At 38.5% G+C, this 57,671-nt stretch carries 50 protein-coding genes and 1 tRNA gene (2 of these 51 running past the window's edge); 46 read left to right on the plus strand and 5 right to left on the minus strand.

What is annotated here, in order from left to right; translation table 11 throughout:
- From phoU to ACT3S9_RS01525, 4 genes are all read left to right on the plus strand, one after another.
- On the plus strand, window positions 1-611 hold the 3' portion of the coding sequence (phoU, locus tag ACT3S9_RS01510) for a phosphate signaling complex protein PhoU (protein ID WP_441996509.1). It extends 91 nt beyond the left edge of the window; 611 of the gene's 702 nt are visible here — the last part of the coding sequence; its start codon lies off the left edge, out of view; the stop codon is at window positions 609-611.
- A 150-nt stretch (window positions 612-761) separates the two neighbouring features.
- The gene (locus ACT3S9_RS01515) at window positions 762-1,439 is read left to right on the plus strand and encodes a TIGR00153 family protein (protein WP_441833936.1); all 678 of its coding nucleotides are present in this window, start codon (window positions 762-764) and stop codon (window positions 1,437-1,439) included.
- Window positions 1,440-1,478: 39 nt separating this feature from the next.
- Window positions 1,479-2,747 (plus strand): inorganic phosphate transporter, encoded by a 1,269-nt coding sequence (locus tag ACT3S9_RS01520; RefSeq protein WP_441833937.1) that lies wholly within the window; start codon window positions 1,479-1,481, stop codon window positions 2,745-2,747.
- 92 nt (window positions 2,748-2,839) lie between these two features.
- Window positions 2,840-3,748: a hydrogen peroxide-inducible genes activator gene (locus ACT3S9_RS01525; RefSeq protein WP_441833938.1), complete on the plus strand. Its 909-nt coding sequence runs from the start codon at window positions 2,840-2,842 to the stop codon at window positions 3,746-3,748.
- A gap of 30 nt (window positions 3,749-3,778) precedes the next feature.
- Here ACT3S9_RS01525 and ACT3S9_RS01530 read toward each other — a convergent pair whose 3' ends face one another.
- Window positions 3,779-4,003 (minus strand): hypothetical protein, encoded by a 225-nt coding sequence (locus ACT3S9_RS01530; RefSeq protein WP_441833939.1) that lies wholly within the window; start codon window positions 4,001-4,003, stop codon window positions 3,779-3,781.
- A 743-nt stretch (window positions 4,004-4,746) separates the two neighbouring features.
- Between ACT3S9_RS01530 and queA the strand changes: the two genes are divergently transcribed.
- The 6 genes from queA (at window position 4,747) to ACT3S9_RS01560 (ending at window position 11,213) form a co-directional block, all read left to right on the plus strand.
- Complete coding sequence (gene queA / locus ACT3S9_RS01535) at window positions 4,747-5,778, plus strand: tRNA preQ1(34) S-adenosylmethionine ribosyltransferase-isomerase QueA (protein ID WP_441833940.1); 1,032 nt, start codon at window positions 4,747-4,749, stop codon at window positions 5,776-5,778.
- 443 nt (window positions 5,779-6,221) lie between these two features.
- Window positions 6,222-7,349 (plus strand): tRNA guanosine(34) transglycosylase Tgt, encoded by a 1,128-nt coding sequence (tgt, locus tag ACT3S9_RS01540; protein ID WP_441833941.1) that lies wholly within the window; start codon window positions 6,222-6,224, stop codon window positions 7,347-7,349.
- Between the two features lie 26 nt (window positions 7,350-7,375).
- Window positions 7,376-7,714: a preprotein translocase subunit YajC gene (gene yajC / locus ACT3S9_RS01545; RefSeq protein WP_441833942.1), complete on the plus strand. Its 339-nt coding sequence runs from the start codon at window positions 7,376-7,378 to the stop codon at window positions 7,712-7,714.
- A 16-nt stretch (window positions 7,715-7,730) separates the two neighbouring features.
- Complete coding sequence (gene secD / locus ACT3S9_RS01550; RefSeq protein WP_441833943.1) at window positions 7,731-9,590, plus strand: protein translocase subunit SecD; 1,860 nt, start codon at window positions 7,731-7,733, stop codon at window positions 9,588-9,590.
- A 9-nt stretch (window positions 9,591-9,599) separates the two neighbouring features.
- Window positions 9,600-10,547, plus strand: a complete 948-nt coding sequence (secF, locus tag ACT3S9_RS01555; RefSeq protein WP_441833944.1) for a protein translocase subunit SecF — start codon at window positions 9,600-9,602, stop codon at window positions 10,545-10,547.
- 108 nt (window positions 10,548-10,655) lie between these two features.
- A complete protein-coding gene (locus ACT3S9_RS01560) occupies window positions 10,656-11,213 on the plus strand; it encodes a hypothetical protein (protein WP_441833945.1) in 558 nt (185 codons plus the stop codon).
- A gap of 201 nt (window positions 11,214-11,414) precedes the next feature.
- Here ACT3S9_RS01560 and suhB read toward each other — a convergent pair whose 3' ends face one another.
- On the minus strand, window positions 11,415-12,218 hold the full coding sequence (gene suhB, locus ACT3S9_RS01565; RefSeq protein ID WP_441833946.1) for an inositol-1-monophosphatase: 804 nt from the start codon (window positions 12,216-12,218) through the stop codon (window positions 11,415-11,417).
- Between the two features lie 284 nt (window positions 12,219-12,502).
- Between suhB and trmJ the strand changes: the two genes are divergently transcribed.
- The 11 genes from trmJ (at window position 12,503) to nagP (ending at window position 24,936) form a co-directional block, all read left to right on the plus strand.
- Window positions 12,503-13,237 (plus strand): tRNA (cytosine(32)/uridine(32)-2'-O)-methyltransferase TrmJ, encoded by a 735-nt coding sequence (trmJ, locus tag ACT3S9_RS01570; RefSeq protein ID WP_444751097.1) that lies wholly within the window; start codon window positions 12,503-12,505, stop codon window positions 13,235-13,237.
- A 184-nt stretch (window positions 13,238-13,421) separates the two neighbouring features.
- Complete coding sequence (gene iscR, locus ACT3S9_RS01575; RefSeq protein ID WP_441833948.1) at window positions 13,422-13,913, plus strand: Fe-S cluster assembly transcriptional regulator IscR; 492 nt, start codon at window positions 13,422-13,424, stop codon at window positions 13,911-13,913.
- A gap of 23 nt (window positions 13,914-13,936) precedes the next feature.
- Window positions 13,937-15,154 carry an IscS subfamily cysteine desulfurase gene (locus tag ACT3S9_RS01580; RefSeq protein ID WP_441833949.1) on the plus strand — a complete coding sequence of 406 codons (1,218 nt, stop codon included), beginning with the start codon at window positions 13,937-13,939 and terminating at the stop codon, window positions 15,152-15,154.
- 40 nt (window positions 15,155-15,194) lie between these two features.
- Complete coding sequence (gene iscU, locus ACT3S9_RS01585; protein ID WP_441833950.1) at window positions 15,195-15,578, plus strand: Fe-S cluster assembly scaffold IscU; 384 nt, start codon at window positions 15,195-15,197, stop codon at window positions 15,576-15,578.
- Window positions 15,579-15,589: 11 nt separating this feature from the next.
- Window positions 15,590-15,913 (plus strand): iron-sulfur cluster assembly protein IscA, encoded by a 324-nt coding sequence (gene iscA / locus ACT3S9_RS01590; RefSeq protein ID WP_441833951.1) that lies wholly within the window; start codon window positions 15,590-15,592, stop codon window positions 15,911-15,913.
- A 77-nt stretch (window positions 15,914-15,990) separates the two neighbouring features.
- Window positions 15,991-16,518 carry a co-chaperone HscB gene (hscB, locus tag ACT3S9_RS01595; protein ID WP_441833952.1) on the plus strand — a complete coding sequence of 176 codons (528 nt, stop codon included), beginning with the start codon at window positions 15,991-15,993 and terminating at the stop codon, window positions 16,516-16,518.
- Window positions 16,519-16,565: 47 nt separating this feature from the next.
- The gene (hscA, locus tag ACT3S9_RS01600) at window positions 16,566-18,428 is read left to right on the plus strand and encodes a Fe-S protein assembly chaperone HscA (protein WP_441833953.1); all 1,863 of its coding nucleotides are present in this window, start codon (window positions 16,566-16,568) and stop codon (window positions 18,426-18,428) included.
- Window positions 18,429-18,440: 12 nt separating this feature from the next.
- Window positions 18,441-18,779 (plus strand): ISC system 2Fe-2S type ferredoxin, encoded by a 339-nt coding sequence (gene fdx, locus ACT3S9_RS01605; protein WP_441833954.1) that lies wholly within the window; start codon window positions 18,441-18,443, stop codon window positions 18,777-18,779.
- A 279-nt stretch (window positions 18,780-19,058) separates the two neighbouring features.
- Entirely contained in the window at window positions 19,059-20,486 is a 1,428-nt protein-coding gene (locus ACT3S9_RS01610) for an NAD-dependent succinate-semialdehyde dehydrogenase (protein ID WP_441833955.1), read from the plus strand.
- 212 nt (window positions 20,487-20,698) lie between these two features.
- A complete protein-coding gene (locus ACT3S9_RS01615; protein ID WP_444750667.1) occupies window positions 20,699-23,344 on the plus strand; it encodes a family 20 glycosylhydrolase in 2,646 nt (881 codons plus the stop codon).
- Between the two features lie 296 nt (window positions 23,345-23,640).
- Window positions 23,641-24,936, plus strand: a complete 1,296-nt coding sequence (gene nagP, locus ACT3S9_RS01620; protein WP_441833957.1) for an N-acetylglucosamine MFS transporter NagP — start codon at window positions 23,641-23,643, stop codon at window positions 24,934-24,936.
- Window positions 24,937-25,309: 373 nt separating this feature from the next.
- On the opposite strand, the gene ACT3S9_RS01625 is transcribed toward nagP, so the two are convergent.
- Window positions 25,310-25,385 (minus strand) — tRNA-His (locus tag ACT3S9_RS01625).
- Window positions 25,386-25,869: 484 nt separating this feature from the next.
- Here ACT3S9_RS01625 and ACT3S9_RS01630 point away from each other — a divergent pair.
- From ACT3S9_RS01630 to ACT3S9_RS01695, 14 genes are all read left to right on the plus strand, one after another.
- Window positions 25,870-26,688, plus strand: coding sequence for a mechanosensitive ion channel family protein (locus ACT3S9_RS01630; protein WP_444750668.1), 819 nt, complete (start codon window positions 25,870-25,872; stop codon window positions 26,686-26,688).
- Between the two features lie 27 nt (window positions 26,689-26,715).
- Entirely contained in the window at window positions 26,716-27,492 is a 777-nt protein-coding gene (locus ACT3S9_RS01635; protein ID WP_441992923.1) for a DUF481 domain-containing protein, read from the plus strand.
- A 124-nt stretch (window positions 27,493-27,616) separates the two neighbouring features.
- Window positions 27,617-30,292, plus strand: coding sequence for an SLBB domain-containing protein (locus ACT3S9_RS01640; RefSeq protein WP_444750669.1), 2,676 nt, complete (start codon window positions 27,617-27,619; stop codon window positions 30,290-30,292).
- A gap of 81 nt (window positions 30,293-30,373) precedes the next feature.
- Window positions 30,374-31,321, plus strand: a complete 948-nt coding sequence (locus ACT3S9_RS01645; RefSeq protein ID WP_441994886.1) for a Wzz/FepE/Etk N-terminal domain-containing protein — start codon at window positions 30,374-30,376, stop codon at window positions 31,319-31,321.
- 46 nt (window positions 31,322-31,367) lie between these two features.
- Complete coding sequence (rfbB, locus tag ACT3S9_RS01650) at window positions 31,368-32,447, plus strand: dTDP-glucose 4,6-dehydratase (protein ID WP_441993388.1); 1,080 nt, start codon at window positions 31,368-31,370, stop codon at window positions 32,445-32,447.
- Between the two features lie 10 nt (window positions 32,448-32,457).
- The gene (rfbA, locus tag ACT3S9_RS01655; protein WP_441993387.1) at window positions 32,458-33,333 is read left to right on the plus strand and encodes a glucose-1-phosphate thymidylyltransferase RfbA; all 876 of its coding nucleotides are present in this window, start codon (window positions 32,458-32,460) and stop codon (window positions 33,331-33,333) included.
- On the plus strand, window positions 33,334-34,776 hold the full coding sequence (locus tag ACT3S9_RS01660; protein WP_441993386.1) for a lipopolysaccharide biosynthesis protein: 1,443 nt from the start codon (window positions 33,334-33,336) through the stop codon (window positions 34,774-34,776).
- A gap of 2 nt (window positions 34,777-34,778) precedes the next feature.
- On the plus strand, window positions 34,779-35,870 hold the full coding sequence (locus ACT3S9_RS01665; RefSeq protein WP_441993384.1) for a DegT/DnrJ/EryC1/StrS family aminotransferase: 1,092 nt from the start codon (window positions 34,779-34,781) through the stop codon (window positions 35,868-35,870).
- A complete protein-coding gene (locus ACT3S9_RS01670; RefSeq protein ID WP_441993382.1) occupies window positions 35,863-36,312 on the plus strand; it encodes a GNAT family N-acetyltransferase in 450 nt (149 codons plus the stop codon). The genes ACT3S9_RS01665 and ACT3S9_RS01670 overlap by 8 nt, the downstream gene beginning before the upstream one ends.
- Complete coding sequence (locus tag ACT3S9_RS01675; RefSeq protein WP_444750670.1) at window positions 36,312-37,226, plus strand: 1-aminocyclopropane-1-carboxylate deaminase/D-cysteine desulfhydrase; 915 nt, start codon at window positions 36,312-36,314, stop codon at window positions 37,224-37,226. Before ACT3S9_RS01670 ends, ACT3S9_RS01675 begins: the two co-directional genes overlap by 1 nt.
- Window positions 37,223-38,230, plus strand: a complete 1,008-nt coding sequence (locus ACT3S9_RS01680; RefSeq protein ID WP_441994883.1) for an ATP-grasp domain-containing protein — start codon at window positions 37,223-37,225, stop codon at window positions 38,228-38,230. The genes ACT3S9_RS01675 and ACT3S9_RS01680 overlap by 4 nt, the downstream gene beginning before the upstream one ends.
- A 61-nt stretch (window positions 38,231-38,291) precedes the next feature.
- A complete protein-coding gene (locus ACT3S9_RS01685; protein WP_444750671.1) occupies window positions 38,292-39,341 on the plus strand; it encodes a glycosyltransferase family 2 protein in 1,050 nt (349 codons plus the stop codon).
- Window positions 39,342-39,525: 184 nt separating this feature from the next.
- Entirely contained in the window at window positions 39,526-40,575 is a 1,050-nt protein-coding gene (locus ACT3S9_RS01690) for an O-antigen ligase family protein (protein WP_444750672.1), read from the plus strand.
- A gap of 33 nt (window positions 40,576-40,608) precedes the next feature.
- Window positions 40,609-41,403 (plus strand): glycosyltransferase, encoded by a 795-nt coding sequence (locus ACT3S9_RS01695; protein WP_441994880.1) that lies wholly within the window; start codon window positions 40,609-40,611, stop codon window positions 41,401-41,403.
- A 59-nt stretch (window positions 41,404-41,462) separates the two neighbouring features.
- Here the strand turns inward: ACT3S9_RS01695 and ACT3S9_RS01700 are convergent, their stop codons facing one another.
- Window positions 41,463-42,431 carry an IS30 family transposase gene (locus tag ACT3S9_RS01700; RefSeq protein WP_086959932.1) on the minus strand — a complete coding sequence of 323 codons (969 nt, stop codon included), beginning with the start codon at window positions 42,429-42,431 and terminating at the stop codon, window positions 41,463-41,465.
- A 549-nt stretch (window positions 42,432-42,980) separates the two neighbouring features.
- Here ACT3S9_RS01700 and wecA point away from each other — a divergent pair.
- The 4 genes from wecA (at window position 42,981) to istB (ending at window position 47,293) form a co-directional block, all read left to right on the plus strand.
- Window positions 42,981-44,033, plus strand: a complete 1,053-nt coding sequence (gene wecA, locus ACT3S9_RS01705; RefSeq protein WP_444750673.1) for a UDP-N-acetylglucosamine--undecaprenyl-phosphate N-acetylglucosaminephosphotransferase — start codon at window positions 42,981-42,983, stop codon at window positions 44,031-44,033.
- A 126-nt stretch (window positions 44,034-44,159) separates the two neighbouring features.
- Window positions 44,160-44,924, plus strand: a complete 765-nt coding sequence (locus ACT3S9_RS01710; RefSeq protein ID WP_441994877.1) for a glycosyltransferase family 2 protein — start codon at window positions 44,160-44,162, stop codon at window positions 44,922-44,924.
- Window positions 44,925-45,054: 130 nt separating this feature from the next.
- Entirely contained in the window at window positions 45,055-46,548 is a 1,494-nt protein-coding gene (gene istA / locus ACT3S9_RS01715) for an IS21 family transposase (protein ID WP_443490040.1), read from the plus strand.
- Complete coding sequence (istB, locus tag ACT3S9_RS01720) at window positions 46,541-47,293, plus strand: IS21-like element helper ATPase IstB (protein WP_208835222.1); 753 nt, start codon at window positions 46,541-46,543, stop codon at window positions 47,291-47,293. Before istA ends, istB begins: the two co-directional genes overlap by 8 nt.
- A gap of 642 nt (window positions 47,294-47,935) precedes the next feature.
- Here istB and ACT3S9_RS01725 read toward each other — a convergent pair.
- Window positions 47,936-49,306 (minus strand): MBL fold metallo-hydrolase RNA specificity domain-containing protein, encoded by a 1,371-nt coding sequence (locus tag ACT3S9_RS01725; RefSeq protein WP_444750674.1) that lies wholly within the window; start codon window positions 49,304-49,306, stop codon window positions 47,936-47,938.
- Between the two features lie 292 nt (window positions 49,307-49,598).
- Here ACT3S9_RS01725 and rfaH point away from each other — a divergent pair, with 292 nt between their 5' ends.
- From rfaH to ACT3S9_RS01760, 7 genes are all read left to right on the plus strand, one after another.
- A complete protein-coding gene (rfaH, locus tag ACT3S9_RS01730; RefSeq protein WP_444750675.1) occupies window positions 49,599-50,081 on the plus strand; it encodes a transcription/translation regulatory transformer protein RfaH in 483 nt (160 codons plus the stop codon).
- Between the two features lie 541 nt (window positions 50,082-50,622).
- A complete protein-coding gene (locus ACT3S9_RS01735; protein ID WP_444750676.1) occupies window positions 50,623-51,741 on the plus strand; it encodes a polysaccharide export protein in 1,119 nt (372 codons plus the stop codon).
- Window positions 51,742-51,754: 13 nt separating this feature from the next.
- Window positions 51,755-52,189: a low molecular weight protein-tyrosine-phosphatase gene (locus tag ACT3S9_RS01740; protein WP_192542882.1), complete on the plus strand. Its 435-nt coding sequence runs from the start codon at window positions 51,755-51,757 to the stop codon at window positions 52,187-52,189.
- Window positions 52,190-52,204: 15 nt separating this feature from the next.
- The gene (locus ACT3S9_RS01745; protein ID WP_444750677.1) at window positions 52,205-54,439 is read left to right on the plus strand and encodes a polysaccharide biosynthesis tyrosine autokinase; all 2,235 of its coding nucleotides are present in this window, start codon (window positions 52,205-52,207) and stop codon (window positions 54,437-54,439) included.
- Window positions 54,440-54,766: 327 nt separating this feature from the next.
- On the plus strand, window positions 54,767-56,302 hold the full coding sequence (locus tag ACT3S9_RS01750; protein ID WP_444750678.1) for a hypothetical protein: 1,536 nt from the start codon (window positions 54,767-54,769) through the stop codon (window positions 56,300-56,302).
- A gap of 7 nt (window positions 56,303-56,309) precedes the next feature.
- Window positions 56,310-57,296 carry a nitroreductase family protein gene (locus ACT3S9_RS01755; RefSeq protein ID WP_444750679.1) on the plus strand — a complete coding sequence of 329 codons (987 nt, stop codon included), beginning with the start codon at window positions 56,310-56,312 and terminating at the stop codon, window positions 57,294-57,296.
- A gap of 18 nt (window positions 57,297-57,314) precedes the next feature.
- A protein-coding gene (locus ACT3S9_RS01760; RefSeq protein ID WP_444750680.1) for a hypothetical protein crosses the window boundary here: on the plus strand, window positions 57,315-57,671 show its 5' portion. It continues 21 nt past the right edge of the window; only the first 357 of its 378 coding nucleotides appear in the window; the start codon lies at window positions 57,315-57,317; its stop codon lies beyond the right edge, outside the window.

Below are 57,671 nucleotides of genomic sequence, written 5' to 3' on the forward strand. Positions count from 1 at the left end.
TTGAGCTACAGCTAAATAGCGCCCTTGATGCAGTTAATAAAGGCGATGCGGCACTTGCGCGTAAAGTACGTGAAAATGACTATAAAGTAAACGCAATGGAGGTGGACATTGACGAAGAGTGCACTCGTATTATTGCTCGGCGCCAACCTGCGGCAAGTGATTTACGATTGGTTGTTGCGATTGCTAAAACCATTGCTGATTTAGAGCGTATCGGCGACGAAGCCGAACGTATTGCAAAAGTGGCGTTAGACTCTTTTACTAAAGACCAGCAAGATCTATTGGTTAATATTGAAAATATGGGACGCCAAGTATCCAAAATGCTGCATGATGTACTAGATGCGTTTGCGCGTATGGATGTAAAAAAAGCATTTGAAGTACATAAAGAAGATGCCAAGGTTGACCGTGAATACGAAGCAATTACTAGGCAAATTATGACCTACATGATGGAAGACCCACGCTCAATTCCTAAAATTATGGATTTAGTGTGGTCTGTACGTTCATTAGAGCGTATTGGCGACCGTTGTCAAAACATTGCTGAATACATTATTTATTTTGTTAATGGTAAAGATATTCGTCATACATCTCAAGAGGATATAGAAAAGTCATTATAATTTATGAGGCTTTTTTAATTATTATAAACGCAGTTAATAACTGCTTTTAATATTTAGCTGTCAGGTTGAGTAAGAAAAGCGTTCACAATCGTGATTAATACTGTAAAATTCACCCTGCACAGCATACTAAATTTGATTTAAGGGTCAGCTATGCCTACAAATGCATTTTTAGGAGTATTCGCAAAATCTCCTATCAAGCCAATGGAAGATCACATCAAGAAGGTTCATCAAGCCAGTAAGGCTTTGATCCCTTTTTTCGATCACGTATTTAAAGAAGAATGGGTCGAAGCCGAAGAAATTCGCTTAAACATTCGCTCTCTAGAACGTGAAGCCGACGACATGAAAAGAGATATTCGCTTACAATTACCGCGTGGTTTATTCATGCCGGTAGAGCGTACCGATCTACTTGAGCTTGTCACTCAGCAAGATAAAATTGCTAACAAAGCAAAAGATATTTCTGGACGTATTATTGGTCGTGAAATGACCTTTCCGAAGGAAATTCAAGCTGATTTCTTAACCTATCTTATTCGTTGTGTTGATGCTACTAAGCAAGCCTCAAATGCAATTAACGAACTAGATGAGTTGCTAGAAACAGGTTTTAAAGGTCGAGAAGTGGCCTTAGTCGAAAAAATGTTAGTTGAATTGGATGCAATAGAACAAGACACGGATGACATGCAAATCAAAATACGTCGCCAATTACGGGCCGTAGAAGGTGAAATTAATCCAGTCGATGTGATGTTTTTATACAAGATTATCGAATGGGTAGGCGAGCTTGCTGATATTGCAGAGCGCGTAGGTTCACGTCTTGAGCTGATGTTAGCTCGTTAATTTACTCTCAGTTCAATAACGAAAGATTAAGGTTACACAATGGATATCATTGCATCTTATGGCACGGTATTAATTTTAATTGCCGCAGCAGTCGGCTTTTTTATGGCTTATGGTATTGGCGCAAATGATGTTGCCAATGCAATGGGCACATCAGTTGGTTCTAAAGCACTAACAATTAAACAAGCAATTTTTATTGCTATGATTTTTGAGTTTGCAGGGGCATACCTTGCTGGCGGCGAAGTAACATCGACAATTCGTAAAGGTATTATTGATTCAACTCCTTTTTTAGAGCTCCCAGAACTTATGGTGCTGGGAATGATCTCAGCATTATTTGCTGCAGGTAGCTGGCTACTTATAGCTTCTTTCCTAGGTTGGCCGGTATCAACAACACACTCGATTATTGGTGCAATTATTGGTTTTGCACTCGTTGCCGTTGGTAGTGAAGCAATCCAGTGGGATAAAGTAGCGGGTATTCTAGGTAGTTGGATAGTTACTCCGGCTATATCTGGCTTTATTGCTTACCTTATATTTATGAGTGCGCAAAAACTTATTTTTGATACTGACGCTCCTCTTAATAATGCTAAGCGCTTTGTGCCTGTTTATATGGGGCTAGCGGGCTTTATTATGTCGTTAGTGACGATTAAAAAGGGCTTAAAGCATATTGGTATTGAGTTAGGTGCTGTTGAAGGCTATGCCATTGCTATTGGTATTGCTGTTATAGTGGGTATTATCGGTAAAGTTGCTATATCTCGCTTACAAATTGACCCCGGCGCAGATAAAAAAATGCAGTTCAACAATGTTGAGAAAGTATTTGCAGTATTAATGGTACTGACCGCTTGTTGTATGGCATTTGCTCATGGTTCAAACGATGTTGCTAATGCCATTGGTCCACTTGCTGCAGTAGTAAATATTGTTGAAAACAATGGCGAAATAGCCAGTAAAGCGGCTATCGCATGGTGGATATTACCACTGGGTGGTTTTGGTATTGTTGCAGGTCTTGCCATTTTAGGTAAAAAAGTAATTAAAACCATTGGTGAAGGCATTACGCATTTAACACCAAGCCGTGGTTTTGCTGCTGAATTAGCCGCAGCCTCCACGGTTGTTATAGCTTCAGGTACAGGGTTGCCAATTTCGACTACGCAAACCTTAGTAGGTGCAGTATTAGGTGTGGGTATGGCACGTGGTATTGCAGCTCTGAATATGACTGTTATCAGAAATATTGTAGTTTCTTGGGTAATTACATTGCCAGTTGGCGCTGCCCTTGCTATTGTTATTTTCTACATACTACGAACTGCCTTTGGGGTGTAACTCTTAGGTTTGAGTATTAAAGACTTTTAGCTTGAAAAGATCTCAGTGCCTTTGGTGTTGGGATCTTTTTATTTGTGGGTAATAAAAACTATATGAATAACTTACCAAGCATTAAACAATTGCAATATTTGTTGGCAGTTCATCAGCATCAGCATTTTGGCCGCGCAGCGACAGCTTGCTTTATTGGTCAATCAACTTTAAGTAGCGCTATTCAAAACCTAGAAGAAACACTAGGGTGCCAGCTTATTGAGCGAGAAAACCGTAGTCTGATGTTTACTACGATTGGTGAAGAGGTGGTCGCAAAGTCGCGTAAAATTATTGACGACACCATGAGCCTTAAAGAGCTTACTAAAAGCTTTTTAACCCCTTTAAGTGGCAAATTAACCTTAGGGGTTATACCAACTATTGCAAGCTTTATCGCGGCGCCTTTGTATCTCTTTTGCCTGCAAACATTTACGGATCTTGAATTAATTTTAGTTGAAGACACCAGCGACAACTTATTAGACAAGCTTGAGCATGGTCATATTGATATGGCGTTATTGGCACTGCCGTATGAAACAGATAAGTTTCACACTCAAATATTAGCGCAAGATCACTTTAGTTTAGTGCATCATAAAGATTATACACCGGCTAAAGATGTGGTCGATTTTAATCTTTTACCAGACGCTAGCGTGTTTTTACTCGAGCGCGAGCATTGTATGACGGGGCATGCCCTGAGTGCATGTCATCTAAACCGCTCAAGCTGCATAAATCCATTTGAAGCTACAAGCTTACATACCTTATTAAGCATGATTGAGCACAAGCTGGGGGTTACGTTTTTACCGCAAATGGCAATTAACGCAGGGATATTGGCAAACAAAAATATGCTTGCCACGCCATCACAAGGTGACTCATACCGAGACATTGGTATTTTGTGGCGTAAAACCACCGGGCGCATCCGCGATTTTAAGTTGTTTAGTAAAGCACTAGAAGAATTCTTAACGCAGCAATGTAGCTTATAGCAACATTTTAATGGCAACCAGATGATATTACTAAAGTGATTGCTGCTCGTTATGATCATCATATTCAAACTGTTTGTTAAATGGGGTGATATCAGGTAAAAATAATAAGTACATCCACACTACAAGGTTAAAATAGGGGAGCAACCCTAAGCAAGTAAAGATGCTTACCGGATATCCTTTAATATGTGCGTAACGATAGCATTGAAAAGTAATCCCTAAATTTACAGCCAGTAATAATATAATTAGTGGTAGCATAACTATCTCCTTAAATACCGATAATAACAATAACTTAGTATGTTTGTTATGATTGGTGATGTCATGAATATATTTAGTTATCTCTTAAAGTACATGACATCATGTTATATATGAGTATAGTTGAGTTCCATTCAGATGGAAGTAAAATTATCGAGTAAACCTGCTAAAAAGTAATCTAAATTGGCTTAAATTAGCTAGGTGATTGTTCGTAAAAACTTTTATTTTGCAAAATACTTTCAAGTGTGGCTGCTTTTTTTTAACGTGTATTGTGCGAGAAATAAAGGAACCTTGACCATAATTGACGCTAATTTCTTAGAGTGAATAAAATACTTATTTGTTTTCAATATGTTCAGCTACAGAACGTTTATCAACAGAGCAGCTAATGTCATTTATTGCTTTGGCGAGCACTAAATCAATCGGAGCATTGACGAGGCCCCGTACAAGCGAGCCGCCTATTTTCTTATCATAAGGCCGATAATAATATTAACAGGGTGATTTTACATTTTTTGCTCAGTAGCACCGGCGTTTATGATCAGCAATTTTAGCTATGCTGTCATGGCATCACTAACTCTTAATTTCATCCATGTTAAATTGAGTCTTGTAGAGTAAAGACATGTATATAATTCACAAGCTGACATTAATAAGTAAATATTAGTAATAGACTTGTAATCACCTGTAGATCTTGAGCTTGTGGCTGCTAACGTATAAACTTGGCGCGACTTTTTTTATGTGGATAATTCCCTATGCGTGTGGCTGATTTTAGCTTTGATTTACCCGATGAACTGATTGCTCGTTTTCCTAAGCAAGAGCGCAGTAGTAGCCGGTTACTCACTTTAGATGGCCCAAGTGGTTCAGTCGCTCACAAAATATTTAGTGATGTACTTGAACTGGTTAATGAAAACGATCTGTTAGTGTTTAATAACACTAAAGTAATTCCAGCACGTATGTTTGGCCAAAAAGAGTCTGGCGGAAAAGTTGAAGTGTTGGTTGAGCGTGTACTTGACGAGCACCGGGTACTGGCTCATGTACGCGCTAGCAAATCACCAAAACCGGGCACCCACTTAATTTTAGAAGGCAAAACGACCGTTTTAATGGTTGCTCGCCATGATGAGTTATTTGAACTTGAGTTTGATAAAAAACAAAACGTACTAGATATTTTAAACGATATTGGTCACATGCCATTGCCGCCTTATATAGACCGTCCTGATAATGATACTGACCGTGAGCGCTATCAAACCGTTTATGGCGAAAAGCCAGGGGCTGTTGCCGCACCGACTGCAGGCTTACATTTTGACGATAAGCTAATGACTGCACTCAAAAACAAAGGTGTGAACATGGCTTTTGTAACCTTGCATGTTGGAGCCGGTACTTTTCAACCAGTGCGAGTAGATTCCGTGGATGAGCACATTATGCATTCAGAGTATATCGAAGTACCCGATAATGTGGTTGCAGCCGTAGCAGAAACTAAAGCTAAGGGTGGGCGCGTAATTGCAATTGGTACAACTTCGGTTCGTTCACTTGAATCAGCAGCTAAAGTACACGGCGGTAAGCTAGACACCTATTTTGGTGATACTGATATTTTTATTTATCCGGGTTACCAATTTAATGTGGTCGATGCGATGGTAACTAATTTCCACCTGCCTGAGTCAACGCTTATTATGCTAGTTAGTGCATTTTCCGGACAAGATAACATCATGGGCGCGTATAAAACTGCAATCGAACAAAAATATCGCTTTTTTAGTTATGGTGATGCGATGTTTTTAACGCGAAAATAGCGACCTTTTAATATGACGAGCAGCCCAGCCAAATGCTGGGCTGCTTAGTTTTTAATTTACACTTTTAATTTTAGCCTTTAACCCAATATCATACCCAAACCACCTCAATATACGAATTTCAGTTAGCGTTAAAACCGATTTAAGTAAAGCGTTGATTGTAAGTAAGCGTTATTCCCTTGCTAAAATCAATAACGCAGTATAAATCGCTTTAAAACCAACCCGTTTGGCATTTCACAAGCACTTACTCTAATCGTTATCCCTTCTAAAAGGGACTGCCATTGTTGCAAAGTAATGTCTTGATATTAACCCCTTGTGAAACGCTGAATTCTGCATCTTGAAATGGTTTGGGTATAGTAATGCAATAGTAACTAATGGTAGAATCGAGCGGTTAAATTAGTGCTTTTTATGGCTTGCTGGACTGTTTTTCTGGCATTGAGGGTAATATGAAATTTGAATTAGACCGTACGGATGGCAAGGCACGTCGTGGCCGCTTGATTTTTGACCGTGGTGCTGTAGAAACGCCGGCATTTATGCCTGTGGGTACTTACGGTACGGTGAAGGGGATGACGCCGGATGAAGTTAAAGATACGGGTGCACAGATATGTTTAGGTAACACCTTTCATTTAATGCTTCGCCCAGGTACTGAAATCATCAAGCAACATGGTGGCTTGCACGACTTTATGAATTGGGATAAGCCAATTTTAACTGACTCAGGCGGTTTTCAAGTCTTTAGTCTAGGTGCAATGCGGAAAATATCTGAAGAGGGTGTATTGTTTAGCTCACCGGTAAACGGTGAAAAAATTATGCTTTCACCAGAAAAAGCAATGCAAGTACAGCGTGACTTAGGCTCAGATATTGTGATGATATTTGACGAATGCACACCTTATCCAGCTACTGAAAAAGAAGCTAAAGATTCAATGGAACTGTCGTTGCGCTGGGCTAAGCGTTCTAAAGAAGGGCACGGTGACAATCCATCAGCTTTATTTGGTATTATACAAGGCGGTATGTACCCTGAACTACGTGCTGAGTCGCAAAAAGGTTTAGAGGAAATTGGTTTTGATGGTTATGCTTTAGGTGGTTTATCTGTCGGTGAGCCAAAAAATGAGATGATCAATACGCTTGATCACTGTGCCTATAAAATGCCTGAAAACAAACCACGCTACTTAATGGGTGTAGGCAAGCCTGAAGATTTAGTTGAAGCGGTGCGTCGCGGTATTGATATGTTTGACTGCGTAATGCCAACCCGTAATGCGCGTAATGGTCACTTATTCGTGACTGGCGGTATAGTTAAAATTCGCAACGCCGTGCATAAAACAGATACAGCACCGCTTGATCCTGAGTGTGATTGCCATACTTGCAAAAACTACTCGCGTGCTTATTTACATCACCTTGATAAATGTAATGAAATTTTAGGTGCACGACTAAACACAGTCCACAACTTGCGTTATTATCAACGAGTGATGGAAGGGTTACGTAATGCCATAAGTAATGGCCAGTTAGACGAATTTGTAAATGATTTTTATGCACGCCGTGGCCAAGAAGTGCCAGAGCTTGCTGATACCACAAATTAAATTTAAAAAATTAAAGAGGAAAAGTTATGAGTTTATTTATGTCAAACGCCCATGCAAGTGCAGCAGGCGCAGCTCCTGCCGGTGGTGGCTATGAAATGTTGATCATGCTAGCTATTTTTGGCTTAGTATTTTACTTCTTAATTTATCGCCCACAAGCTAAACGTGTAAAAGAGCATAAAAGCTTAATGAGTGCGATGGGTAAAGGCGACGAAGTACTAACGCAAGGCGGCATGGTTGGTAAAATCACTAAAATTGCAGAAGATAAAGACTTCATTGTTATCGCGCTAAATGACCAAACAGAAGTTACCGTGCAAAAATCAGCGGTATCAGCAGTATTGCCTAAAGGCACTATGAAGTCGCTATAACAATAAGGACGCTCACGTGTTAAACAAGTTTCCATTATGGAAGTATTTACTTGTTCTCGCTGTGCTCGCTATTGGCCTTTTATATGCCTCTCCAAACTTGTATGGTCGTGATCCGGCCATTCAAGTTTTAGGCGCTAAAGGAGCTGATGTTGAACTCAGTGCTGTAGACGAAGTAAACACCATATTAAAAGATAACAGCATTACAGTTAAGTCAACAAAATATGAAAATGGGCAAGTTTTAGTACGTTTCAAAAATGTTGAAGAGCAGCTTAAAGCGCAAGACATTTTGCGTGATTCATTAAATGAAGATTACATCTCAGCCATTAATATGGCCCCGGCGCAACCTCATTGGTTAAAAGCCCTTGGCGGTAATCCAATGAAATTGGGCTTGGATTTAAGTGGTGGCGTACATTTCACGATGGAAATCGACATGGCTACCGCAGTTGATAACCAATTGGAGCAAATGGAGCAAGATTTTAAAAGTGACCTACGTGATGAAAAACTACGTTATCGCTCTATTCGCCGCGTTGGTGATAGTGACCGAGTGCGTGTTGAAATGCGTAGCGAAGCAGATAAAGATGCTGCAGAAGGTTTTTTATCAACGAGTTATCCGTTAAATATTTATATTAATGACAGCAGTAATGACAATGCTTTTTATGCTTCGATGAGCGAACAAAAGCTAAAAGAAATTCGTGATTATGCCATTAAACAAAATGAAACGATTATTCGTAATCGTATCAACCAAATTGGTGTTGCTGAACCAAACGTACAACGCCAAGGTGCTGAGCGTATTATTGTTCAACTGCCGGGTGTACAAGATACTGCTCGCGCAAAGGAAATTTTAGGTGCAACGGCTACTCTTGAATTTCGTGAAGTAGACGAAAATGCTGACCGCGCAGCTGCAGCACAAGGGCGCATTCCACCAGGCACTGAAATGATCATGAGTCGTGACGGTTACCCTGTAGTGCTTACCAAGCGTATTATCCTTGAAGGTAGCCATATTACTGGCGCACAATCAGGTGCCGATGAATACCAACGTCCACAAGTGAGTATCACACTAGATAGTAAAGGCGGCGCAAAAATGAATGCCTTTACTAAAAGTTCTATTGGTAAAAGCATGGCAACGGTATTTATTGAATACAAACCATCAGGCGAAAAGGACGAAAACGGTAAAGCGTTACCACCTACTAAAGTGGAAGAAGTGATTAACGTTGCAACTATTCAAGCTCGCCTTGATCGTTCGTTCCGTATTACCGGTATTGATAACCCCGCTGAAGCCCATAACTTGAGCTTGTTATTACGCGCAGGCGCGTTAGTAGCGCCTATTCAAATTGTAGAAGAGCGCACTGTTGGGCCAAGCCTTGGGCAAGAGAATATCGAAGCGGGTATCATGGCCGTGGCGCTAGGTTTCTTATTTGTGCTGATCTTTATGCTCGTTTACTACAAAGGTTTTGGCATGGTTGCTAATATAGCGCTGGGTGCAAACTTAGTACTTATCGTGGGCGTTATGTCACTCATCCCTGGTGCAACACTTACCTTACCAGGCATTGCGGGTATTGTATTAACTGTAGGTATGGCGGTTGATGCCAACGTACTTATATTTGAACGTATTCGAGAAGAGTTAGCAGAAGGACGCAGTCCACAACAAGCGGTTCATCATGGTTATGATAGCGCCTTTAGTACTATTTTTGATGCTAATATCACTACCTTAATTGCAGCGATTATATTATTTGCTGTTGGTACAGGCCCGATTGCTGGATTCGCAGTAACACTTGCGATTGGTATTCTTACTTCAATGTTTACAGCTATTATTGGTACCCGCGCGGTGATCAACTTGATTATTGGCGGTAAACGTATTGAAAAGCTGTCAATTTAAGGAGCTGATATGCAAATTTTAAAACTAGGCGGCAAAACCTTAAAGTTTATGTCGCTGCGCAAAGTTGCGCTGGGGATATCAACCTTACTGATTTTGGCATCGTTTGTTTCTTTCTTCACTAAAGGTTTAAACTTTGGTTTAGATTTTACGGGGGGGACTGCAGTTGAAGTCGGTTTTTCACAACCTGCTGACTTGAAGAAAGTACGTACAGCAATTCAAGATAGTGGCTTTGAAGATTTCTCGGTGCAGCTGTTTGGTTCAAGTAAAGAAATCTTAGTGAGACTTGCGCCACAAGGTGGCGATGTTAAAGCTGAGGTTATCGGCAACCAAATTATAGCCGCCCTTCGTGAAACTGACGATAGTGTTGAGATGCGCCGCATTGAGTTTGTTGGTCCAAGTGTGGGTGAAGACTTAAAAGAGCAGGGTGGCCTAGCCATGTTAACTGCGCTAATTTGTATCTTGATTTACGTGGCATTTCGCTTTGAGTGGCGCTTTGCAGTGGGGGCGGTTTCAGCATTGTTACACGACGTGCTCATCACGCTAGGTTTATTCTCTGTACTGGGGCTTGAGTTTGACTTAACTATTTTGGCGGCTATTTTAGCGGTAATTGGTTACTCACTTAACGACACCATAGTGGTATCTGACCGTATCCGTGAGAACTTTCGTAAAGTGCGTGTTGACGATACTATCGAGATCATCGATCTTTCACTTACGCAAACACTTAATCGTACTTTAGTAACTTCAATCACTACAATTTTAGTATTGACTGCTTTGTTTGTATGGGGTGGTCAAACTATTCATGGCTTTGCGACAGCATTACTATTTGGTGTGCTTATTGGTACTTATTCATCGATTTATGTAGCCAGTGCGGTTGCCATTGCTATGGGCGTGAGTAAAGAAGACTTAATTCCTGAAGTAATTGAAAAAGAAGGTGCGGACTTAGATCCAATGCCTTAATTTTATATAGCTAAGTATGTCAAAAGCCGCTCCTCAATGAGCGGCTTTTTGTTATGATTATAAATAATATAATTAGAATTATTGTCAAAATAATAATGAGTTGTACATATGCTAAAAAGACTATTTCTTGTAACTTTTTTTCTTACCGCATGCAGTGATGAAGCAAACGATAGTAAAGTAGTCGATAGCAAAGTGGCTGATAGTAAAGTAACTGATGTTGCCAAGCCTCAGCAATTAACTGTACTTGAACAGTATCAACACAAAGCAAAAAATTTATTACTCAGTATCCGTACTCGTAAAGCCGCTGCGGATATCGTAATTGAGGCAGAAATGCTTGTGGCTAATTCTCGTAGACTACTTAGCAGTTTTACCTTGAAGTACCCTCAATGCAGAGAGTACTTAACGGCACTTGATAAAGAGGCTGAGGCTATTGCGAGCCAACCAATACCAGACATTGAAAGTGGTTACCATGACGGTGATAAACTTCCTAATTTTGACGACCCGGTGTGCTACTATGCTAAAAACTTACTGGTTCACCCAGCAAAGGTGCAAGCCATTGCATTGTTAGGCATGAATAGTGAGCTAGCATACCAAGATGCAGAAATGGAGATGGTTGAAGCTATCGCCCATTTTGAACAAGTAGAGCAGGCACTTGATAAAAAATAAGTAACCAAAAAGTGAGCACCGCTGTTAAATAGCAGTGAGCGCACTACAAGCGCGACGAGTACCTCAACGAACGACTTTGGTTAAAATTAAACAATAAATCGGTATCCACATAAGCAATCCAGAGCTTGAACTTGGCAACCTTTTACTTTTGGTATAAAAAAAGGAGCCGTAGCTCCTTTTTTAATATCATCACAACTCTAATTAACGAAGTAATGACTCATTTAATACTGGGCGAATTTCACGAATAATAGCTTGTGTAAGCTTTGGAGCGCCGCAGATGATGTTACCACTTTGGTTATAGTTATTGCCGCCAGCGAAATCAACAACCATACCGCCAGCCTCTTTAACCATTAATTCGCCTGCTGCTGAGTTCCAAGGTTTTAAACCGATTTCAAAGAAACCGTCAACACGACCCGCAGCCACATAAGCCATGTCTAACGCAGAGCACCCCGCGCGACGAATGTCAGCAGTGTGAACAAATAACGCTTTAAATGCTTCAGTGTATGCATCAATGTGGTGCTTATTTTTGAAAGGAAATCCCGTCGCTAAAACAGTACCTGAAAGAACCGTTGTTTTACTAACACGAAGACGTTTACTGTTAAGTTGAGCGCCTTGACCACGAGAAGCCGTGAAAAGCTCACCACGAATTGGGTCATAAATAACAGATTGGTCTAAACGACCTTTAACTTTAAGTGCGATAGAAATCGCATAATGAGGAATGCCTTTGATGAAGTTTGTAGTGCCATCAATAGGATCTACAATCCATTGGTAATCTGCATCCTTGCCAGCGTGCTCGCCTAACTCTTCACCAATAACTGAATGAGTAGGGTAAGACTGTAAAATAGTGTCACGAATTACGGCTTCGGCTTCTTTATCAATATTAGTTACTAAATCGTTAGTGCCTTTTTGTTGCACTTCAACTTTTGATAAATCTTCACTTGCGCGAAGTAAAATTTTACCTGCGTTGCGAGCAGCGCGAACCGCAATGTTTAACATCGGATGCATGGTTTTACCTTTGGGTTGTAAAAGAACGTTATATCTAAGGCGGCGTATTTTAGCGACTTTTGCCGCAAAGTAAACAACAAAGCCAAAATAGTTTAGAGTGTTTTTTGTACTAGACTGAGTTGCAAGGGAAAAATTTTAAAGGAAAAGCTAATAGGCAGAGTTTCAGCGTAGAAGGGTTATGACTTATCTAAGCTGATATGAGCCTATGCTATTTATCGCTTAGGGCTAAGAGCTATGTTATAATCGCGCACAATTTTTTTGTGCATGAATTAAGTGACGCAGTAATGATCTTAGATGACGTTCGTATCGTTTTAGTAAACACCTCGCATTCGGGTAATATTGGCTCAGCAGCACGGGCGATGAAAACCATGGGGCTGTCAAAGCTTTATTTAGTCGATCCTGCTTGTGAAGTTGATGGTCATGCCAGTGCGTTAGCGGCAGGTGCTACTGATGTGCTAGGTAACGCGGTAATTGTTGATACGGTTGCAGATGCGGTTGCTGGTTGTGCACTAACTATTGGCACCAGTGCGCGCTCGCGTACTTTATCTTGGCCGATGGTTGAACCGCGTGAATGTGGTGAAAAGCTGATTAATGAAGCGCAAGCAGGTCCTGTGGCACTTGTATTTGGCCGTGAAAACAGTGGCTTAACAAATGAAGAATTACAGCAATGTAACTATCATGTATGCATTCCTGCTAATCCAGAATACAGCTCACTTAATTTAGCTATGGCGGTGCAAACTCTTTGCTATGAAACGCGAATGGCGTTTTTAAATCATCAAAAAAATGAGCACCCACAAGTGTCAGAGCAAGATGATACGGTTTACCCTAAAGCCAAGCAAACTGAACTGTTTTACGATCACCTAGAGCAAACCCTAACGGATACGGGTTTTATAATTAAGCAGCATCCAGGATTGGTGATGACCAAGCTGCGTCGTATGTTTAATCGCGCTCGCCCAGAAGAAGCTGAGCTAAACATTTTACGCGGTATTCTTACCTCAATAAATAAGTCTACTAAATAAGACAAAGTTATATATAGTTTTGGTGACTAATACTTGACTAAATTACTCAGGTAATTACAATGAACTCAATACTTGACCAAAAAGGTCGGGTATTAAATATTATCAATCAGTAATTTGCTGATTGTTAATATCGACTAATTTACTCTGGTAATTAAAGTTTGCACTCTTTTGTGCAGGGGGCGTTATGAAGTTAACATCAAAAGGCCGATACGCAGTAACCGCCATGTTGGATGTTGCACTACATACTGATGTAGGTGCGGTCCCCCTAGCTGATATATCAGAACGACAAGAAATTTCGTTATCATACCTTGAGCAATTATTTGCTCGGTTACGAAAAAATGGGCTTGTGACTTCAGTACGTGGTCCTGGCGGCGGTTATTTATTAGGCCGCGAAACAAGCGCAATTTCTGTTGGTGATGTAATTAGCGCGGTAGATGAATCAGTTGATGCCACACGTTGTCATGGTGCAAGCAGTGGCTGTCAAAGCGGTATGCGTTGTTTAACCCATACTTTATGGTCTGATTTAAGTGCCCGAATCGAAGAATTTTTAAATGGTATTACCCTCGCTGAGTTGGTGCAAAAGTCGGATGTGAAAGAAGTCGCATCACGCCAAGATAACAGTATCAATAATGCAATTAAGCAACTGGAAAACATTCAAGTAAGCTGTCAACTTTAAGTTGACGTGAAGCGGAGAAAAAAATGAAGTTACCAATTTATTTAGATTACGCAGCAACCACACCCGTTGATGAGCGTGTAGCAAAAGATATGATGCAATGCCTTACTATGGACGGTAATTTTGGTAATCCTGCGTCACGTTCACATCGTTTTGGTTGGCAAGCAGAAGAAGTGGTTGATCAAGCACGTACAGATATTGCTGATCTAATCAATGCAGATCCACGTGAAATTGTTTTCACTTCGGGTGCAACAGAGTCAAATAACCTAGCTATTAAAGGTGCGGCGCAGTTTTATAAAAAGAAAGGTAAGCACGTTATTACCGCTAAAACTGAGCATAAAGCAGTACTTGACACGTGTCGTGAGCTTGAGCGTCAAGGCTTTGAAGTTACCTATATGGACGTTGAAGAAAACGGCCTGCTGGATCTTAAAAAGCTAGCTGCAACAATGCGTGATGACACGGTCTTAGTGAGCATCATGCACGTGAATAATGAGTTAGGTGTTATTCAAGATATCGCTACTATCGGCGAAATGTGTCGTGAACGTAAAATCATGTTCCACGTTGATGCTGCGCAAAGTGCGGGTAAAGTATTAATTGACGTACAACAGCTTAAAGTCGACTTTATGTCATTCTCAGGCCACAAAGTATATGGCCCTAAAGGAGTTGGCGCACTTTATGTACGTCGTAAACCACGCGCTCGTCTTGAAGCACAAATGCACGGTGGTGGCCATGAACGTGGTATGCGCTCCGGCACACTGGCAACTCATCAGCTTGTAGGTATGGGTTCCGCATTTAAGGTCGCTAAACAAGATTTTGAAAAAGACCATGCACACATCAGCGCGCTACGTAAGCGCTTGATAGATGGTATTATGGCTGATATGGACGAAGTTTACTTTAATGGTGAACCAAGCCAATCAGTACCAGGAATTGTTAACATCAGCTTTAACTTCGTTGAAGGTGAATCGTTATTAATGGCTGTTAAAGATATTGCTGTATCATCAGGTTCTGCCTGTACCTCAGCAAGCTTAGAGCCTTCTTATGTACTACGTGCATTAGGCCGTAACGACGAGTTAGCACATAGCTCAATTCGTTTTAGTATTGGCCGCTTTACGACTGAGGAAGAGATTGATTATACCGTCGAACTAATCAAAAACTCGATTGGCCGTTTACGCGAGATGTCTCCTTTGTGGGAAATGCATCAAGAAGGTATTGATTTAGAATCAGTTGAGTGGGCACATCATTAATTGATGGGCACACCCGTTAGCAGGTAGTGAGGATAGAATAATGGCTTATAGTAATAAAGTAATCGATCATGTTGAAAGTCCACGTAACGTGGGTGTTTTAGACAAAAGTGACCCGTCAGTAGCAACCGGTATGGTTGGCGCACCCGCATGTGGTGACGTTATGAAGTTACAAATCAAAGTGTCAGCTGACGGTGTAATTGAAGACGCAAAATTCAAAACCTATGGTTGTGGTAGTGCAATTGCTTCATCATCGCTTGTTACCGAGTGGGTAAAAGGCAAAACATTAGACGAAGCATCAACTATTAAAAATACCGATATCAGTGCTGAACTTGAGTTGCCACCAGTGAAAATTCACTGTTCGATTCTAGCAGAAGATGCGATTCAAGCAGCGATTGCTGACTACAAAAGCAAACAAGCTAAGTAAGAGATAATTTCATGGCAGTGACATTGACAGAGGCGGCAGCAAACCGCGTAGAATCATTTTTAGCAAATCGCGGCAAAGGGCTTGGCCTGCGCGTAGGCATTAAAACTACAGGCTGTTCAGGTCTTGCTTATGTTCTTGAGTTTGTCGACGAACTAGCTGAAGGTGATGAAGTTTTTGAAAGCCAAGGCGTTAAACTTATTGTTGATGCTAAAAGCTTGGTTTATATTGATGGCACTCAGCTTGACTACGCTAAAGAAGGCTTAAATGAAGGGTTTCAGTTTAGCAACCCCAACCTAGCCGATGAGTGTGGTTGCGGTGAAAGCTTCACAGTATAAATACTGACAAAAGCGTATCTTGAAGCCCTGCCTATGTAGGGCTTTATTCTTTAAAGTTTATTTATTTGGGCGAATAAATGCGTTATTTTGAGCTATTTGCGATACCCGTAGATTACAACATTGATTTAGCCACAGTGAACAAGCACTATCTTGAACTACAACGTGCTGTTCATCCTGACCGTCATGCTAACGCGAGCAGTCGTGATAAGTTACTCGCGGTACAAAATACCGCAGAGATAAACGATGCCTTACAAACGCTTAAGCACCCAGTAAAGCGTGCCGAATATATGCTGAGTGAACTGGGTGTTGATATTCGCTCAGAGCAACAAACACTGCAAGACCCGCTATTTTTAATGCAGCAAATGGAATTACGCGAAGAGCTTGAAGAGCTAGAGAACGGCAACGATCCAGATACTGCTATTGCAAATTTTGAAGCACAAATAAAGCAGCTTGATAAACAATATAGTAATGAATTTGCAGCGCAGCTAGCAAGCAATGATGAACAGCAGTGGCAGGCCGCCGCTGATAACGTTCGTAAGTTAAAGTTTGTTTATAAGTTACGCGACGAGCTTGAGCGCATTGAAGATAGTTTATTCGACGATTAATTTACTCGCTGTTTAGAAAATAGCGATAATAGAGTGTAAAGAGCATTATGGCATTATTGCAGATTGCTGAGCCGGGGCAGAGCGCGGCACCACATGAACATAAATTAGCGATAGGTATTGACCTAGGGACTACTAACTCATTGGTTGCGACCGTACAAAGCGGCGAAGCACGCATTTTAAATGATGCAGCGGGCCAAGCGATGTTGCCATCAGTTGTACGTTATCAAGCTGATACTATTAATGTCGGCAACGATGCGGAAAAGGCTGCAACAGAAGACCCTGCTAATACGCTTATTTCAGTAAAGCGCTTTTTAGGTAAAACTCAAACCGAAATTGAACAAAGTTATGGCCAATTACCGTACGACTTCTGTGAGCATAACGGTGCTTTAGCAATTGAAACATCGGCGGGTAAAATTAGTCCGGTTGCGGCTTCAAGTGAAATTTTAAAAGTACTAAAAGCACGCGCTAAACAAAGTTTTGCTGAGCAAGATATTCTAGGTGCGGTGATCACGGTCCCTGCTTATTTTGATGATGCCCAACGACAAAGCACTAAAGATGCCGCTGAGCTTGCTGGTATTAATGTACTACGTTTATTAAACGAACCAACTGCAGCTGCTGTAGCTTATGGCCTAGACTCAGGCCAAGAAGGTATAATTGCAGTTTACGATTTAGGCGGCGGTACCTTTGACATTTCAATATTACGCCTGCATCAAGGTGTGTTTGAGGTTATGGCCACTGGCGGAGATTCAAGTCTAGGTGGCGATGATTTTGACTCGTTACTCGTTGATCACTTTAAACGTGAAACGGGGGTGATGAACCTATCACCTTCAAACTTACGTTTATTTATTAATAAAGCCAAAGCCTGCAAAGAAGCGTTAAGCGAACACAAAACGGTTAATGTGGGTTTAGAGTTTGATGATCAAAGTTACACGGTAGAAGTAACCCGTGACAAGTTTGAAGAGCTTGCCATGACATTGGTGAAAAAAACTCTTCGTTCATGCCGTCGCGTGGTAAAAGATGCCAGCATTGAAAACGAAGAAGTACTACAAGTTGTAATGGTTGGCGGCTCAACCCGTATGCCAATAATACGTACACAAGTGGCTGAATTTTTTAATAAAGAACCACTTACATCAATCGACCCTGATCGTGTGGTTGCACTTGGCGCGGCATTACAAGCTGATGTATTAGTAGGTAATAAGCCTGATTCTGATATGTTGCTGTTAGATGTATTGCCATTGTCTCTAGGCCTTGAAACTATGGGTGGTTTGGTTGAAAAAATCATCCCGCGTAATACGACTATTCCAGTTTCTCGCGCTCAGGAATTTACCACCTTTAAAGATAATCAAACGGCGATGTCGCTACATGTTCTACAAGGTGAGCGCGAGCTGGTTGACGATTGTCGCTCTTTAGCAAAATTTAGCTTAAAAGGTATTCCACCAATGGCAGCCGGCGCTGCGCATATTCTTGTTACCTTTAAAGTGGATGCTGATGGCTTGTTGAGTGTTTCAGCAATGGAAAAATCAACAGGTGTTCAAGCTGATATTCAAGTTAAGCCCTCGTTTGGTTTATCAGACGACCAAGTTGCCGATATGCTTAAAGCATCAATGAGCAATGCTAAAGGCGATATGCAAGCGCGCATGCTTAAAGAACAGCAAGTTGAAGGTTTGCGAGTAATTGAAGCGCTAGAAGCGTCGCTATCAACAGATAGCCACTTACTCGATGAACAAGAGTTAAGTGACTTAAAAGCTGAAATTGCTAAACTCGCCGCAGTTCGCCAGTCAGCGACTGAACCAAGCGAAATAAAAGAAGCCATGGAAGCAGTAGATAACGCCAGTAGCCAATTTGCCGCACGCAGAATGGATGCATCGATTAAAAAAGCACTGCAAGGGCAGTCAGTAGACGAAGTTTAAGAGGTCAATTTTATGCCACAGATTATTTTTCTTCCCCATGCAGAACTATGCCCAGACGGAGCTGCAATAGAAGGGGCAACGGGTGAAACCGTACTTAATGTTGCCTTAGAAAATGGTATTAGTATTCCTCATGCCTGTGAAAAGTCATGTGCATGTACCACGTGTCATTTAGTTATTCGTGAAGGGTTTGACTCATTAGCAGAAAGCGACGAGCTAGAAGACGACATGCTAGATAAAGCATGGGGCTTAGAACCAGAGTCACGCTTAAGCTGCCAAGCAATCATTAAAGATGAAGACTTAGTGGTTGAAATACCAAAGTACAACCTCAATATCGTTAATGAAGAGCATTAATTGTCTCGATAACGTTTTTAATTAACGTACCATAATTAAAAGCCGCTGTAGTTTGCTAAGTCTCTACAGCGGCTTTTTTGTTGATGAATATATAAAGGTCGAGTTACCCGTAGGAAATGGCTTTAGCCATGAATTTTGTTGGCTTTGCGTTTTATTATATAAACTCTTCGCGACAAAATCCGCTTCTATGATTGGCTCTTTTTTAATCGAAAGAAGAGCAAAATTAAAATAAAAATTTTAACTTTGTTCTTTCAACTTGCTGCTACGTATGGAGATTTTATGAGTAAATTATTGTTTAAAGATTCATTTATTAATGGAGATTTTTATACCGTCGACGCTCATTTCGATGTGACCGATCCGGCCACAGAAAAAACCATCATCTCAGTTAGTGATATCGATAAAGCTGGAATTGAACAGGCAATAAAAAGCGCCCAAAGCGCTTTTATTAATTTAAAAAGTACCCATGCCACTGAACGTAGCGAAACTTTGCAGCGCTGGTATGAGCTAGTAATTGAGCACAAGCAAACTCTTGCAGAGTTGATGACCAAAGAGCAAGGCAAACCACTCCAAGAGTCATTAGGTGAGGTCGAATACGGAGCTGGTTTTATAAAATGGTATAGCGAGCAAGCTAAGCGCAGCTTTGGGGATACTATTCCCGCGACTGATAATACACATCGACTTTCAAGTATTAAGCAGCCAGTTGGCGTTGTAGCGGGCATTACCCCATGGAACTTTCCTGTTGCCATGGTCACACGTAAAGTCGCCCCCGCTTATGCCGCAGGCTGTAGTTTTGTGCTAAAACCTTCGGAACATACACCTCTGTGTGCTCTTGCACTTGCTTACCTTGCAGATAAAGCAGGGTTTGTAAAAGGAGCATTTAATGTAGTCACTTCATCAAATGCTAAAATGGTTGGCGAGATTTTAACTGAATCAAACATCGTGCGTAAGTTTACTTTTACTGGTTCTACTGATGTTGGTAAGCAGTTACTTGCACAGTGTAGCTCTACAATTAAGCGTACTTCTATGGAGCTTGGTGGTAATGCACCGTTTATTATTTTTGATAATGCCAATTTAGATGAAGCCGTAACGGGGTTAATGGGCGCTAAATTTAGAAATAGCGGACAAACCTGTGTAGCTGCTAACCGGATTTTTGTACAGCGAAGCGTGCTTGATGAAGTGCTGACTAAACTTACTAATAAAGTTGCAAAGTTAAAGGTAGGCTCAGGCTTTAATGATGATACCGATATCGGCCCACTTATTTACCCTAAAGCCCAAGAAAAAGTGCAAGCATTGCTTAATGATGCAACCAGTAAAGGCGCGAGTATAATAGGTGAAAATAAACAGCTTGGCGGCAGTTATCAATCACCGCTTATTTTAACTGGTGTGACTAGTGAAATGGACATTTATCATCAAGAAGTGTTTGGCCCTGTGGTTAGTATTATAACTTTTGATGACGAAGCAGATGTCCTAACACAAGCGAATAACGTACCTTATGGACTTGCTGCATATTTTTATAGTGAAAACATAAAGCAAACTTACCGTGTTAGTGAAGCACTCGAATACGGCATGATTGGTATTAATGAAGGGTTGATCTCCAACCCTGTAGCGCCTTTTGGTGGTATGAAGCAATCTGGTCTTGGCCGAGAGGGCGGGCATCAAGGGTTAGATGAATATCTCGAAGAGAAATATTTGTGCATAAAGGTATAAGCTAAAGGCTTTATGTCGCTAGTTTACATATAAATTTTAGAACCGTGCTTGATTTAATCAGCACGGTTTTTATTTTTGAGGTGTAGCTTTATTTCCAATTAATGATAGCGCTGTCATTTTATATTTTATATGGTAGGTACGTAGCTATAATAAAAATTAAAGATTCTGCAGCAAAAAAGTGTAGTCTCAGGGTATAAAAATAGGAGAGAGCAATGGATTTTAAAAAGCGAGCATTAACTGGTTTAATCGCGGCACTACCGATGATAGCGCAAGCACAATTTACGCAAAGTGAAGTGAACAACTTTACCAAAGAAACCTCACTTACTTTTGCTGTGGTTGATAACTTTCATAATAAAAGTGCAGGATTTTTAGGTGAAATTACACTTGATAACCAGTCAAATGTTGCTCTTCCTGCGGGTGAAAGTGATTGGCAACTTTATATTCATTCTGTACGTAAAATCAGCACTGAGTATGTAGCTGGACTGAATATAGAGCATGTAAACGGCGACTTGCATCGCATTGTACCAACCAAGGACTTCAAAGGTTTAGCCGCAGGTAAAAGCTTAAAGCTCCCTTTTGATGCACAAGTTTGGGTTGTGGCTTATACCGATTTTATGCCTCGAGCGTTTTTTGTTTCGGGCAATAATAAACCAGCTATTTTTGCGAATACTGATAGCGAAGATATGACCCAGTTTGTAGCGCCATTTAAACGTGAAAACCAATTGCGTCGTTATAACCAACCTGAAGATTTAACCGTTTTAGTTACGCCGCAAGTACGTTTTGAAAAAAATAACAACAAAGTATCAGTAAGTAAAAGCGATGCACTGAAGCGTATTATTCCCAAGCCACAAAAAGCCGATTTCAACCGTGGCACAGCAACGCTTGATGATAGCTGGAAAATTAGTTTCCAAGGTCAGTTAAAAAATGAAGTGGTCGTGTTTATGCAAGATTTGCAGGACGATTATGGTTTAACACTTAAAGCGCAGCCTGATCATATAAAGTTGGGCGATGAAAAAATTATCAGCCTCAAAGTGAATCCAGCACTTAATAAAGGCAAAGCTGAAAGCTACACCTTAGAAATTGATGACGAGCAAATAAACATTGTTGCCAGTGATAACGCAGGGGTATTTTACGCTATGCAAAGCGTGCTTAACCTTATGCCTGCAAACAGCCAAGGCGCTGTTGAACTGCCACAATTAGAGCTTGAAGATACTCCGCGTTATGGCTGGCGTGGTATGCATTATGATAATGGCCGTAACTTCCATGGTAAAGACGTGATGTTCAAACTAGTTGAACAAATGGCGCGGTATAAAATGAACAAATTGCATTGGCACTTTTCAGAAGATGAAGGTTGGCGTTTGGAAATTCCTGGTTTGCCTGAGCTGACAGATGTAGGTGGTTATCGTTGTTTTGATCTTGAAGAGCGTGAATGTTTAATAACTCAGCTTGGAACAGGGCCATTTAAATCAGGCTCAGGTAATGGCTATTTAAAGCGTAGTGAATTTGTAGAGTTATTAAAATACGCTAAAGATCGCCACATTCAAATAATACCTGAAGTAGAAGGTCCTGGTCATGCTCGAGCTTCGGTTAAAGCCATGGAAGCCCGCTACCATAATTTGCTTGAAGCCGCTGAAAAGGCCACTAAAAATAATATTTTAAATACCAAGCAAACTGATAAAAAAATGCAGCAAGTTGATATGAGCGACGCTACTCAGTATTTGTTAAGTGACCCAAAAGATACCTCCAGCTATATTACAGTACAAAATTATACTGATAACTCAATGAACGTGTGCATGGACTCAACCTACGCATTTTTAGAAAAAGTCACTTATGAGTTACAGCAAATGTACCGTGAAGCGGGTGTGCAGCTTAAAAATCTCCACATTGGTGGCGACGAAGTTGGCGCAGGGTCTTGGGTTGGTTCACCTATTTGCCAAGCAATGTTTGCTGATCCGAGTAACGGTGTTGCAGGCGCGGCTGATTTAAAGCCATACTTTACACAGCGCGTAGCAAAGATGCTAGAAAAACGAGGGATATCGCCGGGCATTTGGGAAGACGGTATTATGTATGATAAGACCAACCCATTTAAACGTGACGAATTCCCGAATGAAACCTTTACCGTTAATGCATGGGATAATATTTGGGAATGGGGTGTAGCAGATAGAGCTTATCGCTTGGCGAATGCGGGTTATCAAGTCGTGCTTTCGCATGGTACGCATTTGTATTTTGATCACCCTTATGAAGCAAACCCTGATGAGCGCGGTTACTATTGGGCAACACGTTATACAGATACCCAAAAGGTATTTAATTACATGCCAGATAATGTTTATGGCAATGCGGATTACACACGTACAAGAAAGCCAATTGACAATTTAGAAGCATTGGTTGGGCGTCCTTTACCGCAACTTGAAAAACCAGAAAATATCTTAGGTATGCAAGGACAAGTATGGTCTGAAACTATTCGTACCGAAAAGCAAGTGCTTGAAATGATGTTCCCACGTATTTTATCAGTGGCTGAGCGTGCTTGGCATAAAGCAGATTGGGAAAGTGGCAGTGTAGATACTCAACAGCAAGCTAAAGATTGGGCTGGGTTTTCAGCTGCGGTAGGTTTAAAAGAATTAGATAAGTTGGCTGAAGGGGGCATTAATCTGCATTTGCCTGTACCAGGTGGTGTAATTAAAGCGGGTAAGCTTGAAGTTAATACCCCATTTGCCTATTTACAAACTGAGTACAGCTTAGATGACGGTACTACGTGGCAGGCGTATACAGCTCCGATCAGTGTTTCAGGTTCGCAAAAAGTAGCACTGCGTAGCCGTATAAGTAAGCAGCAAGTAAGTAGAATTACGTATATAAATTAATGTTTTAATAAGTATTAGTGATTTGAAAGGGCTATTTGGCCCTTTTTTGTTATATTGCAAAGTAAAAATCGACTAGTAATATAGCGATAATTCACGTAGAGTTTTATGGCAGCGCTGTCATTTTTGTTGCGCTGATGTTATAAATATCCCGCATAAGTGTAAGGTAATGGCTTACGCTAGCAGCTAAAAGAAATTTAATTAGCATTAAATAAAAATAATATTATTAATCTTAATTGCCTTGTGGCGGCTTAAAATATCGTCAACCAAGTAATTAGACCAGCAACAAGAAGATGTTTATGAAAGCCTCTGTGTCAAAAGAAAATAACCAAAGTAATTTTATCCCAATGGCGATTGTTGCCATGTTGTTTTTTATTCTAGGTTTTGCGACCTGGTTAAACGGTTCATTAATGCCGTATTTAAAACAAGTTTTACAACTTAGCCCATTTCAAGCCTCATTAATTCTATTTTCATTCTATATTGCGGTAACATTTACCGCAGTTCCATCAGCAATGATTATACGTAAAGTCGGCTACAAAAAAGGAATGGCACTAGGTATGGGCACCATGATGGTTGCAGGCTTATTATTTATCCCTGCGGCTAAAACCCAAGTGTTTGCACTGTTTTTATTGGCGCAGCTTGTTATGGGCGCGGGGCAGACCTTATTACAAACAGCGGTAAACCCGTATGTGGTTCGACTTGGACCTGAAGAGTCTGCAGCGGCGCGCGTAAGTATTATGGGTATCTTGAATAAAGGAGCTGGCGTTATAGCGCCAATTGTATTTACAGCACTTATTTTAAGTGATTTCACCGGCTCTGTAGGTAAAGAGCTTAGCCAGTCGGAAATAGATGTCATGGCAAATAGCTTAATTTACCCTTACCTTGGAATGGCACTCTTTATGGGGGCACTTGGCTTCGCCGTTACTAAAATGCCTTTGCCAGAACTTGTAGACGACGACGCTGCAGAAGGTAAAGGGCATTTTAAAGCCGCTCTTGCGCATCCTAGTTTGGCATTAGGTGTAATGGCACTATTTGTTTATGTGGCAGTAGAAGTAATAGCTGGTGATACTATCGGCACATTTGCACTATCACTAGGCGTTGAAAAGTACAGTGTGATGACCTCATATACAATGAGTTGTATGGTGCTAGGTTATATTTTAGGCATTGCACTGATTCCGCGAGTTATATCGCAACAAGCCGCATTAACAATATCAGCTATTTTAGGTTGTGTGTTAACGCTGGCTATCGTATTTGGTGACAATAGCTCAGTAACTATTGCCAATACCCTAGGTTTAGAAGTATTGTTACCCGATACACTGCTGATGATCGCTGTATTAGGTTTTGCAAATGCGATTGTATGGCCTGCAGTTTGGGCATTAGCCCTATCTGGTTTAGGTAAACTTACCAGTGTTGGTTCAGGGTTATTGGTAATGGGTATTGCCGGCGGCGCATTTGGTCCATTATTTTGGGGCCTAGCAAGTGGTGGTGTTGACTCAGCCGAAGCACAGCAAGCGGCTTATATAGTTATGTTACCTTGTTATTTATTTATTCTTTTCTATGCTGTTAAAGGTCATAAAATGAAAAGCTGGAAATAAACAGCATTACTAGCTGAAAAGACAAAGTTGTAAGTTAGAAAATTCAGAAGATAAAAGTGATAGGTTAAAATGAATTTAAGCTTTTAAAAGAATTTCTATAATGTAGAAATAATCCCGTGTGTAATGCCACCGAAAGGTGGCATTTTTTTGCCTTTTATTTGGTTCATAACACACTCGTAGAAAATAGCTTTAGCCATCAATTGTATTGTATCTTTGCGATTTCATTGCACAAAACTTCGCAGCTGAAGCTGCTCCGACAGGAGTTATAGATCTGTGTATTATTACAAATGTAAAATTGCCACATAAATGATTTGTGCGATTTATATAATAAATTTTTGTAATATAAGGTTTTGATAAAAACAAGAAAGGAAAATGGGGCGATTGACGGGGTTCGAACCCGCGACAACCGGAATCACAATCCGGGGCTCTACCAACTGAGCTACAACCGCCACAACACACCTCGATTGGTGTGGCGCGGATAATACATAAAAATATAAATGTTGTGAAGGGCTAAAGGATAAAAAAATGAAATAATCTAAAAAAAGTCACAAATACACCCAAAACACCTCAATATATGGTTTCAGTTAGCATTAAAAGTGATTTAGGCAAGATATTGATTGCAAGTAATAATGATTCAATTGTTAAAACCAACAACGCAGTATAAATCGCCTTTAAACCAACCTTTTAGACTTTTCATAAAAGGTTACTTTCACCGTTGTTACTTACTAAAAGGGACTCCCCTTGTGGTTAAATAAGCCTTGATATTAAGCTTCTGTGTAGCGCTGAGTTCTGCATTAAACTTAGAGTTACTAAACAGTAAATGTTAATGGGTTTTTCTAATTGTATATTTTTTAATAAAGTGATAAAAAAAAAGTATAAAATCATATATAATTTCTACAGCAAATCGCTTAATACTGAATCTCAGGAGTTACAATGGATATGATACTTAACTGGATCAATGAAAATTCGAGTTTGATTATGCATTACGGCATTCAAGCTGTAGTTGCACTCATTATCTTTTTACTAGGTGGCCGGGTTGCCAAATTTTGTGCAAGCTTAACTGAAAGAGCCTTCGCTAAAAAGAAAGTTGATAAAGCTGTTGGTTCATTTGTTTCAAGTATTGTTTATGTGATTGTGTTCATAGCAACCATTTTAATGGCGTTATCGCAAATCGGCATTGAAACAACGTCATTTATCGCTATTCTAGGTGCTGCTGGTTTAGCTGTTGGTTTAGCATTACAAGGTTCGCTTTCAAATTTTGCATCTGGCGTACTTATTATCGTACTACGCCCGTTTAAATCAGGTGACTGGGTTGAAGCTGGTGGTAAGTCAGGAACTGTAATGAAAATCGACATTTTCTCTACCGAGTTTCGTACTCCTGATAATAAAGTAATTATCATGCCTAATTCGTCAATTATGTCAGGCGCGATTGTAAATTATTCACGTGAAGCAACCCGCCGTATTGATTTAGTGATTGGTGTTGGCTACGATACCGATCTTCGTAAAGCAAAAGAAGTATTAAAGTCGGTGCTTGATACAGAAGAACGTATTTTAAAAGAGCCAGCCTATAACATTGCTGTTTCTGAACTTGCGGATTCAAGCGTTAACTTTATTGTTCGTCCATGGGTGAATGCTGCTGATTACTGGCCTACTTACTGGGATTTATTAGAGCGTATTAAAATAGCGTTAGACGACGCCGATATCAATATCCCATTTCCACAAATGGACGTTCATTTTCACAAGCAAGATTAATTATATTAAGTATTTAAGGTTTTATTAATGAAATTAAAGTTTTTATCAATGCTAGTTGCAGCTTCAGCTGCAAGCAATGTCGCTGCAGAAGAAGTGCAAACTTGGCAAGTTACCAGTGAGCTAGGTGCTATTATCACTAGCGGTAATACTGAAACAACTACTTTAAAAGGTGGTATTAAGGTTTTACAAAATCTAGAACACTGGAATAACGAATATAAAATAGATGGTATTTATAAAGAAGACGAAATCGAAAACGATGCCGGCGTTAAAGAAGAGCAGCGCACTAACGAAAAGTATTCAATTTCTGCCCAGGGTAACTATAAATTAAGTAACGATTACTCGCATTTATTCATATATGGTTCACACGTTTCAGATTACTTTGGTGCTTATCGTAACGAATCTGTTATTTCTGCGGGTTATGGTCAACGTTTAATTAACCGCTCAGATATGTGGTTAAATGCTGAAGTTGGTCCGGGTTATAAATATTTTCAATACCCAGATAACAGTACTGAAGTTGATGAAAATGGTAATTCACTAGCGGGTGAGTCTGAAGGCGAAATTATTGCCTTAGGTAAGCTTGATTACAACTGGCAGATTTCAGATAACGCAAAGTTTCTTCAGTTAGTTGCAGTTGAATATGGTGATACTAATACCAAAGTGCGTTCTGAAACGGCGCTTCTAGCTAAAATCAGCGGTTCACTTCAAATGAAAGTGGCTTACAACATCATTAACAATTCTGATGTAGCCGATGACAAAGAAAGTACAGATACAGAAACTTCATTAACATTGGTTTACAGTTTTTAAGTCAAAAACAGTTACAATGGCATATTAGTGAAAAAAGGGGCAATAGTCCCTTTTTTATTTGTCTTAAAATAATGTAGAATTGCCAATCATTTTTTTGGCCGTAGACTTAGGGAATTACCTACCTGTGAAGCTTTTTAATCTGTTCTTAACTGCTGTTGTTTTATTTACAAGTACTTTTTCGCTCGCATTTACGCCAAGCACTGCACAGATTGAGCAGTTCCAAAAATTACCTAAAGCGCAGCAAGAAGCGCTTGCTAAGCAATACGGAGTAGACCTTTCTACGATTTCCGGTGGCAATGCAAACACTAACTCCCAAGAAAAAGAAACACCGACTATTAACTTTCGCGAAAAAGAAGAAGAGCCCTTAACTGATGAAGAGCGCTTTAAGCCAAAAGAAGGTGAAGTAGAACCATTTGGCTATGAGCTTTTTGCCGGTGAGCCAACTACATTTATGCCAAGTGAGACTGCGGCAGTACCTGAAACCTATTTAATAGGCCGAGGCGATCAACTCAATATTAACTTTTACGGTAAAGAAAGTGAAAACTATGAAGTCATAGTGGATCGTGAAGGGCGTTTAAGTATTCCAAATTTAAGTCCAGTACAAGTTGCAGGGTTAACTTTTGGCGAAGTAAAAGAATTAGTAAAGAAAAAAGTTGAACAAGAAATTATAGGTGTACAGGCATTTGTATCACTTGGACAATTACGCAGTATGCGAATTTTGGTACTAGGTGAAGCGTATAAGCCAGGAAGTTATAGTGTGTCATCTTTAACTACTGTGTCACATGCACTGTTTATCAGTGGTGGTGTCTCGGATATAGCCTCACTTCGTAATATTCAAGTAAAGCGAGCTGGTAAAGTGGTCAATAATTTTGACCTATATGACTTACTTATAAATGGCGATAGCCAAAACGATATTATTTTAAAGCCAGGAGATGTGGTATTTATACCGCCAGTAGGTGCACAAGTCGCAGTTGAAGGCTTGGTTAAACGCCCAGCTATTTTTGAGCTCAAACAAGGTGAATCAGCTGAAAGTATTTTAAAAATGGCTGGAGGACTAAAGCCACAAGCTTACGCTCAAAAAGCCATTGTAGAACGGTTTAATAACCACAATAGAAAAGAAATTCTCTCAGTAGATTTTTCCCAAAAGCAAATTAATTATACCCCACAAGATGGCGACCGAATTCGTTTTAATCCTGTCAGCTTACAGTACGAAAATTCAATTAGTGTTATTGGCGCTGCAGCACGCCCAGGGCATTATCAATGGCATGAAGGTAAGCGTATTTCAGATGTATTTACATCAGTGCGTGGCGACTTATTACCACAAGCAGATTTAACTTATGGTTTGTTAGTGCGCGAGATTAATATCTCAGGTGATATTGAAGTACACCAATTTGATATTGCACAAGCAGTTGTTAAAGCCCCAGCACATGACCTGACATTACAAGCGAATGACAAGTTGTATGTGTTTAGCCGCTTTGAAGAAAAAGAAGCAGAGGAGCTCGCTCTTGATAACTTAGCACTTAGCGAAGAGCAGAAGAAACAACAGCTAAAAGCCAAACAATGGCATCAATATCAGCAAAAAGAATTTGAAAAATATATTGGCGTACAAGAACAAGAAGCTCAATCAAAAGAAAAACCAGCAGAAGCGAACTTGACCCTTGCTCAATTAGCAAAGCAGCGTAAAGCTAAAGAAAGCAAAGGACTCGAAATTGAAGATTATGCAGTGTTCAGTCGTTATAATTTATTAAAACCAATAAAAGCAAAATTAAAACAACAAGCCTCAGTAGAAACTGCAATGCAACTTATTGAAATTAATGGTCATGTTGCTTTTCCTGGGGTGTACCCACTAACGGTTGGTGCTGAAGTGAATGAGCTCATAACGGCCGCAGGTGGTTTATTAGAGTCGGCTTATACTAAGCAAGCAGAAATAACACGTATAGTTGCAGGTGATGCTTCGCAAGTTGAACATATCAAATTCAACTTACATAACGCTATGTTGGGGGAAAAGGGCGATAATCGCCTATTACGCAGTAAAGATAGCTTAAATATTTTCTCTATTCCTAACTGGCAAGAAAATGTAAAGGTAGAGCTGAAAGGTGAAGTGAAGTTCCCTGGGACATATACAATTCGTCGTGGCGAAACATTAACTAATTTATTAGAACGTGCCGGTGGTTTCTCAAAGTTTGCTGAACAAAGAGCCGCAATCTTTACTCGTGAAGCTATTCGCGAGCAAGAACAAAAGCAATTAGCCAAATTATCAGAAGACCTACGCCGAGACATTGCACAAAAAAGCTTTGAAAATTCGGTGGGTGGAAATTCACTTTCTTATGACGAAATGAGCAAGTTACTTGGCGATTTAGCTAGTGTTGAAGCTGTAGGGCGTTTGGTTATTGATTTACCGCTTATCGTAGAAGATAAGCAAAAGCTTGTATTACAAGATGGGGATACCTTATATGTACCCAGTAAACGAGATTCAGTCAGTGTGATAGGTGAAGTTAACTATGCAACGTCGCATTTATATAAACCTGGAGTGTCGTTTGAAGACTACATTGACCTAAGTGGTGGCTTAAAAGTACGTGCAGATGAGGATCGTATTTATATAATTAAAGCAAATGGTTCTGTGGTTATTCCAGACTCAGGTAATTGGTTTGCAGTTAATGATTCACAAACACTCGAAGCTGGTGACACGATTGTAGTACCGTTAAATTCAGGTTATATGGATAACCTAACGCTTTGGAGTACTGGAACACAGATTGTATATCAATTGGGTGTAGCGCTTGCTGCGATTAGTAGTATTTAATAACTGATTTTAATAGCCAGTTCTAACTGAGTATATTCTTTGTTTAATCTGGCTAAGTAATTCACTTGAAATGAGATAAGAATGAGTAAATACGGAAAAGCTGATAATCAGGATTTGCTTGATGATGAGGTAAGTCTATACGAATTGTTTTCTGTGTTAATGGAAGCGAAGTGGTTTATTATTGGTTTTACGATGTGTATGGCTGTTTTTTCAGTAGTGTACGCAATTTATCAGCCAAATATATATCAGTCAGAAGCTTTACTAACTCCAGCTGAACAGCAGCAGTCAGGTGGGCTTGGAGCTATTGCTGGCCAATTCGGTGGTTTGGCTAGTTTAGCTGGGGTTGATTTTGGAAGCTCAGCGGCAAGTAATAAAACGGATCTTGCTATAGCTATACTTAAGTCTAGGAGATTTACAGCTGAATTTATACAGAACCATAATATATTACCAGACTTAATGGCTGCAAAATCTTGGGATCCTATAAAAAATAGTATCGTATACGATGAAAGTATCTATGATCAAAGTAAGGATGAGTGGGTACGAGAAGTAAAGCCACCTTTTAAACCAAAACCATCGATGCAAGAAGCGTATAAAGAGTTTAGTGAAATAATAAGTGCTAGCAAAGACCCTGAAGCAGGTATGATTATTATATCTGTAGACCATATTTCACCTACAGTTGCACAACAGTGGGTTAACTGGTTGATAAACGATATTAATCTAACTATGAAAAATCGTGATGTTATAGAGGCAACCAAAAGCATAGAGTTTCTCACTGCTCAAATAGAGAAAACAAATGTGGCTGATATTCGAGCTGTTTTATATAACTTAATAGAGGAACAAGCTAAGACAGTAATGTTTGCAAACGTAAGAGATGAATATGTATTCAAAACAATAGATCCAGCTTTAGTACCTGAAGTAAAATTAAAACCAAAACGAGCTTTGATTGTGGTTATAAGTACATTTTTCGCTGGTGTCATAAGTGTTTTCTTTGTTTTAATTAGATTTTATTTATCTGGCAAGCGTTATTAAGTTTGCTTTTATATAAAAGTTATAAGTTCATATTCTAGGAGTTGTTGTGAAAATACTTGTTACAGGTGGTGCAGGTTTTATAGGCTCGGCTGTTATTCGCCATATAATCGAAAATACAACAGATTCAGTTATTAACCTAGATAAACTTACCTACGCGGGCAACTTAGAATCTTTAAGGTCAGTAGGTGGTAATGAACGGTATGAATTTGAGCAGGTTGATATTTGCAACCGTGAAGCGCTTGATCGTGTGTTTAATGAGTATAAACCTGATGCAGTAATGCATTTAGCAGCAGAAAGCCATGTGGATCGCTCTATAACTGGTCCTGCAGAATTTATTCAAACTAATATTGTAGGCACTTATAACTTATTAGAAGCGGCTCGTGAATATTGGAATACATTAAAAGATGATGCAAAGAACGCTTTCAGATTTCATCATATTTCAACAGATGAAGTATATGGTGATTTACCGCATCCTGATGAGCAAAAAGGTGAATTGCCCCTGTTTACTGAGCAAACGTCTTATGCACCAAGTAGCCCATATTCAGCAAGCAAAGCCTCTAGTGATCATTTAGTGCGAGCTTGGTTACGTACGTATGGATTTCCTACTGTTGTTACCAATTGCTCAAATAATTATGGCCCGTATCACTTCCCTGAAAAGTTAATTCCCTTAGTTATTTTGAATGCACTTGAAGGTAAAAGTTTGCCAATATATGGCAAAGGTGACCAAATTCGAGATTGGCTTTATGTAGAAGACCACGCACGTGCTTTATATAAAGTAGTCAGCAAAGGTAAAGTTGGTGAAACCTATAATATCGGCGGTCACAACGAAAAACAAAATATTGAAGTGGTACAAACCATTTGTAGTATTTTAGATATCTTAGTACCAAAAGAAACAAAGTACGCTGAGCAAATTATCTATGTAACCGACCGACCCGGACACGACAGACGCTATGCGATTGACTCGTCAAAGATGCAAAAAGAGTTAGGGTGGACACCAGCGGAAACATTTGAAACAGGTTTACGTAAAACCGTTCAATGGTACCTTAAAAATCAACAATGGTGCACCAATGTACAAGACGGTTCATACCAACGAGAACGTCTTGGCGAAATAGCAACACAAGCTTAAGGAGAGCGAAGTGAAAGGAATTATTCTCGCAGGTGGCTCTGGCACTCGTCTTTACCCGATCACTCAAGGTGTATCTAAACAGTTACTGCCTATTTATGATAAGCCAATGATTTTTTATCCCATATCTGTACTCATGTTAGCGGGTATTCAGGATATTTTAATTATATCTACCTCAGAAGATATAAGTGGTTATCAGCGATTATTATCTGACGGTTCGCAGTTTGGTATTAACATTACCTATGCGATTCAACCGAGCCCTGATGGCTTAGCGCAGGCGTTTATTATCGGTGAAGAGTTTATAGGTCAGGACGATGTTTGTTTAGTTTTAGGTGATAATATTTTTTATGGCCAAGGTTTTACCTCTAAATTACAGCATGCCGTTGATAATGCTAAAAGTGGCCAAGGTGCGACGGTATTTGGTTACCAAGTAAAAGACCCTGAACGTTTTGGTGTAGTTGAGTTTGACCAAAATAAAAAAGCAATTTCTATCGAAGAAAAACCAACTAAACCTAAATCGCACTTTGCAGTAACAGGCTTATATTTTTACGATAATTCTGTAGTCGAGTTGGCAAAAAAGGTAAAGCCCTCAGACAGAGGTGAGCTAGAAATTACCTGCCTTAATGAAATGTACTTACAGCAAAATAAACTTAATGTAGAAATGTTAGGTCGAGGTTTTACATGGCTTGATACAGGGACACATGAAAGCTTACTTGAAGCCGCACAATTTGTAGAAACAATTGAAAGATGCCAAGGTTATAAAATAGCGTGTTTAGAAGAAGTTGCTTATAACAACGGTTGGTTGGCGGCTGAAAGCATTGATGAAAAAGCCAAGCAAATGTCTAAAAATGGATACGGAAAATACTTAGCTGGGTTGTTAACTAAATAAATGAAGTCGACAACCAGTGCGTTAAAATGGAGTGCTATAGAGCGCTTAGCAACTCAGTTCATTCAATTAATTGTAATGCTTTTTTTAGCGCGACTGCTGGGGCCAAATGCATTTGGCTTAGTGGGTATGTTGGCTGTATTTATTGCCATTGCGCAAACATTTGTTGATAGCGGGTTTTCTTCTGCACTTATTCGCCATACAGAAAGAACAGAGGCAGACTTCTCGACGGCATTTTATTTCAACATTATAGTTAGTTTATGTTGTTATTTGATTTTGTTTATTTCTGCACCATTTATAGCCGGTTTTTTTGCACAGCCCATTCTTAGTGAATTATTGCGAGTTCTCGGTATTGTTGTAATTATTAATAGTTTCGCCATAGTACAACGAGCAAAACTAACAATCGCAATGAACTTTAAAACGCAGGCTAAAGCATCATTAATTGGCGTAGTACTAAGCAGTGGTGTGGGTATTACCTTAGCTAAGTTCGGCTTTGGGGTTTGGGCTTTAGTGGGTCAAACACTGTCTCAAGCAGTAATCAACGTATTATTACTTAATATATTTTCCCCTTGGTGGCCAAAAACAGAATTTAGCAAAAAATCCTTTGATTATTTATTTGGTTTTGGCTCCAAATTATTGGTGGCGGGGCTTCTTGACACAATTTATAAAAACATTTATCAAGTTGTGATAGGTAAGCAATTTAGTGCATCACAAGTAGGATTTTTTACCCAGGCGAACCAATTAGCTAGTGTGCCAGCAATGACATTAACGACGGTTATACAACGTGTTACTTACCCCATGTTGAGTAATATCCAAAACAATGTTAATAAGTTTGAAAATACTTATGTATTAACATTAAGGATGGCAGCATTAATTGTATTCCCACTAATCGTAGGTTTAGCTATTTCAGCGACGCCTCTTATTGATGCTGTACTTGGTGAGCAATGGCTGCCTGCAGCAGAATTACTTGTCATTTTGTGTTTTTCTTTCATGTTATATCCAATACATGCAATAAACTTAAATCTACTTAACGTAAAAGGCCGTTCAGATATATTTTTAAAGCTAGAGATTATTAAAAAAAGTTTAATAACGTTAATGCTGTTCATTACCGTGCCTATGGGCGTTAAAGCCATGTGTATTGGCATGGTCATTAATTCTTATATCGCCTTTTTTATTAACTCATATTACACAGGTCAATTTAGCCGCTTAAAAACAGGCCAACAGTTAGTGGCATTAATGCCCATTTATATAAGTGTGATGGTTTGTGCGAGTACAACATATTTAGCGGCAAACTACATAGTAACTAAATTTACATTAAGTCCTTATATACATTTATCAATAAATTTGGTCATGATGCCTATTCTTTATATTATTATTGTTCGCGCAACGCAAAGGGATTTATATTCTCAAATTATGGCTATTATATTTAAAAGAAAGGTGAGTTAAATATGGATAAAATTACTGTAACTTCACCATTGTTACCCCCGCTAGAGGAGCTAACCCCCTACCTTGAAGATATTTGGCAGCGTAAGTGGTTAACGAATAGTGGTCATTATCATCAGCAATTAGAGCAAGTCTTGTGTGAATACCTTGATGTTCCTTATATTAGTTTGTTTTCTAACGGAACGTTAGCACTTATTACCGTATTGCAAGCACTTGAGCTGAAAGGTGAGGTTATAACCACGCCTTATACTTTTGTTGCAACAGCCCATGCCATTAAATGGAATAACTTAACCCCCGTTTTTGTTGATGTTGATCCTGAAACGTTTAACTTAGATCCTAAAAAAGTTGAAGCTGCAATTACCGATAAAACCTGTGCAATTTTGCCTGTGCATGTATATGGTACACCGTGTGATAATGACGCTATACAACAAATAGCCAATAAGCATAATTTACACGTTGTGTACGACGCCGCTCATGCATTTGCAGTAAAAGAGAATAACCAATCTATTTTAAATTATGGTGATTATTCTATTTTAAGCTTTCACGCAACTAAAGCCTATTCAACTATTGAAGGCGGCGCGGTAGTTTGTAAAACGTTAGAAGAAAAAAATAAGCTCGATCAATTAAAAAACTTTGGTTTTGAATCTGAAACACAAATTAGCATGTGTGGTATGAATGCAAAACTAAATGAAGTCCAAGCCGCTTTTGGTCTTGTCGCGTTAACAAAAATTGACGATGCTATTGCTAAAAGAAAAACGATAGCCTCTAAATATAATGAGACACTGAACGAAGTAAACGGTATTTCACCGCTTATATGTAAAAATAACATTGAGCAAAATTATTCATATTATCCAATAGTTATTGATGAAGCCGTTTACGGTATGAGCCGCGATGAACTATTAGAAAAACTTCAGCAGAATAATATTCTCGCAAGACGTTATTTTTATCCTTTAGTGACGGATTTTGAAATATATAAGCCATACAAAGTTGATGCACCTATTGCTCAATCGATATCTGATAATGTTCTTTGTTTACCGATCCATAACGATATCTGTAGCAAAGATTTAAAGAAAGTTATTGAGGTTGTCTGTGGTTAGTTTGTTAAAAAATACTGATTATAACTATTTATTAAACCTCTTAATTGCAGTTGATAGCGATTTTTACCCGTCTTTAAGTTCTAGAGTGAACTTGGAGCAATATACCTCAAAACTACTTGAAAAAGGGCGTGTTTTCGGTGTTTATAAAGAAAACAAATTAATTGGTGCTGTTGCTATCTATATGAATGATGTAGATAACAAAGTTAGCTATTGCCCATTTATTGCAGTCTTACCTGATTTTAGAGCACAAGGTATTAGTTTGTTATTAATTGAATCAGCTATTGCAGAATTAAAACGTCAAGAATTCAAAAAGCTATCTTTAACAGTCAGAGCAGATAGCCCAGCAAGTAAATTATATAAAAAAGTGGGCTTTGTAATTATTAAAAATTTTAATTATGACAAAACTGATATTCAAGGTTATGAAATGGAGTTAACAATATAATGTCTTTGTTAATAACTCCGTTGATAAAAGTTAAGTACTTAGGTTTAAATTTATTCATAAAACGTGATGATCTATATCCTATTTCTGGTGGTGGAAATAAAGGTCGAAAATTAGCGTATATTTTACAAAAGTGTTTAAACGATAACTGTAATGCTGTAGTCACCTGTGGTGGTGAGCAATCAAACCATGTAAGAGCGACTGCTATTCGCTGCAAAGAGTTAGGCCTTGCCTGTACTATTGTTATTCATGCGCCTAAGCCAAAGGTTATTGAAGGTAACTTAAAGCTCCTACACATATTAGGTGTTAAAATAGTTTTTTGTAGTATGTCAGATGTATCGAATGTAATGGATGCTGAAATGGCTATGCATCGCCAGCAAGGTCTGACCCCTTTTTATATATGGGGAGGGGGTCATTGTATCGAAGGAACTAACGCTTACGTTGATGCTGCTTTTGAGGCGCAAAACCAATCAACAGTACCGTTTGACTATGTTTTTCATGCAAGTGGTACTGGTGCAACGCAAGCAGGTTTGCATGTAGGTTTTAAGCAAATAAATTCAGCTACTCAGGTTGTCGGTATTAGTGTCGCGAGAGAAAACCCAAGGGGTACTGAAGCAATTACAGGCTCTGTTTTAGACTATGTTAAACACCACGGTTTAAACGAAAGTTTACGTGATGATGTTATCTTTGATGATAATTTCACGTGTGGTGGTTACGAAAAAAATAATATAGAGCAGTTAAATACTATAAAGAAAGTAGCAGAGCAAACAGGGATAATCCTTGACCCAACATATACAGGAAAAGCCTGGTATGGAATGGAGCAATATATTAACTCAGGGAAAGTAAAAACTGGTAGCAATGTTTTGTTTTGGCATACTGGTGGTTTATTAAACTTAATGGCATCAAAATTTATATGAATATATTATTAACATCCGTTGGCAGACGCACTTATTTAGTTGAGTACTTTAAGACCGCGCTGGAAGAATTAAATGGAAAAGTTCATGCGGCAAATAGTGTTGAAACTTACGCTTTGAGTCAAGCCGATGCTTTTACGTTAACGCCGCAAATTTATTCTGACACCTACATATCATTTTTACTTGATTACTGTAAAAAAAATGATATCTCGGTGATTATCTCGCTTTTTGATATAGATTTACCCATATTAGCAAACCATAAAAAAGTGTTTAAAGAGCAGGGGATCGACGTTATTGTATCAGAGCCTGAAGTTATTGATATTTGTAATGACAAATGGAAAACCTATCAGTTTTTAACAAAACATAACATTAAGACCCCGAAAACGTATATCGCGCTTACCGAAGCGAGTGACGCATTAAGCTTAGGTGACTTACAGTATCCTGTAATAATTAAGCCGCGTTGGGGGATGGGCTCTATAGGTATTTATAAAGCGGAGGATCAAGAAGAGTTACGTGTGCTTTATAAAAAAGTACAAAATGAAATTGAATCATCCTATTTAAAATTTGAATCAAATACAGATATCAATAATGCCATTTTAATACAGCAATGCATACAAAGTGATGAATACGGTATTGAAGTAATAAATGACTTACAAAAAAACTATGTTACAACATTTTGTAAGCATAAATTAGCGATGCGCTCAGGTGAAACAGACCAAGCCATGACGATTGAAAATACTAAGCTGTCAAAGATAGGACAAAACCTATCATTAGCACTTGGTCATATTGGCGTGCTTGATTCTGATTGCTTAGTTGAAAATGATGAGTTTTACGTGCTGGAGTTGAATGCCCGTTTTGGTGGGCAATACCCGTTTTCACACTTGGCGGGTGCAAATATACCACAGCAAATTATAGATTGGTGCGCTGATAAAGGTACTGTTTTAAATAATGTGACAATAACACCGAATGTCGTAATGGCTAAAAATATTCAACCGGTAATCCTTTAATCGAATGATGCGTTTGTTAAGAGTCAATTCATATTGCAAAGTATTATTAGGAGAGAGTTAAGTGCCAGACAAGTTATTTAATATTGATGCTTTTAGAACTGAACCACTACCAACCGAAGCCGAAGTAATGGCCAACTGGCAAGGTGATATTGAAAAGCCTATGGTCAGTATACTGTGCAATACTTACAATCAAAAAATATATATTGAAGATGCTTTCAGAGGTTTTTTGATTCAACAAACAGGCTTCGTTTTTGAGGTGATTATCCACGATGATGCTTCAACAGATGGCACGAGTGATATTGTTAGAGAGTATGCAAAACGTTATCCTAAAATTTTTAAACCTGTCATTCAAACTGAAAACCAATATTCACAAAAGAAAAAAATAATAAGTATCTCTGCTTCTTACGCAAAAGGTGAATATATAGCTATATGTGAAGGTGATGATTTTTGGATTGACGAATTTAAGTTAAATAAACAGGTTAATGCTTTACTTGAACTCCCTAACCTAAAGTTATGCTTTACTGCAGCACTCAGTCTTGATCAAAATAACTGTACTAAGGTTATTGCAAGCTATAACAATGATAAATTAATAATTCCGTCTTCTGAAGTTATTCAAGGGGGGGGAGACTTTATCCCTACAGCATCGATAGTCATGCATAGTAGTGTAATGAAAAGCCTCCCTACTTGGTTTGCTAGCGCCCCTGTTGGAGATATTTTTATTCAAATAAATGGTGCGAAAGACGGTGGTGCTTTATATCTTCCTGATCATACAACAGTCTATAGAGTCGAAGCTCTTGGTTCATGGAGTGCCTCACAAAAGTTAGTTAGCGAGGATAAAATTAAAAATAATGTAGAGCTATTAGTTAAATGTTATAGCTTACTTGCTCAAGGCAGTACATATAAAAGTGATTTTGAACAAGCAATACTTAATGTTTATATTTCAAATGCATTAAAAGCCATATCACAAAAAAGGTACGGGCTTGCAAAATACTTTATAGATATGTCAAAAACGATTCCAATTAATAGTAAAAGAAAACTTACCCTCATTTGCTTTAAGTATTTTTTACCGCTGTTCAGATTTTTAAAGAACGCTTTAAAAAGTAAAGTATGAGCACTTAATATAGGTCATATAAATGCTCATAAAAACTAAACATATATTCTTTTTTTTATTAATCTTTTTATCCCTTTATACTGTCCGGATCGCTGGGCCTATATCTGTTGCTGATTTAGGTTCTATTTTTTTTGTTTTAATCTCATTATTAAAATATAGAAAGGTAGTATTGAGCGATTATAATATGATCTTTGTTATCTGGGTACTTGTTTCGTTTATATCGTCACTGAGCTTAATGTATGAAGGTTATTTCACGGTTACAGGGTTTTTCGGTACTGCAATAAGGATCCTTGTTTCACTTTCCCTTATGCTTTGCTTACCTCTTTGGCTCAGAACCGAAAAAAATAAGTTTGCAGTAGCAAATAGCTTGTCGTCTGTAGTTATTTTTCATAGTTTCGTGCAGCTATTATTTGTTGCGCTATTTTATTTAAACAAAGCACCTTTTCTTAATTTAGTTCCACATGGTGATCAATCTAATAGACAGCATTGGCTTAATATATACGACTATACATTTTACACCCGGTTTGGAGGTGTATTTGAAGAGCCGTCTTGGTATTCGTGGTTCATGGTTGCTTGTCTAGGTTTAATTATCGCGTACGAAATACATAATAAGGTAACGTTAATCACAAAAAAGAAATGGTTAGTTATTTTATTAGCTTTATTTTTTACTTACTCGATAGCTGGTATTGCATCTGTTTGTATTTTGCTTGCTTACAAAGTATTGAGTGGGAATGGAAAAGCGAAACTCCAAGGAGTGGTTTTGGCATCAATCAGCATTCCTACTATAGTGCTTTTAAACCCTGATTCTGCTTTATTAAATCGTATAATTGGAATACTTAGTGGTAATGATGGTTCATCAAACACACGAATTTTTGATGCATTTAGTAAGTTAAAAGTGATTCTATCAAATAATCTAAGTGGCACAGGTATTGGTAATAGTCTAGAAGGGATTTTATATTATGATCATGCACAACAATTTAATATTACTTCTACGCAAAATGGTTATGTCGAAGCCTTTGTCTCTACAGGATTAATAGGCGGTGCGATATTCATGGTGCCCTTTATTTACTTTATGTTTGAGAAGAAGTATAGGCTATCGCTCATTACAATGACGCTGGTTTTTTTTACAACAAGTGCACTATTTATAGTGGTAATGTGGTTTTTTATGAGTTTGTCATATTATCTATATAAAAAGCCAAGAAACGAAAAGAAAAGTAGTTCAGCCTTAACTTAGCTGTATGCGAGTAAATTATTTAATGAAGGTACCATGAAAAAAGAGTTAGTTATATCAACAGTATTTAGTCACTTAAGTAAAACTAAGCAGCTTGCTGAGCAATGCTTTTCTTCAACGGGCATACGTTCAACAATTGTATGCCAGCTATTTGAACTAAAGGATACAAGCTATCCAAATGAGTACACTCAAGCCTATAATATTATTTATTCAGAAGATCGTGGCTTAGCAAGAAGTCGAATGCTGGGGGTATTAGCTTCGAGTGCAGACTTAATTTGGATCGCCGATGATGATATAGAAGTGATTCCTCAGGGAGCCGAAGAAGCTTTTCATGCATTAGAAGTAAGTAATGCTGATTTTATAACCACTAAATATGCTATTAATGAGTCTCAGGAACGTAAAAAGTATTCAGATTCAGAGTATAAACATAATCGAATAAGTGCGATGAAAGTAAGTTCGATAGAAATATTTGTTAACAAAAACAAGATCCTTAACAAGGGGGTTGCCTTTGATACTCGTTTCGGTTTAGGTGCGCATTATAAGTCTGGCGAAGAAAATGTGTTCCTTACTGATATTTTATCTAAAGGTGGACAAGGTCATTATGTACCAATTATGACGTCGTATCATCCCGATGAAACATCAGGAGGTGATTTTAAAAGTCCGCAAGCAAATGAATCTAAAGGGGCGATATTTCGCAGAGTTTTTGGCTTTTATGGTATCCCATTGTTAATTGCTTTTTATTTAAAAAGGTTGCTGAAAAAAGAAATTAGATTAGCTTGTTTTTTTTCCACACTACTTGTCTCATTTAGAGGTTTTTTTGAATTTAAATAATGTTTTATACTTTATTACACTTTGTATTATAACTTGAATTCAAGTATTAAGTGCAATCATTATGCAGCCACCAGAACTTCTGATTGCCCCGTAAATAATTCATGAGGGGTTTTATACCCTCTTGTTTTTCTTGGCCGATGGTTGAGCTTATCAACTGCCGCCTGTATCTCTGCTTCACTTAGCGCCATAAAGTCAGTTCCCTTGGGGAAGAAGCGTCTAAGTAAGCCGTTGGTATTCTCATTTATGCCCCGCTCCCATGATGAATAGGGATGAGCGAAATACACATCAGCTTCTAATTTTTGTGCAACATGCTCATGGTGAGCAAACTCTTTTCCATTATCTAACGTCACGGTAATAACCTTACCTTTATATGGTGTCATACACGTGATCAGCGCATCGGCTGTTATTTTCGCATGCTTGCTTTCAATTCTGTGAACGACTGTATATAACGTTTTACGTTCAACCATTGTGACAAGCGCATTTTTACGCCCTTTACCTATCACTGTATCGCCCTCCCAATCACCAATCCTAGACTTTGAATCCACAATACTTGGGCGTTCATCAATGCTGACTCGATTAACTATCTGTCCACGTTTATCATAGCTTCCATAGCGTTTTTTATACTTTTTACATGCACGAGTGAGTGTCTTATGTAGCTTGCCACCACGAGCCTTGTCTCTGTAAATATATTGATAAATTGTTTCATGATGTAAAACGACCTGTTTCTCTAAAGCTAAGCGGCCTGCCACTTGCTCAGGGGAAAGTCCGTCATGCAACAATTTATTAATCCAGTGAGTGACGTCCTCTGTTAACTTACTTGCTTTGAAAGATGACTTACGTCTTTGTTCAGCAAAGTTATTGGCTTGGTTAGGCCGATAGCCTTTAAGTCCTTTATTGCGTTTTAGCTCTCTAGAAATAGATGACGGTGAACGAGTTAGTTCTTCAGCTATCTGCTTTTGGTTATTTCCTGCTTTTATTAACGCGTAAATCTGGTATCTTTCTTCTTGTGTCAGCTGTTTATATTTCATTAAAGCAATTTCCTTTGGCGAGAAAATGGCCGAATTATAACAGCTGGCCATCTAATCTGAGAAATTGCACTTATTATCCGAATTTAGGTAATTATTATAAATATTCACTTATTACTTAGTAGTTAGGCTTGTTTTTGTGACTCAACGAAACCGCAAAATCATTTAGGTGGTATTATTGCCACTCAAGCAGAGATGCTCTATGACAAAATAGCGTGGCACTTTTTCAAGAATTTAAACTTTATAAAAAAACTAATCTCTGATGAATATTCATTTCCAGAAGCTGCTCGTTCACTAGACGCTGGTGAAACAGCCCTTCATCGCAGGGTTAAACAATTATAAGTCCAAGGAGATTACCCCACAACATTGCGCTCAATTAGAAACAGTTGTATCAAAGTCCTTTTTTAACAAGCTTCTAAAAAGTAGGCTTTTATGTATAATGCACGTTTTTTTAGCTTTGTAGTTATTTTGGTTTACATATTGTAACAGTATTTTCTTTTTGGATGTGTTCTGATGGTCTCAGAACTAAACTTTGCTATATCTAGGGTTAAAATGTCGGCGATTATTTTTTCATTCTGCATAAGTTTTATTTCAATTTTATTAATGAAACCTTTTGCTTTTCGTATTGGTTTAGTAGATGAACCTAATTATCGAAAGAACCATAATGGATCCATTCCTTTAATTGGAGGGCTCTCTGTTTTTTCTGGTGCAGCATTTAGCTCTGTATTATTTTTAGACTTAAACCTTCAGCTCCAATTCTTTCTTTTCGCAGCTTTTGCATTGCTTGTGTTGGGAGCTTTCGATGATAAATATGATTTGTCCGTAAAATCCCGTATTGCAGTCCAAGTTTTACTTTCTTTTTTAATGGCGTATTTCACTGGTTTATCAATATCAGACCTTGGGAATCTAGGCGGCGCTGGGGATATAAAGTTGGGTGGCTTTTCTATCGTTTTCACCTGCATCGCTGTTATTGCAGCAATTAATGCATTTAATATGATTGATGGTATTGATGGGTTGGTAGGTACTCTTAGCTTTATATCATTCGGCTTTATTAGCTGGTTTCTGTTTTCAGAGCAAAATTCTTGGTATTTGCTCGCTTTATTGTTCATGGCATCACTAAGTGCATTTTTGGTATTCAATTTGCGCTGGCCATTTAAAGGCGTTAATAAAATTTTCATGGGTGATGCTGGCAGCATGCTAATTGGCTTCTCTGTCGTATGGTTGTTAATAGTGGGTACCCAGGTTGAGAATAAGGCTTTTAACCCTGTTACATGTTTGTATTTTATAGCTATACCTCTTATGGATATGGCTGCAATAATGTATCGAAGAATAAAAAAGGGTAAGTCACCGTTTAAGCCAGACCGTGAGCATTTGCACCATATATTTGAAAGGGCTGGGTACTCTCGAAAACAATCATTATTTTATATCGCGTTAGTTGCAACTTGTATTGCAAGTGCAGGGGCATCAATGGAGGCTTTAGGTGCACCTGAATGGTTTATGCTGCTCGTTTTTCTGACTATATTTGTGATCTATAACAACTTACTAATGCATATTTGGCGCATTGTTGCATGGATTCGCAAGAAGAAAAATGCCCAGATTATATAATATGAGTACCAATTATTATAAGTAGTGATTAGCCACTTCGCTTTAAAAATAAACTCAACAACTTCAATTCCTAATGATATTTTGTTTTAAATAGGAAAGTTATTTACTATTTTATGGTTTAATATTTTGAAAAATATAAAAGTTTCTATAATCACCGCTACATATAATTCCGAAGATTTTATTCTAGATACCTACCAAGGCATACTAAATCAAACATGTAATAACTGGGAGTGGCTCATCACTGATGACTGCTCCTCAGATAAAACCTTATCTATTTTAGCTGAATTGGTTAAAAAAGATCCAAGAGTGAAATGCTTTAAGAATAATAAAAACTCCGGTGCGGCTAAGTCTCGTAATAATAGTATCAAGCACGCGACTGGAGAGTTTCTCGCGTTTGTAGATAGTGACGATATTTGGACTCCAGATAAATTAGAAGTACAACTTGGTCAAATGGAAGCAAAGCAGTTAGCATTTAGCTTTACCGGTTATAGTTTAATAACCGAGCAAGGTGAACCATTAGAGCAAACAGTAGATAAAGATAACATCGGCTTTGTAAATTACGAAGATATGCTGAAAAAGAAAGCAACGTTAGGCTGTTCAACTGTGATACTAAAAATTGATCAATTTAACAAAGAAGACCTACAGATGCCTGATCTAAGAACTGGTCAAGACTATGCCTTTTGGTTAAAACTATTAAAAGAAGGAGCGAATGCATATTGTATCGGGGGTACTTATACATTATACAGAATTGTGAGTAATTCAATCTCTAGAAATAAATTCAAAAAATCAAAGAGACAATGGCTTATTTATCGAAGAGTTGAGAAGTTAGGGTTTATAAAATCTTCAGTATGTTTTATGTTTTATGCATACAGAGCTATATTTAGATGTTAAGTGTATTTTTTAATTTTCGAGTAAAAATAACGGAAAGTATTAAGCGACAATTACGGTGGCCGGTCTAGCGACAATTATCTTGGCCGGTTGATCTGATAAGGTTCGGTACAGCAGAACGGAGGAGTTCACTGTGCCGGGAACACGAATCACTGATCAGCAGGTCACTATTTATATGAAACATAGAAAACGTAATAGCCAAGTTATCGCGGCTGCGAAAGCAGGTATTTCAGAACGTTCAGCAAGGCGCATTGATAAACTGGATGAGCAGCCATTGTCTAATAAACGCCAATGGCGAACGCGTATAGATCCACTTGAGTCTATCTGGGACAGTATTGTTGTCCCTCTACTTCAAGGTGATGCAACGTTAACTCCGGTGGGAATTTTTGATCACCTTTGCGAGTTTCACACCGACAAATTTAACCCTAGCTCACGGCGTACATTAGAGCGTCGAATTCATAAATGGCGGGCACTGTATGGCTCAAGTAAAGAGGTCGTATTCCTGCAAACACACGAGTATGGCCTATTAGGTATGTGTGATTTTACACATGTGAAGTCACCCGTTACCATTGCTAGTGAACCCTTAAAGCATATGTTGTTTCATTATCGTATGCCCGCCAGTGGCTGGGCTTACGCCCAAGTGATCTACGGCGGTGAAAGCTTTGCTGCTTTTTCTGATGGCGTGCAAAACGCATTTAAAGCAGCCGGCGGTGTGCCTAAAGAAGTGCGTACAGACAGTCTGAGTGCCGCCTATCGTAATCACACTAATGATAACGATTTTACAGAGCGCTTTAATGAATTAGTCACCCATTATGGCTTTAAAGCGACCCGCAATAACCGCGGTATTGCGCATGAAAATGGGGCTATTGAGAGCCCTCATGGGCATCTTAAATCGCAACTGGAGCAAGCATTAAAAATCCGTGGTAGTTATGACTTTCAGACAAGAGAAGTCTATGAATCGTTTGTTGCCGACATTGTAGCTCGCCGTAATCGCCGTGTAAGTGATAAATACGCAGTAGAGCAGCGACAATTACATGCTTTACCACGGACGATGAGCGTCAATTACACCGAGCATTATCTAACGGTGTCACGTACGAGTACTATTTCATTGAAACGTGTTACCTATAGCGTCCCGTCACGCCTTATTGGTAGCCGATTACTGGTTCGTTTATATGACAACCGTTTAGAGCTGCACTATGGCAGCGATTTAGTTCAAACGTTAGCGCGTGTCTATGCTTCTAAAGGATGCCGTGCACGTAATATTAGTTACTTGCATGTTATTGACGCACTGGTTAAAAAACCATTGGCATTTCGCTACTCACAACTACGTGACGACTTACTTCCAAGCGACAATTACAAAGCTATTTGGGAATACGTTAATGCCCACCTTTTAGCGGATGAAGCGAGCTATTACATGGTAAAACTGCTCCATTTAGCAAAACAAAGTGGGTGCGAACGTCAATTAGGACGATTTGTAGCAGCGTCAATTACTCAGCGACAATTACCGGCCATCCGAGAATGTGAAGCGCAATTTTTAGTGATTGCATCAAACATACCCACAATAACAATAAAGCAACACAGCTTGAGCGCTTATAGCAGCATGATACCGGGAGGTCTACATGGATAACTTCACGGCCTCGTTACCTTTAATGCTGAAACAATTAAAGCTTAGCACCATGCTTCAACAGTGGAATACCCTGGGCAAAAAAGCGATAGAAGAACAATGGAGCCCACAGCAATACTTATCTGAGCTGTGCCATATTGAACTTGCGACACGCGATGATAAACGCCTTCAGCGGCTTTTAAAAGATGCAAAATTGCCCGTGGGTAAACACCTTAGCAGCTTCGACTTTACCCTTGTTGATGGGGTTAGTAAGCCCCTTGTTGCTGATTTAATAAATCAGCCGGATTGGTTGAAGCACGGTGGCAATATATTGCTATTTGGCGCCAGTGGTCTTGGTAAAACGCATATCGCCAGTAGTATCGGTTATGGCCTTATCGAGCAGGGCCATAAAGTTAAGTTTGTTGCCGCGTCAGCGATTGTTCAACAACTCCAGCAAGCAAAGCGACATTTACGCTTGCAAGACGAACTTGTAAAGCTCGATAAATACAGCTTATTAATCGTTGATGACGTTGGTTACGTACGAAAAACGGAACAGGAAACGAGCGTGCTGTTTGAATTGATAGCCCATCGCTATGAGCGACACAGCATGATCATCACATCAAACAAATCATTCGAACAATGGGATGAACTATTTGATGATTCAACGATGACTGTAGCGGCAATAGATCGCTTGGTTCATCATGCAACGATTATTCATTGCGAAGGTGAAAGTTACCGACGCAAAACAGCGCTCAATAAGAGCAAATAAAATTCGGTGTCAACCGGCCAAGATAATTGACGCGGAACCGGCCAAGTTAATTGACGCTAGATAGGAAAGTGTTAGTAATAATTATAAATGTACTATCGTAGGATTGGTAGGCTTGTTTGACGTTATGTTATTAGCACTAAACAGTCAGATTATTACTCTTTATAGATGAGCAAAAAATAGCGTTGCTGAACAATAAATATTTACCTTTATAGGGTTTAAGGGTAAGAGTTTTTTAAATAAGTCGGTTAACTTTATTGCTACTACTGATAAGTTAAAAGTTTATACAAAAGTAAGCTTTGTTATTATTGCTACACCTACGGATTACGTCCTGCAACAAATTACTTTAATACCAAATAATCAGTTAAAGCTGTGACCTCAGATGTGTTCTGTATTAATGCCTCTATATTAATAACTATAAAATAAACAGTACTTGTTGGTTTCACAGAAAAGTAAAAAAGTACTTTAATGAATTTAAGCAAATATCTGATATGGTTGTTTAAGCCCGTATGGTTGATAAGCCGAGTGATATTGCAGAGAAAGTTTATTTGCGCGACTTGTTTAGTCGAAATTAATCACCGCGAGACGATTAAAAATCAGTAACCTTTTCGTACCTTAAACCGCTCCTATGTGAGATTGTCTGATCTATTTTGCTATTTCGACTTTTACATCCATACCTAACACCTCTTTGTACTTTTGAGCTAACGCTTGCTTGGCTTGCTCGTCGCCGTGCACTATTTTTATAAGCTTAGGCTTTTTGCGCATGCCGGTTACAAATTTAATTAACCCATTTTGATCGGCATGAGCACTGTAACCGCTAATGGTATGCACTTTTGCATTAATAGTGATACGTGTATCGTTTATATAAACATAACCATTTTTAGGCCCATAGGTTTGGATGTCTCGCCCGAGCGTGCCGCGGCCTTGGTAACCTACAAATAATACATCAGTGGTTTTATCATTTAAGAATCGCCCTAAGTAATTAACAATTCGGCCACCGCTACACATACCACTTGCAGCTAAAATAATGGCTGGTGTTTGCCGCGAACTTAAATAGTTAATTATAGCTATATGATCCTTGTGTGAATCAATAGTCGTTAGATTTTTAAAATCGAGCGGGTGCCTACCGTTTGCAACTTTGCGTTTTGCCTCACTATCCCATAGGTGCTTAAACTTTTTGTATTGCTCAGTAAAATTGGCTGCCATAGGGGAGTCGAGTATTACGTGAATGTCTCGCCACTTAGACTTTTTAGATGAACTATGTATGAGTTGCTCTAGCTCGTATAGCAACTCCTGTGTGCGGCCAATACTAAAAGCAGGTACTACAACAACACCATTATCGGTTACTGCGCGTTCAATAATACTTTTTAAAGCTTTAGTGCGCTCCTTACGGCCTTGGTGGTTTTTATCGCCGTAGGTTGATTCAATAACGAGGGTGTCGGCTTTATAGGGCGGTTTAGGTGAGGGGAGTAGCGGAGTATACGGCGCGCCCAAGTCGCCTGAAAATACAACACGATGATTATTATTATCGCTATTTGTAACATCAATTTCAATATAGGCGGAGCCTAATATATGCCCAGCACGCTGAAATCTCGCTTTAGCTTTATTAAACCCTTTGCAAGGTAGTTCAAACCACGCTTTATAATCAACTGCAACTATTTGCTTTTTTAATAAGTTTAAGCATGCGGCTATAATTTTAGGGTCGCGGGTTACGCCCACTTTTAAAGCATCTTCTATTACTAAAGGTAATAAACTGGCTGATGCAATACTTGTAAAAATTGGCCCTTTAAAACCGGCTGCTAATAAGTAAGGAATTCGACCAACATGATCTATATGGCAATGGGTAACAATAAGCGCAGTAACATGGGTTATATTAAACCCAATTGATAAATCGGCTTTAGAGTCTTCGCCTTGGAATAACCCGCAATCAATAAACACACTTGCTTGTTGGTTAATAACCAATTCGTGGCATGAACCAGTAACCCCATTAACCGCTCCGTGGTGAAGTATTTGCATTATGCTTCCTTGCTATCAATTTGTTATATTGAATTTTAAGGTAGAGGTAAAGCTATAAATATTCAAGGTTCTAAATATAAACAATCATAAACAATCATCGCCCAATAAATAACAACTTGTTAGTGTAAATTTACGTAGCCCTTATGCTTTAACTTCTGCAAAAAACAAACTCACTGAACGGAATTAGTTTGCCACACAATATTTACATAGGCACTTTATGTTGGCTATAATGCCTCCCTTATTTAGTTTGTAATTGTATTTTTTACAATTTAGTTATGTATTAAGAGCTATTATGGAGTGTTGGTATTTAGTCGTATGCAAACCTAAGCAAGAAGAGCGGGCTAAAACCAACTTAAAAAATCAAGGAATTGAAGCGTTTTACCCCAAATTAACTACTGAAAGGCTGGTTAAAAGGCGTTGGACTGTCAAACACACGGCTTTATTCCCTAATTATTTATTTGTATGCCTTAAATCAAAAAATGGTAATTTTTCTGCTGTAAAAAATACCCGTGGAATAAATGGCTTTGTTTCTTATGGAGCAAATTACCAATTAGTTTCCAAGCAGATAATAAATCAACTAAAAAATGAACGTTCGCACACTATAGAATCAAAAATACCAAAAACAGGTGATGTAATAAGTGTTAATAACGAGTCATTTAACAATATACAAGCGATATACAAAGAGCCTGATGGCGACTTGCGCAGTATTTTACTAATTAACTTACTCAATCAAAAAATTGAAATAAGTGTCGATAATAAAGATATTGCTAAATAAAAGATTTTAAAAACTAAAAACACAAACCCTGACTAATAGAATATTTATATAAATTTGAATATGTATTAGTACATAGGATATCAGTAAATAGGGACTGTAACCTAAGGGCGGAAGCGTGCCTAAAATGCTAAAACCATGTGTTTAATTTGCGAGTTAGGTGCGGCTTTGCTTTTGTAACGAGCAAAGCTTGTTGTAGGGGGAAAAATAAATTAAGAGACCGCTTCGCTTTAGGGAAGTAAACAGCCTTAAGTAGTTGTTTAAGAAGCTTCTGATTTACCTCACATTCACTTTTTTGTACTATTAATGATGAATGAATTTATTTTTACTAAAACAGCTATTAATTGAATTTATTCATAAAGACCTTATGAAAATGCTGATATAATGTCAGTGTTAATAAAAGCTTGGTTACAAATTTATTACAAAGCAAGGGATGTTGCTTCACAATAATGCACATGCTTTAATTAGCCAGCGAAAATATAACAGCACATATCAATAACTAAGCTGAAAGTTTTAGAATTTAATATTATTTTGGGAATAAACAATGGCGCTAAGCTATAAAACACTTGTAGCATCACTCACGTTGCTAACAATGACAGGTTGTACAATCATCCCCGGTAGCCATTTCGAAGGAATCGAATCGGGTGAACAAACAAAAAACCTAGAACAAGACCTTGAAAAAGTAAACATTCAAATCATCGATTCTTCACTTATTAATGAGCAAAAACTTTCTCAAGCAAAAAATATCAAGCCTTCAAGCCTTGATGGTATTGATGCATCTAATTACGAATACCGTTTAGGTGTGGGGGATGTGTTAACAATTGGTGTATGGGATCATCCTGAACTAACTATTCCTGCAGCAGTGCAACGTACCGCAGAATTTGATGGTTTTCGAGTGCAAGCTGATGGCACCATTACTTTCGCCTACGCACCAAATATACCCGCTGCAGGTAAAACAGTAGACGAAGTACATAAAGAATTAGTTAAGCGTTTAAGCCGTGTTATTGAAGAACCGCAGATTGATGTAAAAATTGTTGGTTTTAAAAGCCAAAAAACCTACGTTACCGGTGAAGTAAATAAGCCAGGCATATACCCTGTAACCGAAATACCATTGACCTTAATTGATGCTCTAAACCAAGCTGGTGGCTTAACTGAAGCTGCCGATTGGCGCACAGTGACATTTATCCGTGGCGATAAAACTGAAGTTATTAAACTTGATGATTTTTATGCCCATGGTGATATTTCGCAAAATCGTTTACTACAACACGGTGATATAGTGCACGTAAATCGCAACGATTTACAAAAAGTGTTTGTATTAGGTGATGTTAAACGCGCAGGTACAGTGGGGGTTAATCGTTATGGTTTAAACTTGGCGCAAGCACTTAGTGATGCTGGTGGTTTAAACGAAAATACAGCCGATGCTAATGGCGTATTTGTACTGCGTAAACGCAACCTTGAAACTGACGGCGTGATTGCCGATGTGTATCAGTTGCATGCAAAAAATGTAGCAGCGCTAGTATTAGCCGAGCAATTTGAATTGCAACCACACGATATTGTGTATGTAACCTCTGCACCGCTTGCTCGTTGGAACCGTGTAATTAGTTTACTATTACCATCAATTTCTACAGTTGATGCAGTTAACGACGTAGCTAACACTAATTAAGGGTTAATAAAAGATGTTTGATTCTGTATTAGTGGTGTGTGCGGGCAATATTTGCCGCAGCCCTACGGCTGAATACGTATTAAAAAATAAATTAGTAGGTAAAAACGTAGCGGTATCGTCGGCGGGTTTAACCGCCCTTGAAGGCAAACCTGCTGACGCAGTTGCGCAGCAAATTGCTACCGTTAATGGTATTGACATGAGTGAGCATCAAGGTAGGCAAATTAGCACAAGTTTAGTTGCGCAAAATAGCGTGATTTTAGTGATGGAGCAACGCCACCTAAGCGACTTATGCACCCGCTACCCTGAAGCCCGCGGCAAAACCTTTTTGCTAGGTAAGTGGATTGGCGATAAAGAAATACCCGACCCTTACCGCCAAAGCCAAGAGGCCTTTGAGCATGTTTACACATTAATCGATAGCGCCTGTAGCGCTTGGCAAAAGTATTTATAAGGAATGGCTAATTTAATGAATACCCAGCCTAATAATAAAAGTAATAACAACACACAGGCCACGCAAGAAATTGATTTACTGGCGCTACTAGGTGCATTGCTCGATCGCAAATATTTTATAGTCGCCGTAACCGCGTTATTTATGTTTGCAGGTGTTGTTTATGCAGTATTAAGCACCCCTGTTTACCAAGCAACAGCCATGATACAAGTTGAAGACGGCGGCGCATCAGTTCCTGGTTTCGACGATATGGCCGGCATGTTCGAAAGTACATCAGCTGCAGTAACCGAAATAGAGCTACTTAAATCTCGTTCAGTTATAGGTGAAGCGGTTGATACATTAAAGCTTGATATAACTGCAGAGCCCAAATTGTTTCCGTTTATTGGTAGTCGTGCATTTCGTAAGTTTACCCCTATGAATGAAGGTGAACTTGCAAAGCCAAGCCTAGGTGCAAAAAGTTATGCTTGGGGCGGTGAAAGCATCGATGTATTTAGGTTTGATGTACCGCGCTCAGCGATTGGCCAAGGTTTTACTCTGGTTGCACAGGAAAATAACAGTATTGCTTTAATTAATGGTGATAACGAAGAAGTTTTAACGGGTAAAGTTGGCCAAGAACTTACTAATAGTAAGTTTAATTTAACTATTCGCAGTTTGAATGCGCGTGCTGGCACTGAATTTATTTTAGCTCGCAAAGATCGTTTAAATACTATTTTAAACTTGCAAAGTGCTATTGGCGCGAGTGAAAAAGGTAAAGACTCAGGAATTATTAATTTAAGCCTGCAAAATACGAAACCTAATTACGCTGAAAAGGTGCTTGATAAAGTTGCTGCTATTTACGTACGCCGTAATGTAGAGCGTAATAGTGCCGAGGCACAAAAGTCGCTTGAGTTTTTAGAAGTTCAACTACCAGAAATTAAAAAGCAATTAGAGTACGCAGAGCAACGCTTTAACGACTACCAAATAAAGCGTCAATCAATAAATATAACGCTAGAAACACAAGGCGTTCTTGAACAAGTTGTTGAGCTTGAAACAAAACTACAAGAGCTAAACCTAAAACGATTAGAGCTGGGTCGTAAATTTAAAAAAGACCACCCAACCTATCAAGGTATGCTTGAGCAAATAGAAGCAGTTGAAAACCAAAAGCAAGAGCTAGTAGGTGAAGTAGGCAACCTACCAGAAACTCAACAAGAGCTACTACGTTTAAAGCGCGATGTTGAAGTAAGTAACGAAATTTACACAATGTTACTCGCTAAAACTCAAGAGCTAGATATAGTACGTGCAGGAACTGTAGGAAATGTACGTATTATTGATTACGCTGAGGTAAATACCTCAAAACCAGTTAAGCCCAAAAAAGCATTAATAGTGGTTATGGCCACGATGTTAGGGGGGATGCTGAGTGTCGCGATTGTACTAATACAAAAAGCGATGCATAAGGGAATTGAAGACCCCAATGATATTGAGGCTATAGGCCTGCCTGTTTACGCAAGTGTACCTTACTCTGAGCACCAAGATAAACTCACTGGTTTTGCTAAAGCACGAAAAAGGAAGCATAAAGAAGTAAATGAAAAGTCATTACTTGCTGTTGATAACCCTGCTGATCTATCAATAGAGGCGCTGCGTAGCTTACGCACCAGTTTACACTTTGCAATGATGGAGTCTAAAAATAATATTATTGCGATATCAGGGCCAAGTCCCAGTGTAGGGAAATCGTTTATATCTGTTAACTTAGCCTCAGTACTTGCACAAAGTGGTAAAAAAGTACTTATTATTGATGCCGATATGCGTAAAGGCTACTTGCAGAGCCAGTTTGGTTTAAAGTGGGCAGATGGGCTAAGTGATTACCTATCTGGCCGCTTAAATATAGAGCAAGTTACTAAACCAACCAAGGTTGAAGGTTTAAGTATTATTACCCGTGGGCAAATACCGCCAAATCCTTCAGAGCTATTAATGCATAGCAACTTTAGTAAATTAGTTGAAGATGTGAGCGGAGCTTATGACATTATTATTATTGATACTCCTCCAATACTTGCAGTAACCGACCCTGCAATTGTGAGTGCGCATGCAGGAACTACTTTATTAGTTGCTCGTTTTGGGCAAAGTCATTTACGTGAAGTAGAGCTTACACGAAATCGCTTTGAGCAAAATGGTATAGATGTAAAAGGCTTAGTATTTAATGGTGTAATTAAAAAAGCTAGCAATGCCTACGGCTATTACGGTTATTATAATTACGCTTACGAAAGTGATAAAAAATAAAAATATTTTGGGTGCCTATTGGGCACTTTTTATAAAAAGTATAAAAACAAGCAATTACAATGAGATAGTCTAAATTGACTGTCTCAATTTAGAAAAAAGTGTCTCAGTGGGTTGTAATAAAGCTGAGATGCTAAGTTGCAAAAATTCAATTTATTTCTGAGCTAGTATTGTAATTATACCCAGATTTCGCTTTCAAAAGTCATGAAATACAACCTACTTATTTAAAGCTTTTTTAGTAAAAGGGGACCTCTCTAGTCGCTGTAAAAACTAAGAAATAATGAAGTTATATTTTAATATCAATACCTCAAGGTTAATAGTCATAAATTTATGTCAGTAGTCGAGTCACAAAACACTAAATACAAACGCATGGCTAAAAATGCAGGTATGTTGTACTTCCGCATGCTACTGACTATGGGTGTTGCCTTATATACCTCAAGAGTTGTTTTACAAACTCTGGGTGTTGACGATTTTGGTATTTATCATGTGGTTGCTGGTTTTGTTACTATGTTAGGTTTTTTACATGGTGCGATGTCCTCTGCAACGCAACGATTTTTAGCGTTTGAACTAGGTAAGTCTGGTGAAAAAGATATGCCTGGTATATTTAGCATGAGTATAAATATTCACATATTGATCGCGTTAGTTGTGCTAATACTGGGTGAAACAATTGGTTTGTGGTTTGTGAAAACACAAATGACTATACCTCCAGACCGAATGTTAGCTGCTCAGTGGGTTTTTCATATTAGCTTAGTGTCATTCATGATAACAATTATTAGTGTGCCTTATAACGCTTTGATTATTGCTAATGAAAAAATGAGCGTGTTTGCTTGGGTTAGCATATTTGACGTGATGCTTAAATTATTAATTGTATTTATGCTTGGTTGGTTCGGTTTCGACAAACTAATTTTATATGCACTCTTGAGCCTTTGTGTCGTTTTAATTATTTTTTTAATTTACAGAGCATATTGTCATAGTAAATTTAAAGACTCGCAATTTAAATTTTATTGGGATAAAACTCTTTTTAAAGTAATGATGTCGTATACTGGTTGGAATCTTTGGGGGAATGTTGCAGCTGTCATGAGTGGCCAAGGTGTTAATATTTTACTTAATATTTTCTTTGGGCCTGCGGTAAATGCAGCGAGAGCGATTGCTATGCAGGTTTCTGCAGCACTAAATAGTTTTGTCCAGAATATACAGGTTGCAGTTAATCCTCAAATAATTAAGTCTTATGCAGAAAATGATATAGCTTTTATGCATCAACTTGTATGTTACGGGGCAAAATACAACTTTTTTGTTTTGCTTTTTTTATCTATGCCTGTGGTTATCAATACTGAATTGGTTTTGGAAGCTTGGCTTGGCTCAGTTCCCGATTATGCAGTTATATTCTTACAGCTTATGATATTAAACATTTTAATTGACGCGATTTCAGCGCCATTAATAACATCAGCGCAAGCAACAGGAAGGATTAAGTTATACCAAATAGTAGTTGGTGGGATTTTACTATTAAATGTACCTCTATCTTACTTGCTTCTAAAAATAGGAAGTGAACCTTACATTGTTGTATTAGCAGGTGTTTGTACCTCTATCTTCGCTTTATTAGCCAGATTAGTAATTCTTAAAAAATTGATTGAACTTTCTGTTGTAAAATTCTTCACTGGAGTCGTCATACGAAGCTTATTAATCATAAGTTTTACATCAGCATTATATTATTTTATATTATCCTTTTTTTCAAAAAGCCTTGGATTTTGGTGGGGGTCAATCATCATTTCAATATGCGTTTTAGTTGCTATTGCTATTTTTGGATTAGAGAAACAAGAACGTAACTTTTTGTTAAAAAAATCAAGCCAAATTACATCTCGACTATAGGTAAAATATGCAAAACATTATTATACGCAAAGCTCGTAGCTTTCTCTTTTTTAGAAGTCCTTTAGGCGAGGTTTTTACTAAAATTCTTGACCTGCATCACCATTTAAAATTTTCTTTTAAAGAAAATTCATTAAAAGAAGATAAACAACACCTTAAGTATTATCTGACTAAACACTATCATATTATTGAAAAAGGCTTGGCGTTACCAAAGCCAAGACTAGGTTTTGGGCAGCCGAAAATTTTAGATGTTATTGAAAAATCGAAAAAATATGAAAAACTATTTGGTCCCGATGAATTAACATCAGCTGTCAGGAAAACACTTATCGAGTACCTTAATTTTAATGCGTCGAAACAACATTACTTTAGTAGTGACTTTGAATCGACTGTTATGGAGTTCATTCAGGAAGGTAATATAGGTGATTTCGGTGGAGTGAAAAAAAAGGAAAAAGAATCTTCTTCAGCTTTAACGCTTGAGGAGTTTAATGTATTTGCTAAAAGTAGAGTCAGTGTTAGAAATTTTTCTTCCTCTCCAGTTCCAGAAAGCCTTTTATTTTCTGCTGTCGATATTGCAAAGAGTGCGCCCTCTGTATGTAACCGACAAGGCTGGAAAGTACATTGTTATAGTGATAAAAAAGAAATTGCAAATTTACTTTCACATCAGAATGGTAATGCTGGTTTTACAGATGTCATTGATAAACTGTTGATAGTAACTAGTGATGTTAAAGCCTTCACTTCGTTTGAAAGTAATCAAGCCTTCATAGATGGTGGGCTGTTTTCAATGAACTTATTACTAGCAATTCATGCTGCAGGTTTAGGAGCTTGTTGTTTAAATACTTGCTATCCTTTTGTTAGAGAAAGTATGGTAAAAAAAATTGCAGGTATCCCTTATAATGAGCGCCTAATTATGATGATTGGTGTAGGATCTTTACTGGAAAATTATGAAGTGGCATATTCGCCAAGGAATCCTACAGAAGAGATATTTACTGGTCATTAAAGCTCTAATTCCGAAGGGATGGCAAACTCTGAACTTTATATTGAAGCAATTACACCCGATACAATGCGAGCGTCACAACAAGGTAGTTATAACCATCGTCATGAAGGGCTTTATGTAAGATTAAAAGAAGCCAAAAAGAAAGGCATTAACGTATCTGAAAAAAGGTACGGAAAAGAAAAAGTATCTTTAGATATAACTATGCTTCAAAAATTAAGACAACGTACAAGAAGTGAAAGCCTAATAATTTGGAAAAACACAAAAAATGCTGCAACATTTGATGCTGAGATGAAAAAAACACTTAAAAAATTGAGTTTAATGACAAGAGTTACCCATATTAGGCGTAAAGGCTTTAAACATTTTATAGAACGTTTAATA

The organism is Pseudoalteromonas sp. AOP31-A2-14 (assembly GCF_052378035.1).
In the GTDB taxonomy this organism is placed as follows: domain Bacteria; phylum Pseudomonadota; class Gammaproteobacteria; order Enterobacterales; family Alteromonadaceae; genus Pseudoalteromonas.

Excerpts from the sequence above, each read along its gene's own strand:
- iscR (WP_441833948.1), top strand. The coding sequence starts at position 13,422 with ATGAAGTTAACATCAAAAGGCCGATACGCAGTAACCGCCATGTTGGAT.
- ACT3S9_RS01735 (WP_444750676.1), top strand. The coding sequence starts at position 50,623 with ATGGCGCTAAGCTATAAAACACTTGTAGCATCACTCACGTTGCTAACA.
- ACT3S9_RS01695 (WP_441994880.1), top strand. The coding sequence starts at position 40,609 with ATGAAAAAAGAGTTAGTTATATCAACAGTATTTAGTCACTTAAGTAAA.
- ACT3S9_RS01630 (WP_444750668.1), top strand. The coding sequence starts at position 25,870 with ATGGATATGATACTTAACTGGATCAATGAAAATTCGAGTTTGATTATG.
- ACT3S9_RS01750 (WP_444750678.1), top strand. The coding sequence starts at position 54,767 with ATGTCAGTAGTCGAGTCACAAAACACTAAATACAAACGCATGGCTAAA.
- trmJ (WP_444751097.1), top strand. The coding sequence starts at position 12,503 with ATGATCTTAGATGACGTTCGTATCGTTTTAGTAAACACCTCGCATTCG.
- ACT3S9_RS01615 (WP_444750667.1), top strand. The coding sequence starts at position 20,699 with ATGGATTTTAAAAAGCGAGCATTAACTGGTTTAATCGCGGCACTACCG.
- hscB (WP_441833952.1), top strand. The coding sequence starts at position 15,991 with ATGCGTTATTTTGAGCTATTTGCGATACCCGTAGATTACAACATTGAT.
- ACT3S9_RS01665 (WP_441993384.1), top strand. The coding sequence starts at position 34,779 with ATGGATAAAATTACTGTAACTTCACCATTGTTACCCCCGCTAGAGGAG.
- queA (WP_441833940.1), top strand. The coding sequence starts at position 4,747 with ATGCGTGTGGCTGATTTTAGCTTTGATTTACCCGATGAACTGATTGCT.
- ACT3S9_RS01645 (WP_441994886.1), top strand. The coding sequence starts at position 30,374 with ATGAGTAAATACGGAAAAGCTGATAATCAGGATTTGCTTGATGATGAG.
- ACT3S9_RS01745 (WP_444750677.1), top strand. The coding sequence starts at position 52,205 with ATGAATACCCAGCCTAATAATAAAAGTAATAACAACACACAGGCCACG.
- ACT3S9_RS01635 (WP_441992923.1), top strand. The coding sequence starts at position 26,716 with ATGAAATTAAAGTTTTTATCAATGCTAGTTGCAGCTTCAGCTGCAAGC.
- ACT3S9_RS01755 (WP_444750679.1), top strand. The coding sequence starts at position 56,310 with ATGCAAAACATTATTATACGCAAAGCTCGTAGCTTTCTCTTTTTTAGA.
- ACT3S9_RS01610 (WP_441833955.1), top strand. The coding sequence starts at position 19,059 with ATGAGTAAATTATTGTTTAAAGATTCATTTATTAATGGAGATTTTTAT.
- iscA (WP_441833951.1), top strand. The coding sequence starts at position 15,590 with ATGGCAGTGACATTGACAGAGGCGGCAGCAAACCGCGTAGAATCATTT.
- ACT3S9_RS01520 (WP_441833937.1), top strand. The coding sequence starts at position 1,479 with ATGGATATCATTGCATCTTATGGCACGGTATTAATTTTAATTGCCGCA.
- ACT3S9_RS01690 (WP_444750672.1), top strand. The coding sequence starts at position 39,526 with ATGATCTTTGTTATCTGGGTACTTGTTTCGTTTATATCGTCACTGAGC.
- ACT3S9_RS01680 (WP_441994883.1), top strand. The coding sequence starts at position 37,223 with ATGAATATATTATTAACATCCGTTGGCAGACGCACTTATTTAGTTGAG.
- ACT3S9_RS01560 (WP_441833945.1), top strand. The coding sequence starts at position 10,656 with ATGCTAAAAAGACTATTTCTTGTAACTTTTTTTCTTACCGCATGCAGT.
- ACT3S9_RS01660 (WP_441993386.1), top strand. The coding sequence starts at position 33,334 with ATGAAGTCGACAACCAGTGCGTTAAAATGGAGTGCTATAGAGCGCTTA.
- iscU (WP_441833950.1), top strand. The coding sequence starts at position 15,195 with ATGGCTTATAGTAATAAAGTAATCGATCATGTTGAAAGTCCACGTAAC.
- ACT3S9_RS01675 (WP_444750670.1), top strand. The coding sequence starts at position 36,312 with ATGTCTTTGTTAATAACTCCGTTGATAAAAGTTAAGTACTTAGGTTTA.
- wecA (WP_444750673.1), top strand. The coding sequence starts at position 42,981 with ATGTCGGCGATTATTTTTTCATTCTGCATAAGTTTTATTTCAATTTTA.
- secF (WP_441833944.1), top strand. The coding sequence starts at position 9,600 with ATGCAAATTTTAAAACTAGGCGGCAAAACCTTAAAGTTTATGTCGCTG.
- ACT3S9_RS01525 (WP_441833938.1), top strand. The coding sequence starts at position 2,840 with ATGAATAACTTACCAAGCATTAAACAATTGCAATATTTGTTGGCAGTT.
- istB (WP_208835222.1), top strand. The coding sequence starts at position 46,541 with ATGGATAACTTCACGGCCTCGTTACCTTTAATGCTGAAACAATTAAAG.
- ACT3S9_RS01530 (WP_441833939.1), bottom strand. The coding sequence starts at position 4,003 with ATGCTACCACTAATTATATTATTACTGGCTGTAAATTTAGGGATTACT.
- ACT3S9_RS01740 (WP_192542882.1), top strand. The coding sequence starts at position 51,755 with ATGTTTGATTCTGTATTAGTGGTGTGTGCGGGCAATATTTGCCGCAGC.
- ACT3S9_RS01700 (WP_086959932.1), bottom strand. The coding sequence starts at position 42,431 with ATGAAATATAAACAGCTGACACAAGAAGAAAGATACCAGATTTACGCG.
- ACT3S9_RS01580 (WP_441833949.1), top strand. The coding sequence starts at position 13,937 with ATGAAGTTACCAATTTATTTAGATTACGCAGCAACCACACCCGTTGAT.
- yajC (WP_441833942.1), top strand. The coding sequence starts at position 7,376 with ATGAGTTTATTTATGTCAAACGCCCATGCAAGTGCAGCAGGCGCAGCT.
- ACT3S9_RS01725 (WP_444750674.1), bottom strand. The coding sequence starts at position 49,306 with ATGCAAATACTTCACCACGGAGCGGTTAATGGGGTTACTGGTTCATGC.
- tgt (WP_441833941.1), top strand. The coding sequence starts at position 6,222 with ATGAAATTTGAATTAGACCGTACGGATGGCAAGGCACGTCGTGGCCGC.
- rfaH (WP_444750675.1), top strand. The coding sequence starts at position 49,599 with ATGGAGTGTTGGTATTTAGTCGTATGCAAACCTAAGCAAGAAGAGCGG.
- hscA (WP_441833953.1), top strand. The coding sequence starts at position 16,566 with ATGGCATTATTGCAGATTGCTGAGCCGGGGCAGAGCGCGGCACCACAT.
- nagP (WP_441833957.1), top strand. The coding sequence starts at position 23,641 with ATGAAAGCCTCTGTGTCAAAAGAAAATAACCAAAGTAATTTTATCCCA.
- ACT3S9_RS01515 (WP_441833936.1), top strand. The coding sequence starts at position 762 with ATGCCTACAAATGCATTTTTAGGAGTATTCGCAAAATCTCCTATCAAG.
- suhB (WP_441833946.1), bottom strand. The coding sequence starts at position 12,218 with ATGCATCCGATGTTAAACATTGCGGTTCGCGCTGCTCGCAACGCAGGT.
- fdx (WP_441833954.1), top strand. The coding sequence starts at position 18,441 with ATGCCACAGATTATTTTTCTTCCCCATGCAGAACTATGCCCAGACGGA.